The following is a 56,218-nucleotide window of genomic DNA, read 5'->3' as shown; positions in this document are numbered from 1 at the left end:
GTGCCGTTCATGATGAGCTCGCCGACGATCTCCTGGGTGGGGATGCCCTTGCCATAGGTGAGGCCCTGCGGGTGCTTCTTGCCGACCAGGGGCTCTTGGCTTGCGGGCATCAGCTTGGTGCGGATCAGCCACTTGGGCGATTTGGTCTTGCCCACCGCCTTGCCGGTCTGGTACTCGTTGATCTTGATGGTCTTGATCATCTGGGCCGTGAACTCCTTGGTCAGGGCCTTCTGGGCTTCGCTGGTCTCGTCGATGACGATGGGGGCCACATACCAGGTCTGGGGAGCCTGCGCCTTGGGGGTCGCCGGGGCGGTTTGCGCCATGGCGAGCGGGCTGAGCAGGATGGCCGTCAACAAGAGTCCGATTTTCTTCATTGTGATTCCGCTTATGTTTCGACAAGAATTTTGTTTTGCCAGCGACGACTGCGCCAGCGCCAGAACATGGCCAGACCGCGTACCCACTCGTCGCAGGCGAGGGCCAGCCAGATGCCTACCAGGCCATAGCCCTGCATGATACCAAGGAAATAGGCCAGGGGAACGGCAATGCCCCACATGGAGACGAGCGCCATGTAGAGCGGGAAACGGGCATCCCCGGTGGCGCGCAGGGCGTTGATCACCACCAGATTGAAGGTGCGACCGGGTTCGAGGATGAGGCTGATGAGGAAGAGCTGCGCCACCTGGGTGATGATGTCGGCGTCGTCGGTGAACAGGCTGATGATGGCGCGGCCGTTGAGGGCGGCGGCGATGGCGATGGCGGCGGTGACGATGAGGCCGAGTTTCAGGCTCTTCATCAGTTGGCGATAGGCCTGATCGAAGCGTCGGGCCCCCGCCAGGTGGCCGATGATGATCTCGTTGCCAAGGCCGATGGAGAGGCCGAACAGCAGGATGAACAGGCAGATCTGGAAGAAGTAGGACTGGGTCGCCAGCGCCTTGTCGCCGAGCAGGCCGACGAAGGCGGTCACCACCATGAACTGCAGCATCCAGGAGAGGTTCTCCCCCGCCGCCGGCAGACCGATGTGCAGCACCTTGTCCAGCATGGCGCGGCTTGGGCGGACGATCTCGGGCAGACGCAGCCGGATGCCGGTCTTGCGCGCCACCAGCCATACCAGCAGCACCACCCCGACGATGCGCCCCGCCACCGTACTGATGGCGACCCCGGCGACCCCGAGCTGGGGCAGGCCGAACCAGCCATAGAGCAGCAGCAGGTTGCCGACGAAGGTGATGAGGTTGACGATGAGAGTCACGTACATGGCCTGGCGGGTGTGGCCGTGGGCACGCAGGGTGGCGGCCAGGCAGAGGGCCGCCGCCTCCGGCAGCAGGCAAAGCCCGATGATCTGCAGGTAGAGGCTGCCGTCGCTCATCAGGTGGGCAGGCAGGTTCATCAGCGCCAGCATGGTGCCGGCCCCCGCCATGACGCCGACCGCGGCCACCAGCCCCACCAGCAGGTTGAAGCCGATGGCGGTGTGGATGACGACGCGGGCTTTTTCCTTGTCTCCCGCCCCCAGATACTGGGTGATCACCACGCTGGTGCCGATGCTGACGAAGCTGAACAGGGTGATGGCGAGATCGAAGACCTGGTTGCCCACCGCGAGGGCCGCCACCCCCTGATAGGAGACGTGGCCCACCATGAAGGTGTTGAGGGCCCCGGTCAGAAAGTGAAGGGCCAGATCGATGAACAGTGGCCAGGTCAGGGCGAAGAGGGAGCCCGGGCCCGCGTGGGATTGAGTCTGCATGGGATATCCAGGTGCTGGCGATGGCCCTCGTCAGGGCCAACTGGAGGGGCATTTAACACCAAGCGGGGGCGGGGTGCAATCCTGGTCGCAGGAGGAGGGGGCCTGTGACCAGGGGATGTCTCTCAGACCGGCGTGGCGCCGGCCTCCTGCTCGCTGGGGCGGGTGAGGCGCGCCGAGTCGGGCAGGTCGTCATCGTGCGGCCAGCGGGTGAGCAGGGCATCCGTGGTGCTCTCCACCCCCTCGTCGTCCCGGAACACCGGTTCCCGGTAGCAGCGGGTCATGCGCAGGGCCTGGTACATGTCGGGGCAGAGGATGATGCCATCCTCGCCGACCAGGATCCCCGCCTGTTTGAACCACTGGCTCATCTGGCCGTGCCGACCGGCCATCACCATGTGGATGCCGCGCCGCTTGAGCTCCTTGTGCAGCTCTCCCACCATGCTCATGACGCTGATGTCCTGATGGGTGAAGCAGGCCACCGCATCCACCACCAGGCACCTGGGATTGTGGGGATCCTGCACCAGGAGCGCCAGTACCCGCCGCTTGAAGTAGGGGGCGTTGAAGTAGGTGAGCGGGGAGTTGAAGCGGTAGACCAGGATGCCGGGAATCGCCTTGGCCTGCTCGTTGTCCCCCAGGGTGCGCACCACGCCCTCGTCGTCCATGCCGAGCAGCTGGTCGGTGGGGCGCATCACGTTGCGCAGGAACTGGAACAGCCCCAGCAGGACCGCGAGGGTGATGCCCGGAATGACCCCCATGGTGAGCACGCTGACAAAGGTCACCAGGGCGAGCCAGAAGGCGGCGCGGTCCGAGTCGCGCAGAGCCCAGAGGCCGCGAAAATCCGTCAGCGACAGGGAGGCCATCACCAGCACCACGCCGAGGGCGGCGGTGGGAATGTATTGCAGCGGCGCCGTCAGGTAGAAGGTGACCAGGGCGATGACGGCGGCGGCGATGATGGAGACCAGCTGGCTCTTGCCGCCGTTGGCGTCGTTGACTGCGGTACGCGAATCCGCCCCGCTGATGGCAAACCCCTGGGAGGCGGCGGCGGCCAGGTTCGCCATGCCCAGCGCCCTAAACTCCTTGTCCGCATCAATCTCGTAGCCATTCTTGGCGGCGAAGCTGCGGGCGGTGAGCATCATGGAGACGAAGCTCACCATGGCGAGGTTGAGGGCGGGCAGCACCAGCTCACGGATAAGCCCGGGGGGAAAGTCCGGCATCTGGAAGGCGGGCAGCCCCGAGCCGATGGTCCCCAGGGTGGCGATGTCGACACGGCCGAGATTGAACAGCCACACCAGGGCCGCCGTCACCACCATGGCCACCATGGAGGAGGGCCAGGCCGGTCTGTAGCGCTTGGCCAGCAGCAGGGTGAGCAGGGCCGTCAGGCTCATGGCCAGGGTGGGCAGATGGGTCTGGGTAATGTAGCTGGTGCCGTTCAGGATCCGCTCTATCAGGTAGCGCTCGCTGAAGGTGAAGCCGAAGATCTTGGAGAGCTGGCCCACCATGATGGTGATGGCCACCCCGTTGAGCAGCCCCATCAGGATGGGGCGGGAGAGAAAGTCTGCCAGCACCCCCAGTTTGAAGCGGCTGGCGATGAGGCACCAGAAGCCGGTCATGGCAGTCATGGTCATCACCAGTTGCCAGTGACGGGTGGGATCCCCGGCGGCGAGCGGCGTTACCACGGCGGCGATCACCGCGCAGGTGGCAGCATCCGGACCGACGATGAGCTGACGGGAGGTGCCAAAGAGGGCGTACACCACCATGGGCAGGATGCAGGAGTAGAGGCCGACGATGGCGCCCACCCCGGCGAGCTCCGAATAGGCGATGGCCACGGGCAGGGCCACGGCGGCGACCGAGAGGCCAGCGCGAAGATCCGGCATCAGCCAGGCCCGCTGGTATTGCAGCAAGGCGGCGAGCCCCGGCAGCCAGCGCTCGAGAGAGAAGAAGTCGCGCATTATTTAACCCATTGAGTTACAAACATCTTTTTCTTAGTGTGCCCAAGGTTGTCGACCCTTTGCAATCCGCTCATGGCCAGTTCACCACAAGGTCAGGCCAGATGCGTTGCCACTCCTTGGCTCTGACCCGTTCGCTAAAGATTCGGTTCTCCTGGCGACAGCGCGGATTGGGGCTCACCACCAGGGACCAGTTGGGGGCAAAGCCGTAGGGGGCCAGCCACTCGAACCCGTCATCTGCCAGCAGGCGGACCCCGATGCAGGTGGGTATCTCCACCCAGTGGCTGAGGGCCGAGAGCGAGCTGGCAAAAGGAGGCACCTGCTGGCGCAGATGCATGCGTGCCTGGTTGCGCACCTCCCACTGCTGGCCCGGCATCCTGGCGGCGAGCCAGGCTTCGTGATCGGCTTCCTTCAATCCAGTCGGATCAGCGTTGTCCAGATAGATAAGATCGATGTCGTTGAGCGGGGTGGGTTCGGCCTTGTGATGGAGGTGATCCCAGATGAGGTTGCGCACAAACCCCGCCCCCAGGGCCCAGTCGGGCAGGGCCAGCTCCCGCGCAGCCCGGAGGCAATCCATGCGCGGGTGATCAGCCCGCAGCAGGGCCTCGGTGCAGGCCCGCAGGTGCGCCTCCCGCAGCGCCCCGGCTTCAACCGGCATTGCGGCGCAACCAGACGTCGATGTAGCTGCAGCTCGGCACTATGGTGAGCCCCTCAGAGAGGGTCCAGTCGTAGAAGCGGCGGGCCAGCTTGTCGGCAATCCCCTGTCCGCGCAGCTCGGGGGGAACCTGGGTGCTGTAGGCGTCCACCGTGGTGGCGTCCAGCCGGCGATAGGCAAGGCGGGAGAGCTTGCCGTCCACGGTGCAGACAAACTGCTGCTGATCGGCCTGGTGAAGGATGTCGCTCATCGGGGGTCCTCTTTGGGTGAATGGGAAGATCAGAACATGGCGGACAGGGTTTGCCAACGCCATTCTTTGCGCCCATGGCGGGCTCGCTTACACTGGCCGGCCTGCGAATGGTCGCAAGGCAAGGTATAGAACATTGAGAGAGGATGGATCCGTCATGGCCTTCGCCACCCTGGACGAGCTGATAGGCAACACCCCGCTGCTGGCGCTGCGCCGCATCAATCCGCATCCCGGCGTCACCCTGCTGGTGAAGCTGGAGGGCAACAACCCCGCCGGCTCCGTCAAGGACAGGGCGGCGCTGAACCTCATCAGGCAGGCAGAGGCGAGTGGTCACTTAGCGCCAGGAGCCCGGCTCATCGAGGCCACCTCCGGCAATACCGGCATCGCGCTGGCCATGGTGGCGGCGTCCCGGGGTTACCGGATGCGGCTCATCATGCCGAGCAACATGAGCCAGGAGCGGCGCGATGCCATGCAGGCCTACGGCGCCGAGCTGGTGCTGGTGGAAGAGGGCATGGAAGCGGCGCGAGACCTCGCCCTGGTCATGCAGGCGCGGGGGGAGGGGCTGGTGCTCGATCAGTTCAACAACCCCGCCAACCCGGATGCCCACTACCGCTCCACCGGCCCCGAGATCTGGCGCCAGAGCGGCGGGGCGGTCACTCACTTCGTCTCGGCCATGGGCACCACGGGCACCATCATGGGGGTCTCCCGCTACCTCAAGGAGCAGAACCCGGCGGTGGCGGTGATCGGCCTGCAACCGGCCGAGGGGAGCCAGATCCCCGGCATTCGTCGCTGGCCCGAGGCCTACCGGCCCGCCATCTTCGAGCCTGCGCGGGTCGATGGGGTGCTGGATGTGACACTGGAAGAGTCCCTCGTCATGATGCGCCGCCTGGCGCGGGAAGAGGGGATCTGCTGCGGCGTCAGCTCGGGTGGCGCCGTGGCCGGGGCCTTGCGGGTGGCGGCAGAGATCGGGCAGGGGGTGGTGGTGGCGATCATCTGCGATCGGGGGGATCGCTATCTCTCCACCGGGGTCTTCACCCCCGATGCCTGACGGGCAAGGGGCCTGCTACTCCCAGGCCCGCTCCAGCAGGGCCAGCAACTGGTCCCTGTCCGCATCCTTGCGGTTGTAGAGCAGGGCGCCGTCGTTGATGGCGAGATCCCGGATCCCGGGCAGCAGCGCCTTGTCGGTGAGGCCCGCCTCCCGCAGGGTACGGGGCAGCTTGACCGTCTGCCACAGGGTATCGCGCAGTGCCTGCAACGCCTCGATGGTGGCCTGGGGTCTCCCCTCGGCCGGGGTCGCGGCAAAGCGCTCCGGCCCCACCAGGGGCAGCAGCAGGCGGGCCAGCTCGGGGTCGATGCCGGGCCGGTTGTAGTCGAGCACGGTGGGCAGGAAGAGGTTCATACAGAGGCCATGGGGCAGGTGGCAGCTCGCCCCCAGACTGTGGCCGAGGGCGTGCACCAGCCCCACCATGGAGTTGGAAAACGCCATGCCCGCCAGGGTGGAGCCCTCCGCCAGTTGCAGCCGCAGGCCCTTGTCCGTCGGGTGGGCCAGCACCCTGGGCAGGGCGGTGGCAATCTTCTCCACCGCCATCAGGGCCAGGGCGTCACTGACCGGGTTCTTGCCGTTGCCGATGAAGGCCTCGATGGCGTGGGTCATGGCATCCATGGCGGTGGCGGCGGTGATGGGCAGCGGCAGCCCCAGGGTGAAGCGGGGATCCAGCACCGCCAGCCGGGGCAGCAGGAAGGGGGAGGTGAAGGGCACCTTGCGCCCGCTCCCTTCATCCTTGATCACTGCCACCAGGGTCACTTCGGAGCCGGTCCCCGCCGTGGTGGGGACCACCGCTAGGGGGTTGAGGGGACGGGTCAGGCAATCCGCTCCGGCATAGTCGAGCAGCCGCTCGCCCCCCAGGGTCGCCAGTATGTTCACCGCCTTGGCGGTGTCGATGACGGAGCCGCCGCCAAGGGCGAGCAGGCTGTCACAGCCCAGCTCCCGGTAGTGGCGGGCGATCCGCTCCACCACGGCGGTGGAGGAGTCCGCCGGGATCTCGTCCCAGATGGCGGCGACCGGCAACGCCCCTTCGGCCATCACATCGGCCAGCAGGGTGGCGAGCCCGCTGCCGCTGACCCCCTTGTCGGTGAGAAGCAAGGGGCGGCCAGCTCCCAATCCCCTCAGGGCATCCGGCAACTGTTCCAGTGCCTGCTCCCCCGCCATCAGCTTGACCGGGCAGAAAAAATCGTAATAACGGCTCATCCCGTTCTCCTCGTGTTCAACCGGTCAGCAGACCCAGATAGATGTGGCAGGCCCGCGCGAGCTTGCGATGCGGGTCCGGGTAGTGGCGAAGCAGGGGCCGCGCGATGAAGGCGGGCAGGATCAGGCTCTGCAACTGCTCAAGCGCTCGCACCAGGTGCATGGCCGCGTCGAGATCCCCCTCCACCAGCAGCCGCTTTTCGCAAAAGGCCTGGTTGATGCCGAGGCGAAAACTGAGGGCGCGAAAGGCGACGGCGGGGTGCTTGAAGCGCACCCGCAGGGGGTGGGGGCCGTCATGGGCACAGGTCGAATGCGCCCTGCCAGCCTCCTCACCGCAGTGCCAGCGCCCTGCGAACTTGTAGAGACTCAGCCCCCGGGTCATGCCGTTTACCTCGAGCCTGATGGTGAGGCCGTCCGGCAGGGGGGCAAGCTCGCGGCGCACCGCCTCGTCGACCCGGGCGGCGCGGCACAGAGTGCGGCCGATGATCCAGAGCAGGCTGCCAATCCAGAGGCGTCTGCCGGTGGCAAGCAGGGCGTCAGGGCGCATGGGAACCTCCGCTGATGGCGGACCAGAAGAGGGCGAAGGCGCTCTCCTGCCAGTGGGGGTCTTCTCCCAGTTCAGGCTGATCGACAAAGAGGGAGGCGCAGGCCAGAAACTGGCCCTGGCACACCTCCAGCATCAGTGCCGGCGGGGCCGACATCAGCTCGCCGCTGGCCTGGCCCCGGGCGAGCAGGCTCGGCAGAAAATGCAGGGTCTCCGCCAGGATCTGGCTGCGCAGGGGGCGGGCCAGCAGGGGGGAGTGGAAAAAGCCCAGCACGAACCTGAGCTCACGGGGGTGGGCCTGCATCCAGCCCATGGCCTGGTGCCAGTAGTGGCGGGCCTGCTCCTGGAGCGGCAGGGCGGCATCGGCCTCGGTGATGGCGGCGCCAAGGCGCAGCTTGATGTCCTGGTAGAGGCTCTGGATCAGCACCTCCTTGCTGGAAAAGTGATGAAACAGGGTGCCATTGGCCACCCCGGCCGCCTTGGCGATGCGGGCGGTGGCGGCGCCCTGCAGGCCATCCTCCGCGCACAGGGCCAGGGCGGCATCCAGGATCTGGCGGCGTTTGTCGGTCATGGTCTCTCGCATCTCGCCTCCTAGCGCAGGAACAGGGCCATCATCAGCCGCTGGTACCAGCGCCGATAGGGGGGGTGAATGAGGGAGCCTGTGCTGAAGCGTCCGCGGCGCAGCACGGTCTTGGCCTTGGAGAAGGTGAGAAACCCCTCGCGGCCGTGATAGTGGCCCATGCCGGAGGGACCGATGCCGCCGAAGGGGGCATCGTCCGCCGCCACCTGGAACAGACTCTCGTTGATGGCCATGCCTCCGGCGTGGGTCTCCCGGATGAGGCGGCGCTGCAGCGTCTCGTCCAGGCTCATCAGATAGAGCGCCAGGGGGCGGGGCCGGGCCGCCACATAGGCCAGGGCTTCCTCGATGTCGTCATAGGGCACCAGGGGCAGCAGGGGGCCGAAGATCTCCTGCTGCATCACCTGGCAGTGGCCGGGCACCTCGGTCAGCAGGTGGGGCACCAGTTTACGGGTGGCGTCATCCCGGGCGGGCGTGACGCAGGGGTGGAGCTGGGCGCCGGCCTGCCTCGCCTCCTCCAGCCAGGCGGTGAGCCGCTCGTACTGGGGGGCGTTGATGATGGCGCCATAATCCGGGCTCTCGAGCCCTTTGGGGTAGAGGCGGCGAAAATGGGCCTGATAGGCCTCGATAAAGGCCTGCTCCTGCCCCCTCGGCAGCAGCACGTAGTCGGGGGCCACGCAGATCTGGCCGGCGTTGAGGCTCTTGCCGAAGATCATCCGCTCCACCGCCAGGGCCAGGGGCATGTCGGGGGCGATGAGACAGGGGCTCTTGCCGCCGAGCTCCAGGGTGAGGGGGGTGAGCTGGGGGGCGGCCGCGGCCATCACCAGCCGACCCACCGCCGTGGAGCCGGTGAAGATGAGATGGTCGAAGGGGAGGGCGCTGAAGGCGGCCGCGATCCCCGCATCCCCCTCGATGACCACCACCTCGTCACCGCCGAGGGCCTCATCGAGCAGGGTGCGCAGCACGACGTTGGTGTGAGGGGTGAACTCGGAGAGCTTGATCATGGCGCGGTTGCCGGCGGCGAGGGCGCCGATGAGGGGCCCGAGGCTCAGCATCACCGGGAAATTCCAGGGCACCATGATGCCGACCACGCCGAGGGGCTGATAGTGCACCTCGACCCTGGCGGGGGCCAGCAGCAGGCCGGAATGACGGCGCTCCGGTTTCATCCACCCCTTGAGCCGTTTCAGGGTGTAGTTGATCTGCATGACGCAGGGGAGCACATCGGCGATCAGGCTGTCGTAATCGCTGCGCTGGCCGTAGTCCCGGGCCAGGGCCTGACACAGTGCCTGCTTGTGGCGCAGCAGCCCCTGCTTGAGGGCATCAAGTCTGGCACGGCGGGACGCCAGATCCGGCATGGGGGTGGCCTGGCTGGCCTGGCTGAGCCGATGCAGTTGCTCGGGGAGGGAGAACTTGTCCGGTGAGGCGGGGGTGACGGTGGTGTCCATGGCATGCTCCGCACGAAAAGTGACCGACTGATTAGTCGGTCCAAATCTAGCGATTCGTTGCCGACTTGTAAACCGGGCGAGGGCAGAGGGTGGCTGCCAGTGGGCAGCGTTGTCCGGAACTGTGTCCGGGCTCCCATTTTTGAGGCATCCGGATTGGTCTTCTATCTAATAAGGGGTAATTGTGGGTCACCAACTCGGAGGGAGAACCGCACATGACCAGGGAATTGCATAGCCTGCTGGCCCGGCTGGATGACGTGATCGCGCGCATGCCGGACAGTTTCAATACCTATGAGTTTGCCCAGAAGCTGGCGCTGCAACATCAGCAGGAGTATTTCGCCGCAGGCCACTCCCTGGCGGGCCAGGAGAAGAACCTGCTGCGCCTGCTCCACGAGAAGATTGCCCTGGCGCTGGCGAGCCATGAGGGCGTCATCGAGGGGGCCCTGCTGCCCTGCATGACCCCCTGGGGAGAGCGCGCCACCTCGCCCCGCTGGCACCGCAAGCACTGACCCGGCAACAACATGAAAAGGCCCCTCGGGGCCTTTTCATGTTGGGGGTCGCACCTACTGAACCAGCCTGCGGGCCTGCCAGTAGCGGCTGTTCCAGTAGACGTTGTCGAGGCGCGAGCGGATCACGCCCTTGCTGGTGGAGGCGTGGATGAACTCACCTGCCCCGGTGTAGACCCCGACGTGGTACTGCTGCCAGCCGGTCTTGAAGAAGACCAGGTCCCCGTGCTGGAGACGGTATCTGTCCACCGGGCGGCCGAGGCTCGCCTGGGATTCCGTGGTGCGGGGCAGGGTGAAGCCCAGCACCTGGCTGTAGGCGAGCTGGGTGAAGGCGGAGCAGTCGAGACCGGCGCGGCTGGTACCGCCCATGCGATAGGGCACGCCGCGCCACTGCTGATAGAAGTTGTCGAATGCGCCGCTCTGGCGCACGGGAGGGGGAGGCTCCGGCGTGCTGGAGCAGGCGGCGAGAAGCAGGGCCAGCAGGGGCAGCAGCAAGGTGCGAAACATCTCAACTCCTTGATAGGGCACGGGGTTCATCATAGACGATGATCCTGCCTGGAACCTGAATGACAACGGCATTGACGAGTGGCCGCCTGTGGGGGCAGCCACTGGATCACCCCGCCGGTTTGGGGGTAATGAGCGGCGTCAGCAGCTCGGCAATCTTGTAGAAGGTCTGCACCCGCGTGGTGCTGGGGCGCCACACCAGGCCTATCTCCCGATAGGGTTTCTCCCCGGGCAGGGGGATGGCCACCAGGTCCGTGTTGTCGAGGATGCCCGCATCTATGGCCATCTGGGGCAGGAAGGTGGTGCCAAGACCGGCCCCCACCATCTGCACCAGGGTGTGCAGACTGGTGGCGGCGAACGGGTTGATCTTGCTCTTGTCCCGCAGCCGGCAGGCGCTTACCGCGTGCTCCGTCAGGCAGTGCTCCCGCTCCAGCAGGAAGATGCTCTGGTTGGGCAGCTCCTTGTAGTCGAACGGCATGTGCAGGCCCGCAGCCATGTGGGAGGGCATCACCATGTGGAAGGGATCCTGGCCGACGGTCTTGCTGTGGAAGCCGCCGATCTCCACCGGCAGCGCCAGGATCAGCAGATCGAGCTGCCCCTGCTCCAGCTGCTTGAGCAGATTGGTGGTGGTGTCTTCCCGCAGCAGCAGCTCCAGATCCGGATAGGCCTTGCCGCACACCTGCAGCAGCTTGCTCAGCAGGAAGGGGGCGATGGTGGGGATGCAGCCCAGGCGTACCGTGCCGTGCATGACGCCCCCCTGCTGCTGTCCCAGCTCCATCAGGTCCCGGGCGTCGGAGAGCAGGTTGCGCGCCCGCGCCACGATTTCCATGCCGACCGGCGTCATGATGAAGCTCTTGTGATCCCGCTCCACCAGTTGCAGGTTCATCATGTCCTCCAGGGTCTGGATCCCGGTACTCAGGGTCGACTGGCTGACATGGCAGGCCTTGGCGGCGCGGTTGAAATTCTTGTGCTCGTCCAGAGCGACCAGATACTGGAGCTGCTTCAGGCTGGGCCAACGTTGCATAGGAGAAACCCGATCGATGCTATCTATTTGATTTGATTAATCTACCATCGAGAAGCCCCGTTGTCGCCGACAAATCGGTGCCCCCTGGCAGGCGCACTGCCTCACGCACATGGGGTGGCCTGCTCCGATGGGCTGGCCACCCCTCATTGGTCAGGAGCTTATCCCCTTGTGCCGCGCCATTGAAGGGGTGCCGCCATGGGATGTGACGGGGATCGGCCTTCGGGCGGGGCGCCCTGCGCGCAGGAGCGGCCATAAAAAAACGCGCCGGTGGGCGCGTTTTTGCAGAAGGGGGGACGGACTATTCGTCGAAGATACCGAAGTGATCCTTGGCGAAGTTGACCCGCTGCTCCACGTTCATCTTGACCTGACCCAACTTCTCGATGGTCTTGAGGTTGGGCACCAGGCCGCGACCGTTGGCGATCTGGATGGCGAGGCCCGGACGGGCGTTGAGCTCCAGCAGCATGGGGCCGCGGAACTTGTCCAGCACCATGTCAGTCCCGATGTAGCCAAGACCGGACATCTCGTAGCAGGAGGCCGCCAGGTTGAGCAGGGTGTCCCAGTGGGGCACCTTCAGATCGTAGAGATCCAGGCCGGTGTCCGGGTGGTGGCGCAGCGGGTTGCCAAACTGCACCGCCCGCAGGGCGCGGCCGGTGCGCAGGCACAGGCCCACCCCCACGGCGCCCTGGTGCAGGTTCGCCTTGCCATCGGAAGCCGAGGTGGAGAGGCGCATCATGGCCATCACCGGGAACCCCTTGAAGATGATCACCCGGGCATCGGGGACCCCTTCGAAGGAGTAGCCGTCGAACACGTCGTCGAAGTTGATGAGCCCTTCCACCAGCGCCACGTCGGGCTTGCCGCCGAGGGAATAGAGCCCCGCCAGGATGTTGGAGACATGGCGCTCCAGATCCTGGCCGTTGGCGGCGCTGCCGTTGGGCTTGTAGAAGAGGCCGTCCTCCTGGCGCAGGATCACCAGGATCCCCTTGCCGCCGGAGCCGCGGGCCGGCTTGATGCAGAAGCCCGGCCAGTCCTTCACCAGCGCGGTGATGCGAGTCACGTCGTGCTGCTCGCGGATGGTGCCGATGAGTTCAGGCACCGTCACCCCCGCATCCAGCGCGATGCGCTTGGTCTTGAGCTTGTCATCCACCAGCGGATAGAGGCGGCGCGGGTTGTAGCGGCTGATGTAGGAGTGGTTGCGCTTGTTCATGCCGAGGATGCCTGCCTGGGACAGGCTCCACGGACTGGTGTATTTCTGCCAGAACCACATCTGTTACTTGTCCTTACCCGGGGTGGCACCAGACTTCATCTCGTCCACCAGCGGCTTGAAGCGCTTGAGTTCGCTCAGCTTGTAGCCGGTGTAGTTACCCATCAACAGCACGGTCGCCATCAGCACCAGCTGCAGGCCGAGGAAGTTGAAGGTGAGGTGACGAATGAGCTCGTTGTCCATGGCCAGGTAGGCGATGACCGCCACCAGCAGGGAGCCGCCGCCCTGGCGGAACACCTCTTTGGGACCCTCTTCTTCCCACAGGATGGACATGCGCTCGATGGTCCAGGAGAGGATGATCATCGGGAAGAAGGTGATCTTCATGCCGTCGGTCAGCCCCAGCTTGAAGGCGAACGCAGAGAAGATGCCGATCATCGAGATCACCATGATGATGATCGCCGATATTCGGGCGACCAGCAGCAGGTTGAGCCTCGAGAGGTAGGAGCGGATCACCAGGCCGGTGCCGACGATCAGCAGGAAGCCGATGAGGCCGGTGACCAGCGAGGTCTGGATGAAGGCGACCGCGATCAGCACCGGCATGAAGGTGCCGGAGGTCTTGATCCCCACGATGACCCGCAGGAACACCACCATCAGCACGCCGATGGGGATGAGCAGCAGACCCTTGAACAGGGCTTGCTCTTCCAGGGGCAGGCTGTGGATCGAGAAGTTCATCATCTCGGATTTTTCGAACTTCTGGGCCAGGGCCACGTTGACCGGTTGCTCCTGCTCGATCATCGAGAAGGTGACGCGGGAGTTGTGACCGCCGGTGACGTCCAGGAGGGCGCCGGAGTTGTACTCCCACAGCAGCAGGTTGGCCGGTTGACCCTGTTCACCGCTTTGCGGGTTGAACAGCTTGTAGTCGGTCGGGCTGTTGAAGACCTGCAGGTAATCCACCAGCTCCTGACGGCGACGGCCATCTTCCAGGCTGAGGGCGTGAACCACCCGGGCCGGGACGTCCGCGTTGTTGAGCAGCTCGGCAATCAGATTGGCGCGGCTCTTGTGGGACTTGAGCAGCTCGGCGTTCTGTTCCTGCTTCTCGATCTCCTTGATGATCTCGCGGGTCAGGGTGTAGCCGTCGGCGGAGCGCTCCTGGGCGCGCTCCAGGATCTGCTTCATGGCCGTGGCGTAGGGCTCGCTCTCGATCTGCTTCTCGATGGCGGGCGGCTGCGGGTTGGCGGCGGGCTTGGCATGGGCATCGGCCATCATGTCGACCCGGTAGTAGAGCTCCTGACGGCCGGAGGCGGCGCGGATGGACCACTCGGCGCGGGCATCCCCGTCTTTTTCCACGAACGACAGGCCATAGCCCGGGCTCGCGGCGTTCTCGTTCATCAGGGTGAAGCCGGGCTGGGTGCCCGGAATGGCCAGGGAGGCGATCACCGGCTCGCCGGTGGCCTCGAATTCGAGCTTGGCTTCGATGGACCAGATCTGGCGCTTTTCACCCGGCGTGAGCGGGACGTCCAGCGCGATGTGATGATAGAAGGTCATCCCCAGGCCGACGATGTAGAGCAGGGCGACCAGCAGATAGAACGGCTTACGGGAAACCATGGATTATTTCACATCCTTGAGCTTGGGTTTGGGTTGGATATATTCGCGGGCCACGTCGACCACGGCGATGTCTTTGAGGAATTCACGGCCCAGCAGCACGGGGAAGGTCATGTCGCTGCGGTCCTTCAGGGTAAATTCGGCCTTCTCGGTCATGTCGCCGATGCGCACGGCGAGGCGGACCACGGGGCGACGGTCGAGATCGTCGGCGGAAGCCTGACGGACCCGCACGTGACGCACCAGGGGCGCTTCAATCTGGATCTTGTCGTCCATCTCCTGGTGGCTCAGGAAGAAGCGCACCCAGTTCTTGCCGTTGCGCTCGAAGATGGTGATCTCCTGGGCGCTGATGGAGGAGGTGGTGGCGCCGGTGTCGACCCGGGCCTGGAAGGCGTCGTTGGCGGCGTCAACCCAGATCCACTCCGCTTCACCCACCAGCAGCTTGCCATCGACGGTGTGGCCCTGGCTCGGCGCCGGGCACTTCTCGGTGGGAATGGGCATGGCCTTGGGCGGCTCGGGAGGCAGGGTAGCCAGCTTGCTGTCGACTTTCTTCACGGACTCTTTCATGTTGGTGACATCGGTGTTGAGCTGAACCAGCAGGTGCTGTTGCTGCACATACTGCTTCTGTTGCTGTTCCATGGATGTTTGCAGACGTTGCTCGCTCAACGAGATCTCGTTGCGCAGCTCGGCCAGCGTCAGGGTCGGGGCCGGGGGGGCTTTTTCCATACTGACACACCCGCCGAGACTGAGCAGGGAGAGCAGGGTCATTCCTTTTAATTTGCTTTTCATGTCATTCATTTAACTGTGCTTCCTGGAATTGGGTCAGTGTAACTTCCACAGCCGCCATCGGCTAGTCTTTGGCCTTTCTGGCGATCAGTACGGCACGTTTGGGTGCCGGGTATCCTTCGACCGTGAGTGCAGGATTGTGTGGATCCAGATAGTCACTCAGGGACTCGTTAATCATCCAGTCGGTACGACGCTGTTCGTCGGTGCTGGTCATATTCTCGTCGACGATGCGCACATCGGTGAACCCGCAGCGCTCGACCCAGCGTGTGAGGGCCGCGCTCGAGGGGAGGAACCAGACGTTGCGCATCTTGCCGTAGCGATCGGAGGGCATCAGCACCTGGTTTTCGTCGCCGTCCACCACCAGGGTCTCGAGCACCAGCTCCCCATCGTCTTTGAGCTGGTTGCGCAACTGCTCGATGTGCTCGATGGGGGACTTGCGATGATAGAGCACCCCCATGGAGAAGACGGTGTCAAAGGCGCGCAGCGCCGGCAGCTCCTGGATACCGAGCGGCAGCAGGTGGGCGCGCTGGTCGTTGTCCATGAAGTGGCGAATGGCTTCGAACTGGCAGAGGAACAGCGGGCTCGGGTCGATGCCGACCGCCAGTTTCGCCCCTTCCCCCACCATGCGCCAGAGGTGGTAGCCGCTGCCGCAGCCCACGTCCAGCACGTAGCGGCCCTGGAGCGGGCTGATGTGGGGCAGCACCCGATCCCACTTCCAGTCGGAGCGCCACTCGGTGTCGATGTGGATGCCGTGCACATGGAAGGGGCCCTTGCGCCAGGGCATGAGCTGGCGCAGCAGGCTCTCGGTCTTCTTGCGCTCACCCTCTCCCAGGCTATCGGGGCCGCCGATGGCGACCCGCTCTTTGAGCTCGATCCGGCCGGGGGCCACGACGGGCAGCTTGGCGAGGGCGCGGTTCCAGCGCGGCAGATCCCCGTGCAGGTTGTCGTGCTGCCAGGCGTGCAGCTGGGCGGGCAGGGTGTGCAGCCAGTGGCTCAACCGGTTCTTGGCGATCAGTTGATAAAAATAGGCGAAATCGATCATGGCTTAGTTGGTGTCGCTGGCTTTGATGGCAATCATGGAGCCGAAGTTGAAGCACTGGAACCAGAGGTCCAGGTGGGTGAAGCCGGCGTCCCGCAGGCGCGCCTGATGGACCGCCAGGGTGTCGGTGCGCATCACGTTCTCAAGGGCGGTGCGCTTCTGGCTGATTTCCAGCTCGCTGTAGCCGTTGGCCCGCTTGAAGTCGAGGTGCAAGTCGATGAGCAGCTCGTTGACCTGCTCGTCATCGAAGCGGAACTTCTCGCTCAGGATGAGGATGCCGCCGGGGCGCAGGCCGTCAAAGATGCGCGCGATGAGGGCGGCCCGCTTCTCGGGGGCGACGAACTGCAGGGTGAAGTTGAGCACCACCACGGAGGCGTTCTCGATGGGGATGTCGCAGATGTCCGCCTCGATGAGTTCCACCGGCACCTCGGACTTGAAGCCCGAGAGGTGAGCGCGGGCCCGCTCGATCATGGGGTGGGAGAGATCCACCGCCGTGATCTGGCAACCGGGCTGGGTGACGTGGCGGCGCATGGCCTGGGTCGCGGCGCCGAGGGAGCAGCCGAGATCGTAGAGGCGGCTCTGGGGCTGGGCGTAGCGGGCGGCCATCATGCCGATGGCGGAGATGATGTTGCTGTAACCGGGCACCGAGCGCTGGATCATGTCGGGGAAGACATCGACGACCTGCTCGTCAAAGCAGAAGTCTCCCAGACGGGCGATGGGGGCGGCAAAAATCTGATCGTGCATGCTGACGCAACCTGACAGCCGGTGTGGTGGGCGGCTGTTTTATTCAATTGAATCTTGGGTGGACGGGCATCGAAATGGCGTCGTCACCGGTTGACGAACGGGGTGGCTTGCTCCGGGATCCTTCGGGCTGCCCCTGTTCGCAACGGGCCATGGTCCGGGCCCTCAGGGTGCCGGGCTGGGGTGGGCAACGCATTGCCATGCACCCAGGCCCGGGACCTTACTTGGGGCGCTAGTGTAGAGGAAAGGCGGGCGTTTGTCTTGACGCCAACCCCGGTGGGACCACAAAAAAAGCGGCTTTTTTTGGGGACGGAGAAGGGGCGGGGAGGGGGCCGCTCAAAAGGGCAGCACCCCCTGGCGGGCGCGATCGTTTTCTCCCGGCCAGGGGGCCATCTCCTGGCCGAGCAGGCGGCTGATCTGCCGTGCGAGTTCGGGGGCCCGGGCATTGTCGGCGGTGTGAACAAAGAGGTAGAGATCCTTGCCTTCCTGGAGCCATTGTTTCCAATGTGGCAACCATGGTGGCAAAAATGGGTGATTGTCCTCGATTTGAGGCAAACCAATCAGGCGCACCACCGGGGCACCCCCCGTGGCCAGCAGATGGACCGGCAACCTGGGTTTCTTGCCCTGGGCATCGATCATGGCGGCCGTGGTGGCGGGCACCGAGAAGAGCGGGCGGCTGTCGAGCATGATGCGATTGATGCCCCGCGCCATCAGCATCCGGTTGAGGGCCCGTTCCGCCTCCCCCTTGGCGAAGAAATCGGGGTGGCGCACCTCGAGGGCATAGGTGAAATCCTGGGGCAGCCGCGCGAAGAAGGCATCCAGACGGGCCAGCCCCTCTGGCCCGAAGCGGGCGGGCAGTTGCAGCTTGAGCAGCCCCAGCTTGTCATGCAGGGGGGCCAGCAGGCGGATGAAGGCCGTCACCTGTTTGTCTGCGCTCACCAGATCGCTCTGGTGGCTGATCTCCTTGGGAAACTTGAAGCTGAAGCGAAAGTGGTCGGGGACCGCATCGGCCCAGCGCTGCACCGTCTCCGGGGTCGGCGAGGCGTAGAAGGTGGTGTTGCCCTCCACGGAGTTGAACACCCGGGCATAGTCGGCGAGGTGCTCGGCGGGCCTGGCATTCATCCCCAGCAACTGGCCGGGCCAGGCCGGGTGTGACCACTGGGGCAGGCCCAAATAGAGGCTCATGATGGTTCCTGTCGGCAGGTTGGCGCACTTTTGCCCTCCTTTTTGCGCCAGAACAACAAAAAACAGGGTAAAGGGGGCTGCGGGCCATTTTACCCAAATGGAGGTTTTCCTCTATAATGCCAACCCTTTTGTTTGCCACATTGTCGTAATGCGCGCGACCGAGCCCCCGGGTGACGATGATCGCGGCCCGGCAGTGGCCAGACAACGACGCCAGCCGATACCCCGGCGCCCACTCGTCATCCCGGTCGGGAGCGGGGGCATGCCTGGGACGGCGGCAAGAATCCGGCTCGGGGAGCCGGATGACCCGAGACAGATTTCAAACCGGGCAAGAAGCAGGATCTGGCCAGCTGTGAGACAGACGGTGCTTGCCAGTCGTGCCCGGCGACCCAGGATGAACCGTCTCTCTACCATTTCGAAGGAAGAAGTCCATGCGCTCTATCTATTGCGGACAGGTCAATGAGGCCCATGCCGGGCAGACCATTACATTGTGCGGTTGGGTCCATCGTCGTCGTGATCTCGGCGGCCTCATCTTTATCGACATGCGCGACCGCGAGGGCATCGTGCAGGTGTTCTTCGATCCGGACAAGCCGGACGCCTTTGCCCTGGCCTCCGAGCTGCGCGGCGAGTTCTGCATCCAGGTGACCGGCGTGGTGCGTACCCGCCCCGACTCCCAGCGCAACAGCGACATGGCCACCGGTGCCATCGAGGTGTTCGCCCACGAGCTGACCATCATCAACCGTGCCGAGCCGCTGCCCCTTGACTTCAACCAGGTCAACAGCGAAGAGGTGAGCCTCAAGTACCGCTACCTGGATCTGCGTCGCCCCGAGATGGCCAAGTACCTGAAGACCCGTGCCAAGGCCAGTGCCTTCGTGCGCCGCTTCATGGACGAGCACGGCTTCCTCGACATCGAGACCCCGATGCTGACCAAGGCGACCCCGGAAGGGGCCCGTGACTATCTGGTGCCGAGCCGCGTGCACAAGGGCAAGTTCTACGCCCTGCCGCAGTCCCCCCAGCTGTTCAAGCAGTTGCTGATGATGTCCGGCTTCGACCGCTACTACCAGATCGTCAAGTGCTTCCGCGACGAAGACCTGCGTGCCGACCGCCAGCCGGAATTCACCCAGATCGACGTGGAGACCTCCTTCATGACCGCGCCCCAGGTGCGTGAAATCATGGAAGAGATGATCCGCAAGCTCTGGCTGCACATCCTGAACGTGGACCTGGGTGACTTCCCCATCATGACCTTCGACGAAGCCATGCGCCGCTTCGGCTCCGACAAGCCGGACCTGCGCCTGCCCATGGAGCTGGTGGACGTGGCAGATCTCTTGACCGAGGTGGAGTTCGCCGTGTTCGCCGGCCCCGCCAAGGATCCGAAAGGCCGTGTGGCGGCCCTGAAGGTACCGGGCGGCGCGGAACTGTCTCGCAAGCAGATCGACGAGTACACCAAGTTCGTCGGCATCTACGGTGCCAAGGGCCTGGCCTGGATGAAGGTCAACGAAGCCGGGAGCGGCCTCGAAGGGGTGCAGTCCCCGGTGGCCAAGTTCCTCTCTGACGCCATCGTGCGCGAGATCCTGGCCCGCACCGGCGCGATGGACGGCGACATCATCTTCTTCGGCGCCGACTCCAAGAAAGTGGTGTGCGATGCCATGGGCGCCCTGCGCCTGAAGGTGGGCCGCGATCTGGGCCTGGTGGAGAACGTCTGGAAGCCCCTGTGGGTCATCGACTTCCCCATGTTCGAAGAAGATGGCGAAGGCGGCCTGGCGGCCATGCACCACCCCTTCACCGCCCCGAGCAACCTGGGCCCGGCCGAGCTGAAAGCGAACCCGGTGGGCGCTTACGCCAACGCCTACGACATGGTGATCAACGGCTACGAAGTGGGTGGCGGCTCTGTGCGTATCCACAACAGTGAGATGCAGTCCACCGTGTTCGACATCCTGGGGATCACCCCGGACGAGCAGCGCCTGAAGTTCGGCTTCCTGCTGGATGCCCTGAAATACGGCACCCCGCCCCACGCTGGCCTGGCCTTCGGTCTGGACCGCCTCAGCATGCTGCTGACCGGCACCGACAACATCCGGGATGTCATCGCCTTCCCGAAAACCACGGCGGCCGCCTGTCTGATGACAGACGCCCCGAGCTTTGCCAACCCGGCCCAACTGGGCGAGCTGGCGATTGCGACCACCGTCAAGGGTGACGAATAAGCCGTTATCGGCAACAAAGGCCGCAGCGATGCGGCCTTTCCCGTTTCCCCCTGGGCGCAACCAGTGTTACTGAAATTTCCAACTATAACGGAGAGTCCCTATGGCAGGTCACAGTAAATGGGCCAACATCAAACACCGCAAGGCGGCGCAAGACGCCAAGCGCGGCAAGATCTTCACCAAGCTGATCCGCGAAATCACCACCTCCGCGCGTCTGGGTGATGCCGATCCTGCCAACAACCCCCGCCTGCGTGCAGCGGTGGCGGCAGCCCTGACCAGCAACATGACCCGCGACACCATCAACCGCGCCATAGCCCGTGGGGCCGGCGGCGGTGACGGCGAGCAGCTCGAGACCATCGTGTACGAAGGGTACGGCCCGGCCGGTTCCGCCGTCATGGTGGAGTGCCTGACCGACAACCGCAACCGTACCGTGGCCGAAGTGCGTCACGCCTTCAGCAAGTGCGGCGGCAACCTGGGGACCGACGGCTCCGTGGCCTATCTGTTCACCAAGAAGGGGGTGCTGACCTTCGTGGGCTCCGATGAAGACGCCCTGATGGACGCCGCCCTGGACGCCGGTGCCGACGACGTGGTGACCGAAGAAGATGGCACCATCGAGGTCTACACCACCCCGAACGACTTCGGCACCGTGCTGGACGGTCTGGAAGCGGCCGGCTTCAAGCCCGAGAGCGCCGAAGTGACCATGATCCCCTCCACCGAGGCGGAACTGGATGCCGAGACCGCGCCCAAGCTGATGCGCCTCATCGACATGCTGGAAGATCTGGACGATGTGCAGGAGGTGTACCACAACGGCTCCATCTCCGACGAGATCGCCGCGACCCTGTAATTGCCTCTCGGGAGCGCTGTGATCCCCCAGGGCAAGGGGAGGGCGACCACAACGGTCCTCTCCCCCGGCTCCGACGAGATCGCCGCGACCCTGTGATCCCCCAGGGCAAAGGGGAGGGCGACCACAACGGTCCTCTTCCCTGGCTCCGACGAGATCGCCGCGACCCTGTGATCCCCCAGGGCAAGGGGAGGGCGACCACAACGGTCCTCTTCCCCGGCTCCGACGAGATTGCCGCGACCCTGTTCAGGTTCGCGAACACACAGGTGCGACACCTTGTTTACCTTCGCAAAAACGGCAGCCCGGGCTGCCGTTTTTTTATGTGCCAGACCGCGCACCTCCCCTTGTGGTTCGATTTCCTCTCTTAATGTTCGCTTAAGTTTGCCGTCCTAGGATGACCCCGTATCTGGACCTCCCTGGCTCTTGTCCTGTTTTTCAGGGCCGAGCGCCGGGATGGTCACCACGAAGCCTGCTGGCAGGTTGTTAGTTCCACTGGTTTGTCGGAGTCTCTCTATGCGTCTCACTCTGGGAGTGATGAAGGTCAATCTGTTGCTGGTGCTGCTGTTTGCACTGGTCTTCAACTGGCCCATTTTCCTGCACTTTTATCGCATTCTCAGCGCCCTTGAACACGTCAAGGCGGGGTTTGTCCTCTCCATTCCCCTGGTACTGGTGGCGGCCCTCAACGCGGTGTTCCTGCCCTTTACCTTCCGTTATCTGCTCAAGCCCTTTTTCGCCTTGCTCATCCTGACCGGCTCCCTGGTCAGCTACGCCATGCTCAAGTACGGGGTGATCTTCGACATGGGCATGATGCAGAACATCATCGAGACCAACAGCGGGGAGGCGGGCTCCTACCTCAACGGCTCCGTGGTGCTCTGGTTCCTGCTGACCGGCCTGCTGCCGGTGCTGGTTCTGCTGTGGGTGAAGATTGAGTACCCCCGTCCCTGGTACAAGGGACTGGGTCTGCGCCTCGGTTCCATCGCCCTCTCCTTGCTGTTTCTGATGGGGGCTGCCGCCCTTTATTACCAGGATTACGCCTCGGTCGGGCGCAACAACAAGTCCCTCGGCAAGGAGATAGTGCCCGCCAACTATGTGCACGGGCTCTACAAGTACGCCCGGGATGTGGTCTTCGCGACTCCCATTCCCTACCAGCAGATCGGCACCGATGCCAGGGTGATCGGCCAGCATGAGAAGCCGACCCTGATGTTCCTGGTGGTGGGGGAGACGGCCCGCAGCCAGAACTACTCCCTCAACGGCTACAAGAAGGAGACCAACGGCTTCACCGAGAAGGAGGCCAATGTCGTCTCGTTCAGGAACGTGCGCTCCTGCGGCACCGCCACGGCGCTCTCCGTGCCCTGCATGTTCTCGAACATGACCCGGCGCGGCTATGACGAGGCCAGGGCCCAGTCCCAGGATGGCTTGCTGGACGTGCTGCAACATGCCGGGATCTCGGTGCTTTGGAAGGAGAACGACGGCGGCTGCAAGGGGGTGTGCAAAAACGTCCCCACCATCGAGATTGAGCCCAAGGCATTCCCCGCATATTGCTCCGGCAATGCCTGTCATGACGAGGTGCTGTTGCAGGGGCTGGATCAGCAGATCGCCGACATGCAGGGCAAGCAGGGCAGCAAGCTGGTGGCCTTCCACCTGATGGGCAGCCACGGTCCGACCTACTATCGCCGCTACCCGGCCGCCGATCGCGTCTTCCTGCCGGACTGCCCGCGCAGCGACATCGAGAACTGCAGCAACGAAGAGCTGGTGAACACCTATGACAACACCATCCGCTACACCGACAAGGTGCTGGCCCAGCTCATCGACAAGCTCAAGAGCCTGGAGAGCCAGTACAACGTGGGGCTGGTCTATCTGTCGGATCACGGCGAATCCCTCGGTGCCATGGGGCTCTATCTGCACGGCACCCCCTACAAGTTCGCACCGGACGATCAGACCCGGGTGCCGCTCCTGACCTGGTTCTCTCCCCAGTTGCAGGCAGACCGTCAGCTCAATCTGGATTGCCTGCAACAGGAGGCAGCCAGCAAGCGCTTCTCCCACGACAACCTGTTCCACTCCATGCTTGGCATCATGGACGTGCAGACCCAGGTCTATGACGGCAAGCTGGATCTGTTCAAACCGTGCCGGGCGGGGTAAACCTGAGAAAACAGACCATAAAAAAACGGCAGCCACCGGCTGCCGTTTTCGTATCCGAAGGGGTAGGCCTTACTTCTGCTCCATGATGATCTGCAGCAGATCCCCTTCCAGCAGGGAGCGCTTGACCAGGGCGAAGCCGCCGATGGTGGGCTGGTTCTGGAAGCGCGCCTTCACGATGGGCAGGCCGCGATGGAAACTTGGCAGAGACTGGTGCTCGACGCAGCGGCGGATGGCCGGGATCAGGATCTCTTCGGCGGCGGTGATTTCACCGGCGATGAGCACCTTCTGGGGGTTGAACAGATTGACCGTGATGGCGATGGCGCGCCCCAGGTGCTCCCCCACGTTCTCGATCACGCTGCGGGCCAGCTCGTCACCGGCCACCGCCGCCTTGCACACCTCCTGGATGGTGATGTGCTTCTCCTGCAGCGAACTCAGGTGACCGCGGCTGATTAGCTCCTTCACCTTGTCGACGATGGCCTCGTTGGAGGCGATGGTCTCGAGGCAGCCGAAGTTGCCGCAGTGGCAGCGCTTGCCAAGGGGTTCGACCTGGATGTGGCCTATTTCACCGACGTTGCGGTTCTGGCCGAGAAACACCTTGCCCTTGGTGATGATGCCCGAGCCCGTCCCCTGGTGGACACTCACCAGGATGGAGTCCATGCAGTCGCGGGACTCGCCGAAGAAGTGTTCGGCCAGCGCCAGCGAACGGGTGTCGTTGCCCACGTAGCAGGGGAGGTTGAAGTGGTGCTCCAGGAGCTTGGCGAGCCCCAGGTTGCGGATCTGGTAGGTGGGGGTGTAGATGACCATGCCGGATTCGGGGTTGACCAGACCCGGCATGGTCAGCGCGATGCTGATGAGGTTGCGGCTGCGATCCTGATTGGCGTCGATGAAGGCGCCAATCTCCCGCAGCAGCATGTCCACCACGGGTTGCTGCTCGATCTCGGTCACCTGGGTGATGTGCTGATCGAGCTCCTTGCCGTCGAGGTCATACAGGGAGAGCTGCAGGTAGCCGCGACCCAGCTTGGCGGACACAAACTGGAAGCGATGCTTGATGGTGGTCAGGGAGATGGCGCGGCGCCCGCCAGTGGAGGCTTGCGGCGAGGTTTCCCTGATGAGGCCGTGCTCGATCAGTTGCCGGGTTATCTTGGTCACGCTGGCCGGGGCCAGCTGACTCAACTCGGCAATTTTGACCCGCGAGATGGGCCCCTGCAGGTCAATGAGGCGATAGACGACCGCACTGTTTACCTGCTTGATAAGATCTACGTTTGCTATTTGTCCGCCAGTCATAGTGTCACTGTGTTGTGTAGTGTCCGTTAACCACGGTCCCGCAGACCGCGAAGGCCTGATCAAAGACGGTGAGGTTGGCAATTTTTCCTACCTGGATACTACCGAGACGCGAGTCCCATCCAATGGCGCGAGCGGGGTAAAGGGTGGCCATTCTCAGTGCTTCGTCGAGCGGCAATCCGACCTGTTTGACCAGATTTTCCACCCCTTCGATCATGGTGAGGGCGGAGCCGCCGAGTGTACCATTCTCATCGACGCACTGACCATCGCGGAAATAGACGGTTGCGCCGCAAAAATCAAATTTCTCAAAGCCTTCCGGTGCGCCCGCCGCCGCGGTGGCATCGGTGACCAGCACCAGCCGCTCCCCCAGCATCCTGTGCGCCAGGCGCACGTTGGCCCAGTGTACGTGGTGGCCGTCGACGATGATGCCCGCATAGACATCCTTGCGATCGTAGATGGCACCGACCACGCCGGGCTCGCGACCATTCAGGGTCGGGGTCATGGCGTTGTAGAGGTGGGTGGCAAAGCGCATGCCGTTGTCAAAGCCCGCCATGGCCTGATCGTAGTTGGCGGCGGTGTGGCCGGCGGAGACCAGGATGCCGGCCTCCACCAGACGGCGGATGTGCTCGGGCTTGTTGCGCTCTGGCGCCAGGGTGATCTTGGCGATGGCGTCCGCGTTGTCGCAGAAGAAGTCGATCATCTCGTCGGCGGGCTGGCGGATCTGTTCGGCCGGGTGGATCCCCTTGCGCTTGAGGTTGGTGTAGGGCCCTTCCAGATGGACGCCAAGCACCTCGTTGGGGTGGGCGGCCATGTAGTCGCGGGTGACGGCGACGGCCTGCTTCATGTCCGCATCCGGGCTGGTGATCAGGGTCGGCAGGAAGCTGGTAGTCCCGGATTTCAGGTTGGCCGCCTGCATGGTGGCCAGGGTGTCCGTGGTGATGTGACCGTTGAACATGACGCCACCGCAGCCGTTGAGCTGGACGTCGATGAAGCCGGCGCTGAGGTTGGCGCCCTGGAGGTCAATCTGCTCGATGCCGGCGGGCAGTTCTGCCTGGCGGGAGATGGCGACAATCTTGTCGCCATCGATGACCACGCCATAACCGGTCAGCACGCAGCTGCCGGTGTAGAGAGTGCAATTAGTCAGAGCGTACATGGGAGCTCCTCAGAGGTGCTTGATGTTGTCGGCTTCCAGTTGCTGGAAGTAGCGCACCGTCTTGACCTTCAACTCCATGGTGGAAGGTTCGTCGCACACCACAATCCCTTTCGGATGCAGTTGCAGGGTGGAGATGGTCCACATGTGGTTGACGCTGCCCTCCACGGTGGCCTGCAGGGCCTGGGCCTTGGCGTGACCGACCACCAGGATCAGGATCTCTTCGGCGTCCATCAGGGTGCCGACACCCACGGTCAGGGCCAGCTTGGGCACCTGCTCCATGTCGCCGCCAAAGAAGCGGGAGTTGGCGATGCGGGTGTCTTCGGTCAGGGTCTTGACCCGGGTACGGGAAGCTAGGGAAGAGGCCGGTTCGTTGAAGGCGATGTGGCCGTCATTGCCGACGCCGCCCATGAACAGGTGGATCTTGCCGTAGGACTTGATCTTGTCTTCGTAACGCTGGCACTCGGCCACCAGATCCTCGGCGTTGCCATTGAGGATGTTGATGTTTTCCGGGCGAATGTCCACGTGATTGAAGAAGTTGTTGTGCATGAAGCTGTGGTAGCTCTCCGGGTGTTCCTTGGGCAGCCCCACGTACTCGTCCATGTTGAAGGTGACCACGTTCTGGAAGCTCACCTCGCCGGCTTTATGCAGCTCAATCAGGCGCTTGTAGGTGTTGAGCGGGGTGCCGCCAGTGGGCAGACCCAGCACGAAGGGGCGCTCGGCAGTGGGTTTGAACGCATTGATGCGGTCAACGATGTAACGGGCAGACCAGAGACCCACCTGGCTGGCAGACTTCAACGGGATCAGGCGCATTCTATATACCTCAGTACGGTTGCCGCACAGGGAGTGACGGCAAGGGACCAGACACGGATTCAAGTTGTTTTATAGCGTAAATAAAGATTGCGAACTAAGCCACATCTATCGGCTACCTTTATCTCTGTTGAGTGATAATGATCACGAAAGCTGGTTTATTAATTTGCGCAGCGAAATAAAACACATAGACTGCCAATCAAGCCTTGATGGCTTATGCGTCGAACGTGATAAGCACTTAATTTCTAGAAAAACACCAACTAAGGAGAGGAACCGTGAACATTCTCGGTTATATGCAAAAGATCGGCCGTGCCCTGATGGTGCCGGTAGCGGTATTGCCTGCCGCCGCGATCCTGATGGGGATTGGCTACTGGATTGACCCGAACGGTTGGGGTGGCGGAAGCCCTCTGGCTGCGTTTCTGATCAAGGCGGGCGCCGCCATCATCGACAGTATGCCCATTCTGTTCGCCGTCGGCGTCGCTTACGGCATGTCCAAGGATAAAGACGGTTCCGCCGCGCTGGCCGGTCTGGTCGGCTTCCTGGTGGTCACCACCCTGCTGAGCCCGGGCGCCGTGGCCCAGATCAAGGGTATCCCGGCCGACCAGGTGCCGGCAGCCTTTGCCAAGATCAGCAACCAGTTCGTCGGCATCCTGTGTGGTGTCATCGCCGCCGAGCTCTACAACCGCTTCAGCAGCGTGGAGCTGCACAAGGCGCTGGCTTTCTTCTCCGGTCGTCGTCTGGTGCCGATCGTGACCTCCGTGGTGATGATCGTCGTCTCCTTCATCCTGATGGCCGTCTGGCCGGTCATCTACGGTGGCCTGGTGAGCTTCGGTGAATCCATCGTCAGCATGGGCTCCACCGGTGCCGGCATCTACGCCTTCTTCAACCGTCTGCTGATCCCGGTCGGTCTGCACCACGCCCTGAACTCCGTGTTCTGGTTCGACGTGGCCGGCATCAACGACATCCCGAACTTCCTGGGTGGCCAGTCCTCCATCGACGCCGGCAAGGCTGTCGTGGGCGTGACCGGCATGTACCAGGCCGGCTTCTTCCCCATCATGATGTTCGGTCTGCCGGGTGCCGCACTGGCCATCTACCACAGCGCGAAGAAAGAGAACAAAGAGAAGGTTGCGTCCATCATGATCGCTGCCGCCTTTGCCGCCTTCTTCACCGGGGTGACCGAGCCGCTCGAGTTCTCCTTCATGTTCGTGGCGCCGGTACTGTACGTCATCCATGCCCTGCTGACCGGTATCTCCGTGTTCATCGCAGCCTCCATGCACTGGATCGCCGGTTTCGGCTTCAGCGCCGGTCTGGTGGATATGGTGCTCTCCAGCCGCAACCCGCTGGCGACCCAGTGGTACATGCTGCTGGTACAGGGTCTGGTCTTCTTCGGCCTCTACTACGTGGTCTTCCGCGCCGTGATCGCCAAGTTCAACCTGAAAACCCCGGGTCGTGAAGATGACGAAGCCGTACCGGTACAGGCTCAAACCACCGACCGCACCGAGCTGGCCAAGCAGTATCTGGAAGTGCTGGGTGGTCAGGACAACCTGGTGACCATCGATGCCTGCATCACCCGTCTGCGTCTGACCCTGAAAGATCGCAGCATCGTCGATGAGCGCAAGCTCAAAGCCCTGGGCGCGGCCGGTGTGGTCAAGCTCGGTGAGCAGAACCTGCAGGTGATTCTGGGCCCATTGGCCGAGATCATCGCCGGTGAGATGAAAGCCCTGCGTTAATCGAGCGACTCGCTCACCTCAAGTCTAAGTCCATTGTTGACATAACTAAGGGCCCCGCCTCGGGGCCCCATATAAAAAAAGCCAAGAAAATCCAACCTTTACTTCAAATGAGAGCAGCAGTTATGAACTTGAAACATTCTCTGTTAGCCATTGCCATGTCTACCGTTTTCGCCGGTCCCGCACTTGCAGCCGATGCTGCCAGGCAAGCGGTGGTCGACGCCCTCGCCAGCAACCTCGTCGTCAAGTACGAAGTCGTCACCAATGACGGTGCCGGCGCCGGTCTTGACTGCCAGGCCCTGGGCTCCGAGTGGGCAAGCTGCGGCGTTGCCAAGCTGCACCTGACCAACACCGGTGCCGACGTCACCTCCAAGGACTGGAGCATCTATGTCTCCTCCATCCGCCGCATCCAGCGGGTGGACAACGACCAGTTCACCATCACCCACCTGACCGGCGACCTCTATCGTTTGACGCCGACCGAGAAGTTCCAGGGCTTTGCCAAGGACGCCACGGTCGAGGTGCCCCTGGTGGTGGAATACTGGGTATTGTTCGAATCTGACATCATGCCGAACTGGTATGTCGCCAGTGAAGGGGCCGAGCCGAAAGTGCTGGCCAGCATGAGCAACATCGACGATGCCAGCACCTACGAGAAGCCGATGCCGGCCGATGGCTGGAAGCGCACCAAGGATGACAACAACATCCTGATGAACAGCGAGACCCGTTTCGCCGCCAACCAGACCAGTACCCTGCTGCCTGCCGGCAAGATTGACGACCGCATCCTGCCAAGCCCGATGAAGCAGGTGGTCAAGGCCGGCCCGCAAGTCGACTTCTCCACCATCAAGCTCAATGCCCTTGACCTGCCGAGCGATCGCGCCGAGGCCCTGAAGGCGCAACTGACCAAGCTGGGTGTTACCCTCTCCGACACCGGCTACCCGGTCACCATCAAGCTCGGCAGCAAGCTCAAGCAGGCCGAAGGCTACGACATGACCATCGGCAAGAAGGGCACCGTCATTCAGGGGCACGACGTTGACGGCGCCTTCTGGGGCGCCCAGTCCCTGATCTCTCTGCTGGGTGTTGACGACAAGCTGGTGAGCCAGATGAGCGTCGAGGATGCGCCGCGCTTTGAATACCGCGGCATGCAGACCGACGTGGCCCGTCACTTCCGAAGCCCCGAGACCATGAAGAAGCTGGTTGACCAGATGTCCGCCATGAAGCTCAACGTGCTGCACCTGGGGCTGACCAACGATGAAGGCTGGCGTCTGGAGATCCCGGGCCTGCCGGAGCTGACCGACGTCGGCAGCCAGCGTTGCCATGACGAGTCCGAAACCAAGTGCCTGATGCCGCAGCTCGGCTCCGGCCCCACCAGCGACAACCAGGGCTCCGGTTTCTACAGCAAGGCGGACTACATCGACCTGGTACGCTATGCCAAGGCCCGCGGTGTGACCGTGATCCCCGAGATCAACATGCCGGCCCACGCCCGTGCCGCCGTGGTCTCCATGGAGGCGCGCTACAAGCGTCTGATGAGCGAGGGCAAAGAAGCCGAGGCCAACCAGTTCCGTCTGACTGACCCGGCCGATACCTCCAACGTCACCTCGGTGCAGTTCTACGACAAGATGTCCTTCATCAACCCCTGCCAGCCGGGTGCCGCCACCTTCGTTGCCAAGGTGATGGACGAAGTGGCCCAGATGCACCAGGCCGCCGGCCAGCCGCTGACCGCCTGGCACTACGGTGGTGACGAGGCGAAGAACATCATGCAGGGCGGTGGTTACCAGGATCCAGCCGTCACCAAGAAAGAAGATCTGGTGGCCTGGAAGGGCAACGTCGACTCCAGCAAGCAGGACAAGCCGTTCGGCAAGTCCCCCATGTGCCAGAAGATGATCGACGATGGCAAGATCAAGGACGTGGCCGAGCTGCCGGTCTACTTTGCCAAGGAAGTGAGCGAGATGGTCAAGGGCCACGGCTTCTCCACCCTGCAGGCGTGGGAAGATGGCCTGAAGTACGCCACGGATGCCAGCGTATTCGCCACCGACAAGACCCGGGTCAACTTCTGGGAAACCCTCTACTGGGGTGGTTTCAACGAGGCGATGAAGTGGGCGCACAAGGGCTATGACGTGGTGCTCTCCAACCCGGATTACCTCTACTTCGACTTCCCGAACGAGGTACACCCGGCCGAGCGCGGCTACTACTGGGCAACCCGCTTCAACGACACCCGCAAGGTGTTCGCCTTCTCCCCGGAAAACCTGCCGCAGAACGCCGAGACCTCGGTTGACCGCGACGGCAACGCCTTCGTGGCCAAGGGTGACCAGGATCCGGTCAAGTTCAAGGGGATCTCCGGTCAGCAGTGGAGTGAAACCGTGCGCACCGATGCCCAGTACGAATACATGGTCTATCCGCGCATCTTCTCCGTGGCCGAGCGCGCCTGGCACAAGGGCGGCTTCGAGCTCGATTACGTGAAGGGTCGCGAGTTCTCCGGCACCACCAAGCATGTCAACAAGGCCACCCTGAACAAGGAGTGGAACCAGTTTGCCAACGTGCTGGGTCAGCGCGTGCTGCCGAAACTGGACCAGGCCGGGGTGGAATATCGCCTCTCCGTACCGGGTGCCAAGGTGGTGAACGGTGTGCTGGAAGCGAACGTGGATCTGCCGGGTCTGCCCATCCAGTACAGCCTGGACGGCAAGAGCTGGAGCGCCTACGATGCTGCCGCCAAGCCGACTGTGGATGGCAAGGTCTGGCTGCGTACCACCAGCTTCGATGGTAAGCGCACCAGCCGCGTCACCGAGCTGAACTGATAGCTCTCAATCCATAACGCAAGGTGGGTCGCAAGACCCGCCTTTCCCAAGGTCGATGACCATCGGGTTTGGGAAAGGTTGACTCTGCGTGTGAACCTTTGTTGTGTGTGTTTTGTCTGTTTTTCATCACTTGAGACCCCGCCCCGTGCGGGGCTTTTTTTGACCAGGATCTCTGCAATTTCTCCCGTTTCGCCGTTTTTGGTGCGCCAATGACCCGAATTGGCCAAATTCAGGTTGAGGCAGGGCGCGTAATGAGGGATCATACCCGGCTTGACGGCGGGGGTATGAGGGTGCCAGCCGGCACAACGTCCGCCAGTGACGCATTTTTGAGGTGAGCCATGAGTCAGGCGAACAGCCCAACTAACTTTATTCGTCAGATCATTGATGAAGATCTGGCCAGCGGTAAGCACAGCAGCGTGCATACCCGTTTCCCGCCGGAGCCGAACGGTTATCTCCATATCGGCCACGCCAAATCCATCTGCCTGAACTTCGGCATCGCCCGCGACTATCAGGGTCAGTGCAACCTGCGTTTCGATGACACCAACCCGGCGAAGGAAGACATCGAGTTCGTGGAGTCCATCAAGCAGGACGTCCAGTGGCTGGGCTTCCAGTGGAGCGGCGAGATCTGCTACTCCTCCGACTATTTCCACAAGCTGCACGGCTACGCCATCGAGCTCATCGAGAAGGGACTGGCCTATGTGGACGAGCTCTCCCCGGAGCAGATGCGCGAATACCGCGGCACCCTGACCGCCCCTGGCAAGAACAGCCCGTTCCGCGATCGCAGCGTGGAAGAGAACCTTGCCCTGTTCGCCAAGATGAAGAACGGTGAGATGGCCGAAGGGAGCGCCTGCCTGCGCGCCAAGATCGACATGGCATCCCCCTTCATGGTGATGCGCGATCCCGTCATCTATCGCATCAAGTTTGCCCACCACCACCAGACCGGTGACGAGTGGTGCATCTACCCGATGTATGACTTCACCCACTGCATCTCGGATGCCCTGGAGGGGATCACCCACTCCCTGTGTACCCTGGAGTTCCAGGACAACCGTCGCCTGTATGACTGGGTGCTGGACAACATCAGCATCGACTGTCACCCCCGTCAGTACGAGTTCTCCCGTCTGAACCTCGAATACACCGTCATGTCCAAGCGCAAGCTGAACCTGCTGGTGACCGAGGGGCACGTGAACGGCTGGGATGATCCGCGCATGCTGACCGTCTCCGGTCTGCGCCGCCGTGGTTACACCCCGGCCTCCATCCGCGAGTTCTGCAAGCGCATCGGTGTGACCAAGCAGGACAACATCGTCGAGATGAGCATGCTGGAAGCCTGCATCCGCGACGATCTCAACGAGAACGCCCCGCGCGCCATGGCCGTGCTGCACCCGGTGAAGGTGGTGATCGAGAACCTGGCGGCGGACGAGGTGCTGACAGCCCCTGCGCACCCGAACAAGCCGGAGATGGGGACCCGTGAGCTGCATTTCTCCCGCGAAATCTTCATCGACGAGGCGGACTTCAAAGAGGAAGCCAACAAGCAGTTCAAGCGTCTGGTGCTGGGCAAGGAAGTGCGCCTGCGCAACGCCTACGTCATCAAGGCCGAACGGGTCGAGAAGGATGCGGACGGCAAGATCACCTGCATCTACTGCTCTTACGACCCCGAGACCCTGGGCAAGGATCCGGCGGACGGCCGCAAGGTGAAAGGGGTGATCCACTGGGTCAGCGCCACTCACTCCCTGCCGGCCGAAGTGCGTCTCTACGACCGTCTGTTCAAGGTGCCGAACCCGGGCGCCGAGGATGACTTCGAAGCGGCCCTGAATCCGGAATCCCTGGTGATCATCGAAGGGGCCCGGGTGGAGGCTTCCCTGAAGGATGCCAAGCCGGAGTTTGCCTACCAGTTCGAGCGTGAAGGTTACTTCTGCGCCGACAACAAGCTCTCCAGCGCCGAGCGCCTGGTGTTCAACCGCACCGTGGCCCTGCGTGACGTCTGGGGCAAGGCCGAGGTCTGATAGAAGAGGGCAGGGGAAACCCTGCCGCTTCTGTTCCGGATTGCGGACACAAAAAAGCCAGCATGATGCTGGCTTTTTTATTGCGCCGACCCGGCCGAATCAATCGTCGTGCTTGCAGTCACCGTTGGCGCAGTGGCCATACAGGTAGAGGCTGTGGTTGGTCAGGCGGATGTTGTGCGCCTTGGCGATGTCGCGCTGGCGCTGTTCGATCACCTCGTCGGAAAACTCGATCACCTTGCCGCAGTCGAGGCAGACCAGGTGGTCGTGGTGCTCCTGGGTGGCCAGCTCGAACACCGACTTGCCCCCTTCGAAATGGTGACGGGTGACGATACCGGCATCATCAAACTGGTTGAGAACGCGATAAACGGTAGCGAGACCAATCTCCTCGCCCTGATCGATCAGCCGTTTGTACAGATCTTCCGCACTGGTGTGCTGGCAGTCCGGCTGTTGCAGGATTTCCAGGATCTTGACACGGGGCAAAGTGATCTTGAGCCCGGCCTTTTTTAACGCTTGGTTGTTGTCTGCCATTTCTATTTATTCGCATTCTCGAAGGTGTGGTTATTCTGATTGACTGCCGCTGTAATGGCAACCACGAACTCGCTTGGCCTGTCATTATAGGTCGTAGCCAAGTTAAAAATAAACCCAGCAATTCAAGGGCTTTAGCTCATCAAGCCCGTTATGGGAATATTCAGGCCCGCTTGCTCGACCAGAGAATGTTGATACTATGTGACTTCTTTATAGTCTGGTCGGATGAGATCCATGGATTGGCTTTTCGGCAATGCCGCCTGGGTGCGCTGCGCCCTCAACGCCTGGCCCCCCTTCTGGGGTGCAGGCATCAAGATAGAAACCCTGAGCCCCGATTTCCGCTTCTGCCGGGTCACTCTCAAGTCCCGCTGGTGGAACAAGAATGCCAACCGGACCCAGTTCGGTGGCAGCATGTTCGCCATGACGGATCCCATCTACCCGTTGATGCTGATGGGATATTTCAAGAACCGCTACTACGTGTGGGACAAGGCGGGCAGCATCAATTTCATCAAGCCGGGCAAGGGCAAACTGGTGGCGGAGTTCACCCTGAGCGACGCCAAGCTGGCATCGATCGTGGCGGCGACTGAGGGGGGAGAGAAGCACTTTCCCGAGTTCGAGGTGCAGGTGCAGGATGGTCAGGGCGAGCTGGTGGCCCAGGTGAAGCGCACCCTCTATGTCAGATCCAAGCCCCAGCACAGGGGTGGCTGAATGCCTGCTGCAGATGCAACAAGGGCCCCGTCGGGGCCCTTGTTGCATGAAGAGGGAGGGAGATCAGATCACTCCAGCTCGCCCAGGCACATCTCTTCGTGCAGCTGTTTGCACCAACCCTTGACGCGCTCGGCGGTCAGCTCCGGCTGGCGATCTTCGTCGATGCCCAGGCCCACGAAGTGCTTGTCATCCACCAGCGCCTTGGAGGCTTCGAACTCGTAGCTCGCGGTCGGCCAGTGGCCGATGATGATGGCGCCCTTGGCTTCGACGATGTCACGCAGGGTGCCCATGGCGTCGAGGAAGTACTCGGCATAGTCTTCCTGATCGCCGCATCCGAAGATGGCCACCAGCTTGTTGTTGAAGTCGATCTCTTCGAGTTCGGGGAAGAAGTCGTCCCAATCGGCCTGGGCTTCGCCGTAGTACCAAGTCGGGATGCCGAACATCAGCAGATCGAAGCTGTCGATGTCGGCCTTGCTGCTCTTGGCAATGTCACGGACTTCAATCAGTTGTTTGCCCAGTTCTTTCTGGATCATCTTGGCGACAGCTTCGGTATTACCGGTATCGCTGCCGAAAAACAGACCTACACTAGCCATAGTGTTTCGTTACCCGTATCTGGTGTTGATGCTTGACGGTTCAGATTGCGATGCCTGCTGCATGAGCAGACTCGATCTGTTGCTTCAGGATAGATTGGATCAGCTCGGCTCGGCTGACGTTCTGTTGCAGCGCAAGTTGGTTCAGGCGCTCCAGCAACTCGGCTTCCACCTTTAACTCGACCCGTTTCAGCCCGTTCTCACGATCGCGCTTGAGCTGGTTGCGCTTGTTGATCTTGAGCTGGGTCTCGCGGGGGAGTGGATTGGTCTTTGGCCTGCCGGGGCGCTTCTCAGTTGCGAACAGATCCAGTGTTGTTCGATCAGTTTGCTGTTTGGCCATACATCACAGATGAAAAGTAGTTAGCCGATCCCTGAGCCTTCCCAGCCCATTTCGATCAGCCCCTTGGCGACAAAACCCGCGCAACCCAGAAACAGCACCAGCCAGACGATGAAGCGGCCGAAGCGGGGCACATTGCCCCGTTTGAGCACGTCCTGAATGGCCAGACCAATCAGCAGGAAGATGGCCACGAAGAACAGTTTCAGGCCCAGACTCTCGATGAGATCGATGTGTTCACTCAGCATGGATTGCGCGCACTCCTTAAGACGGGCGCACTATATCACAAAGGATTTGAAACTGTTAACCGCCTGTCGACAGGAAATCCACAACCAGTTTGTTGAACAAAACCGGCTTTTCCGCGTGCAACCAGTGGCCGGTGCCGGCGATGACGCGGGCCCTGGCGGCCGGGAACTGGGCCATCGCGGCCCCGGTGTATTCGGGCAGCATATAGTCGGAGTCGCCCCCCTTGATGAAGAGTGTCGCGCCTTCGAAGCGGCGTTCATCGTCGGGCCAGCCCATGATGTTGGCGTAGTTGCGCTCAAGGGCCGGCACGTTGAAACGCCACCCCCATCCAGACTCCCCTTTGGCGAAGGATTTGAGCAGGAATTGGCGCACCCCGGCGATCTCGATGTGCTCGGCCAGCATGGCTTCCGCCTCGCTGCGGCTCTGGGGGGGCGTGGCCAGCGTGGCATTGAGCCCGGCAAACACGTTCTTGTGGCGGGCGTGGGGATAGGCCACCGGGGCGATGTCCGCCACCACCAGCTTGCTGACCCTGTGTGGGGCCTGCTTGGCGACCTGCATGGCGACCTTGCCCCCCATGGAGTGGCCCACCAGGGCCACCTGTTCAAGTCCAAGATGGTCCAGCAGGGTCAGGATGTCCGCCGCCTGAGCCGGGTAGCTCATCTCGTCCGAGTGAAAGGAGGCGCCGTGATTGCGCAGATCGACGCTGATGACCCGGTATTGTTCGCTGAGGGGGCGCGCCAGCAGGCCGAGGTTGTCCAGGCTGCCAAAGAGGCCATGGATCAGCACGACAGTCGGGCCTTCGCCCTGTTCCTTGAAGTTCAATCGTGGGTATTGTTGCAAAATGACACCTTATCGGTCGTGGGCTCTATCGCCATAATTTTTAACACACTGAAAGAAAAGGATTTCATTCATGGTGGGGGATTTTTTTGTGGTTTTTTTTCAAAAATATCTCCCCGGGATCGGCTATCAGTGCGGGGGATCACACACTTGGCCCGTCATTATGCCGTATTCTCAAGGAGATTCATGCACATCTGTCCGCCCCTTGCTTGGGCTGCCGGGTCTGCCTATGTATAATCGCCGCATCCGAATTTCGACGAGTCCAGCGCATCCCTATGAAAACCATCGAGCTTGATGACGATCTCTACTTCTTTATCGCGAGCCAGACCCGGCACATCGGCGAGAGTGCGTCCGATATCCTGCGTCGCCTGCTGGAGCAACCCGCCCAGGCCGGCACGGCAACCGTGGCGGCCGCGCCTGCGATGCAACCGCAACCCGTGGCCGATGCCCTGGGGCTGGAGGCGTTGCTGGATTCCGGCGAGTTGCAGAAAGAAGAGAAGTCCATCAACCGCTTCATGCTGGTATTGAGCACCCTCTATCGGGACAACCCGGAAGGCTTCACCCAGGCGACCGAGATAAAAGGGCGCAAGCGCGTCTATTTCTCCCGTGACCCGGAAGCGCTGCGTGCCAGTGGCAGCACCACCAAGCCCAAGCCGGTACCGGAGACCCCGTTCTGGGTGATCACCAATACCAATACCAGCCGCAAGCAGAACATGGTGGCCCAGCTCATGAACAGCATGGGTTATGACGAGGATCTGACGGCTCGGGTGTGCGGCGCCGTTTAACCCATCAATGACTTCAGGCCTTGCCGGGCAAGGCTCAGCTCAAGGAAAACGCCATGGCACAGCATTCCCACGCCGGTCAGCCGGCTCGTCTTTGCGATCTGACCAACATTCCCCGTCTGGTCAGCGCCTACTACCTCAACAAGCCGGACATGAGCCGCCCTGAGCAGCGGGTCGCCTTCGGCACCTCCGGTCACCGCGGCAGCGCCCTGCACAGCGCCTTCACCGAATCCCACATTCTGGCGGTGACCCAGGCGCTGGTGGAGTACCGCCAGCAGGCCGGTATCACGGGGCCGCTGTTCGTCGGCATGGATACCCATGCCCTGTCCGAATCCGCCTTTGCCAGCGCGGTGGAAGTGCTGGCGGCCAACGGTGTCGAGACCCGCATTCAGGCCGGCCTCGGCTTCACGCCGACCCCGGTCATCTCCCATGCCATCCTGCGTCACAACGCAGGCAAACCCGTGGCGCAGGCGGACGGCGTGGTGATCACCCCGTCCCACAACCCGCCGGAAGATGGTGGCTTCAAATACAACCCGCCCCACGGCGGTCCTGCCGAAGGCGAGATCACCAAGTGGGTGGAAGACCGCGCCAACGCGATCCTGGAAGCGGGCCTGGCCGGCGTGAAGCGGATGCCGTTTGCCGAGGCCCTCAAGAGCCCGTTCGTGGTGGAACACGACTATGTCACCCCTTATGTGGATGATCTCGAAAATGTGCTGGATCTGGCCGCCATCAAGCAGGCTGGCATCAAGATCGGCGTGGATCCGCTGGGTGGCTCCGGCGTCGCCTACTGGGACGTCATCGCCAGGCGTTACGGTCTGGACATCGAGGTGGTGAACTACAAGGTCGACCCGACCTTCTCCTTCATGACCCTGGATAAAGACGGCAAGATCCGGATGGACTGTTCCAGCCCGTTCGCCATGGCGAGCCTGATTGCCCTGAAAGACAAGTTCGACATCGCCCTTGGCAATGACCCTGACTACGACCGTCACGGCATCGTCACCAAGGCGGGCCTGATGAACCCGAACCACTATCTGGCGGTGGCCATCCAGTATCTGTTCACCCACAGAACCGGCTGGCCCAAGGGGGCGGCCGTCGGCAAGACGCTGGTCTCCTCTTCCATGATCGACCGGGTGGCCGGCGAGATCGGTCGCACCCTCAAAGAGGTGCCGGTCGGCTTCAAGTGGTTCGTGGACGGTCTCTACAGCGGCGAGTTCGGCTTTGGCGGCGAGGAGAGCGCGGGTGCCTCCTTCCTGCGCAAGGACGGTACCGTCTGGACCACCGACAAGGATGGCTTCATCCTGGCGCTGCTGGCGGCCGAGATCCTGGCGGTGACCGGCAAGGATCCCCAGGCCCACTACGATGCGCTCGAAGCCAGATTCGGCCGCTCCAGCTACCGCCGCATCGATGCCCCGGCCAACAGCGCCCAGAAGGCGGTGCTCTCCAAGCTGGATCCGGCCCTGGTGGAAGCCTCTACCCTGGCTGGTGAGCCCATCCTCGCCAAGCTGACCAAGGCGCCTGGCAACGATGCCGCCATCGGCGGCCTGAAAGTGGTGACCGAGAACGGCTGGTTCGCGGCGCGCCCCTCCGGTACAGAGTCCATCTACAAGATCTACATGGAGAGCTTCAAGGGGGAGGCGCACCTGGACCTCATCCAGCAGGAAGCCCAGCAGATCGTCTCCGCCGCCCTGGCCAAAGCCGGGGTCTGACCCTCACGGCAACAACCCATTTGAAAGAGGAGCCCTGGTGGCTCCTCTTCTTTATTGTGTCGGGTTGACTGCGGATCAGCCGTTGTCGACGCTGCCGGTGGCGGCTTTGCGGTTCTGCCAGCGCTTGAGGAAGGGGCGGGCAGGCAGCTTCATCAGGAAGAGAGAGAGCAGGATGGTGCCGATGCCGAGCCACTGACGGCCATCCAGGGTTTCTCCCACCATCAGCACACCGCAGGAGACCGCCACCATGGGGTTGGTGAGGGCCAGCATCCCCATCACCTCCGGGCCATGGCGTTTGAGTCCCCAGAGCCAGGCCCAGTAGGCCAGGGCCGTGTTGAGGATCACCAGCCAGATAAGCCCGGGAGTGGCGTCAGCCCTGGGCAGGGGCATGGGGCCGGCCAGCCACCAGGCCAGCGGGATCAGCATCAGGCCGCCCAGCAGCAGCTGCCAGGCGGTCAGGGCCAGCAGATCGTCCACCGGCCAGCGTTGCATCCAGCGACTCGACTGGCCGATGAGCAGGGTGGCGAGCAGGGCGCACACCACGCCGACGGGATCCAGATTGGCAGAGGGATTGAGCAACAAGAGCACCCCGACGAGCCCCATCACCCCCAGCAACAGCCACTTGAGCGTCGGTCTGACACCGTCTTGCAGCCAGGCCAGCCCCATCAGGATGAGGGGCAGCGTCGCTCCCAACGTACCCGCCACGGCGCCTGGCAGGCGAAACGCCGCCACGAACAGCAGGGCGAAGAAGGCGGTGATGTTGCAAAACGCCAGCAGGAACTGCCTGCTCCAGACGAGAGGCGGCCTGCGGGGATGGAGTAACAGCAGCAGCACCCCGGCGGGGAGGGCGCGCCACACGGCCACCCAGTAGGGGGAGTAGTCGGTCAGGTAGAGACTGACGACGGCATAGGTGCTGCCCCAGAGCAGGGGGGCGAGCAGGGCGATCAGCAGTGGCATGGTTATCTCGCAACAAAGTATCTTTAAGTAAAGATACATTAGCCGCGAGTTGGTTTATTATCAAGTATCTTCATGTAAAGATAATGGAGCCCGAATGGAGAGTGATCATGTAGATCAGCTGCTGGCCCAGTGGGCCCGGCAGCGCCCGGACCTCGACTGCTCCCCCATGGGGGTGCTGGGGCGGGTGGCGCGCATGGCGGCGATCGCCGGGCGCGAAGTGAGCGAGACCCTCAAGGAGTGCGGTCTGCTGGGGTCTGACTTCGATATCCTGGCGACCCTGCGTCGGGCCGGTGAGCCGCTGACTCCGACCGCGCTCTACCAGTCCGCCATGCTGAGTTCAGGGGCCATGACTGCCCGGCTCGACAAGCTGGAGCAGCGTGGCCTGATAAGACGTGAAGCCTCCCCCGATGACAGGCGCAGCCTGCTGGTCTGCCTGACGGAGCCGGGGCGGGAGCTGGTTGACCATGCGGTGGAACAGCACGTGGCGAACGAGCGCCGCCTGCTGGCCCCATTGAGCCTGGCCGATCAGGAGCAGCTGGCCGCCCTGCTCAAACGCTGGCTGCTGGAAAACGAATAAAAAAACGGGCCTGCGGGCCCGTTTTCGTTGGCATTGAGGCTGGCTCAGTAGCCGCCTCTGGCATCCCTGACGGCAAGGCCAAGCTGCCATACCGCCATGGCGTAGTGGGTGCTGTGGTTGTAGCGGGTGATGGCGTAGAAGTTCGGCAAGCCGTACCAGTACTGGTAACCGGTGCCGACATCCAGACGCAGCAGGCTCGCCTCCTTGTGATTGCCAAGGGAGCCGGTGGGAGCCAGCCCGGCACCGCGCAGGGTGGCCACCGGGTAGCGGGTCTGGAAGCCGTGCTCATAGCCCGGCAGCTGTCCCTGGCCGCGTACTGCCACCGGCTGCCCTTTCTCCCAGCCGTGGGCCTTGAAGTAGTTGGCCACGCTGCCGATGGCATCCACCGGATCCCACAGGTTGGTGTGGCCGTTGCCGTTGAAGTCCACCGCGTAGTTGCGAAAACTCGACGGCATGAACTGGCCGTAGCCCATGGCCCCGGCATAGGAGCCCTTGGGTTCGGTGGGATCCATCCCCTCATCCCGGGTCATCACCAGGAAGGCTTCCAGCTCGCCGGTGAAGAAGTCGGCGCGGCGCGGGTAGTCAAATGCCAGGGTCGCCAGGGCGTCGAGAATGCGGGTCTTGCCCATCACCCGACCCCAGCGGGTCTCCACCCCGATGATGCCGACGATGATCTCGGGTGGCACCCCGTAGATCTGCTGCGCCCGGTTGAGTTCACTCTCGTATTCACGCCAGAAGTTGACGCCGTTCTGTACGTTGTCCGGGGTGATGAACTTGGCGCGGTAGCGGTTCCAGGCGCCGGTCGGACCGGTGGGCGGCCTGGTGGTGGGGGCCTGGGCGTCCATCAGCTTGATGATCCAGTCATAACGCTCGGCCTGGGCCAGCACCCGGTGCAGCTCGGCGCTGTCGAAGCCGTGCTTTTGCACCATCCGCTGCACGAAGTTGTCCACGTTGGAACGATTGGCGAAGTCCCCCTTGCTGACCCCGGGCTGGCTCACCTGCCCGTAGAAGGGTTTGCTCGGCGGCGTCTGGTTGATGAAGGCGCTGTTGGGTTGGGGTTTGACCACGGGCTTGGGCGCCGGCGTGCTGCTGCAGCCGTAGATCAGGGGAAACAGGGAGAGGACACAGACAAGGCGACGCATAGGGTTCTCGTGAGCCTGAAAAAGAGTGCCGTCATGGTAAAACATTGGCGTGCAGGCGCAAGTGCTCCGTGCCGGCGCGCTCCCCGGGATCCCGTCAGCGCAGGGTGTGGTAGCCGCTCCAGATCCGGGTCAGGGTCGTGATGGCACAGAGCAGGGCGAAACCGTAGGCCAGTGGCACGAAGGCGGCGGGCCAGAGGCACATGATCACGAAGAGGGCGATGGTTTCGCTCCCCTCGGTGAGCCCGCCCAGATAGTAGAGGGATTTGTGGTGGTAGACGGGGCTCTCGATGTCCCGTTTACCCGCCATGATGGCAAAGGCCAGAAAGCTCGATCCCGTGCCCATGAAGGCGAACAGCAGGGTGGCGGCGGCCAGGGCGTTGGCCGGGTCGGCGAGGGCAAAGCCCAGCACCACGGCGGCGTAGAAGATGAAATCCAGCGTGATGTCGAGAAACCCGCCGCAGTCGGTGATGCCCGTTTCCCGCGCCACGGCGCCATCCAGCCCGTCCAGCAGCCGGTTGAGCAGAATCGCCGCCAACGCCCACTGATAGCAGCCAAAGGCCAGCAGCGGCAGCGCCAGCATGCCGATGAGAAAGCCGGCGAGGCTCACCTGGTTGGCGCTCACCCCGGCCCGGCACAGGGGGCGGGCGAGTGCGGCGAGGGGGAGGCGGATAACCGGGATCAGGTGGCGATCAAACAAGGTGGTGCTCCTCTTCTGGGATGGCTGGGGGGATCAGCTGCAAGACGGTGCCCGGCGCATCCTCTTCGTCGTGGGTCACCAGCAGCGCGGGGATGGCCTGCGTGCGCAGGCGCTCGAACACCAGGGTTCTGAATGCCGCCCGCAGCGGCTTGTCGAGGCGGGAGAAGGGCTCGTCCAGCAGCAATGCCCTGGGCTCGGCCAGCAGGGCACGCAGTAGGCTGACGCGGGCTTTCTGGCCACCTGAGAGCGCCCCGGGCAGCTTGTCCGCCTGAGCCTCCAGCCCGACCTCGGCCAGCGCCTCGCGGGCCCGGGTCTGCCTTGCCGCCATCCCCTTGAGATGCGCCGGCATGCCGAACATCAGATTTTCGGCCACCGTCAGGTGGGCAAACAGCAGGTCATCCTGAAACAGGATGCCGACGCCCCTCTCCTGGGGGGGCAGCGGGGTGAGGCGATGTGCGCCGAGCAGGATGTCCCCGGTCAGCCGGATGGGCCCCCCGGGTGGCAGCACTCCCGCCAGCGCCGCCAGCAGGGAGCTCTTGCCACAGCCGCTCGGTCCCATCAGGGTGAGTACCTCGCCCGGGGCCACCCTGAGGGGGGGGAGCGTCAGCAGGGGGGCGTCGTCGAGGAAGAGGATGAGTGCGGAGGTGTGCAGCATCGGGTCAGGGCCTCAGGGCGGGGTTGATGCGCCGCGGCAGCCAGAGCGCCAGGGCATAGATGAACAGGGGCAGCAGGAGTTGCAGCAGGCCGTAGAGCCCCGCCAGCCGCCGGTTGAGGCCGCTGCCGATGGCCACCGCCTCCGTGGTGATGGTGACGACCCGCCCGCCCCCGAACAGCAGGGTCGGCAGGTATTGGGCCAGGCTCACTGCCGCCCCGACACCGAAGGCGAACAACAGGGGGCGGGCGAGCAGGGGACCCTTGACTCGCCACCAGGCCCCCCAGGGGCTGGTCCCGAGCGTGAGGGCCACCCGGGTGAGGCGCTCGTCGAACTGGCGATAGGGGCCGTGCAGGCAGAGATAGACGTATGGAAAGACGAAGATCAACTGGCTCCAGAGTACCCAGGCAGGGCCTATGCCAGTGAATCCCAGCCCGTCGGTCTGAAGGCGCAATCCAAACAGCAGGCTGGCCTGGGGCAGCAGCAGAGGCAGGCAGACAAGCCAGAGGGTGCGTGCGGCGCGGCGCGCAGGCAACGTCTCGAGACAGAGCACCGCCAGCAGCAGGGAGAGCGCGGCGCAGAGCAGGGCCAGCCACAGACTCTGCCACAGCAGCGGGCCCAGGCTCGGCAGCAGAGCCTGCCAGTGGTGGCTGCTCCATTCGCTCGGCCAGAGGGCGGGAAAAGACCAGCGCCGGGTCAGGGACCAGAGCAGCAGGGCGGCGAGCACCAGCAGATTGGTCAGGAGCAGCCCCCACACGCCGATGCGGGCAATGAGTGCGGGCCAGGGCGAGGCGGGGGCGCGTCGCCCATCCAGCCAGCGAGCCTTGCCGAGGGTGAGGTGGGCCCGCTCCAGCAGCCTGATGGCGCCAAGCAGCAGCAGGTTGAGGGCGAGCAGCAAGAGGGCGCCGCTGGCACTGGCGCCGCGCCAGGCGGGGTCGGCATCCTGATACCAGAGCCAGAGTCGCACCGCCAGGGGCGGCGGGGCATCCGGCCCCAGCAGCAGGGCGAGATCCACCACCGCCAGACCATAGGCGGCCACCGCGTAGAGGGGCAGTCGCAGGGCGGGCCAGAGGGCGGGCAGCAGCAGGCGCCACCAGATCCGGGGGGCACTGAAGCCGAGGCTGGCCCCCAGCCACTGCTGGCGCGCCACCTTGGCGGGATCCAGTGCCGCCAGCGCCATCAGCAGCAGGAAGGGGGTCTCCTTGAGGATGAGCACCACGATGAGGCCAAGGCCCCAGGGATCCTTGAGGGTTTGCCAGTCCGGGGGCAGATGGGTGAGGTCAAGCAGGGGGGCGACGAGGCGCAGCAGCCAGCCGGAGGGAGCGATCAGAAAGGCGATGCCGATGGCAAAGGCGACGTGGGGAAGCGCCAGCAGGGGGGAGAGCAGGCGGCGCAGCCAGCGCATCCAGGGACGCCCGTCCCCCTGGGCGAGCAGCAGGGCGGTGGCGCCGAGGGCCCCCAGGGTGGAGGCCCCCGCCACCCAGAGGCTCAACCCTGCGGAGTGCCAGAGTCCGGGCTGGGGGAGCAAGAGGGATAGATTGGCGGGGGAGAGCCCCTCGATGACCAGCCACAGCAGGCCCCCGGCGAGCGGGATCCCCAGCAGCAAGGCTCCCAGCATCAAAAAGGGCAGCAGGAGGAGAAGAGGGGCGCGCGCCTGCATGATGGATCAGTGGCCGTAGCGCTCGGCCCAGGCCGCTTCCAGCCGCGTCTGCCAGCTGGGGTGGGGCTCTGCCACTCCCTTGAAGCGCAATGCCGGACGGGTCTGGCCTGGCAGCGCCTCCTGGCGCAGCACGCTGGGATCCCCCCAGAAGGCGGGGTCGCTCTTGCGCGCCTGGGCGGCGGGGCTCAGCAGGAAGTTGACCACCACCTTGGCCCCGGCCCGGGCGGAGGCATTGAAGGGGATGGCGAGGAAATGGCTGTTGGTGAGCGCCCCTTTTTCCATGGCGATGGCTTGGACGGTGGGGGGCAGGGTGCCGTTTTGCACCGAACTCTGGGCTTCCCCCGGGTTGAAGCTGATGGCCATGGCCAGCTCGCCGTCATCGAGCAACTGCCTGGTTTCGGCGGCGCCGGTGGGGAAGAGCCTGCCCTTTCGCCAGAGCGCGGGGTGAAGCTGGTCGAGCCAGGCCCAGAGAGGGGCGGTGATGCGAAGGAAGTCGGCATCGGTCGCCTCCCGATAGAGGGGCGCCGGATCCGGTGTCAGCTCCAGCAGGATCTGCTTGAGAAAGCTCGAGCCGTGAAACTGGGGAGGCTTGGGGTAGGTGAAGCGGCCGGGGTGAGCCTTGGTCCAGGCAAGCAGGGCGGCCGCCGAGGTGGGAGGAATGTCTACCTGGTCGCCATCCACCATCAGATTGAGCTGGCCTATGCCCCAGGGGGCCTCGAGCCCCTCGACCGGCACAGTGAAGTCTTCACTCACCGGCAGGGCGGTGTCCACCAGGCCCATGTTGGGCAGCTCGTCGGTAAAGGGGGCCCCCAGCAGCCCCTGCTCCTTGAGCGCCTTGAAGTTCTCGCCGTTGACCCAGAGCAGGTCGATGGGGCCGTTCGACGTCTTGCCAGCCTGCTTGCCGGCCAGCAACTGGCTCACGCTCTGGGCGATGTCATCCACCTTCACCTGCACCAGTTCGACCTGGTACTGGCGAGCGATCTCCTGCCCCGCCCACACCAGGTAGGCGTTGATCTCGGGGCTGCCCCCCCAGGCGTTGAAGTAGACGGTCTGCCCCCTGGCGGCCAGCAGGGTCTGCTGCCACGACGCGTCATTGGCGTGGAGCGGGGAGGCAAGCAGCAGGGGGACAGCGGCCATCAGGGGACGGAGCAGGGCGCGAAGTCGGGTCGTGAACATGATGGTTGCCTCGTCAGAGTCAGGCGCCGAGGCGCCAGCGGTGATAACGGGCCAGCAGCGCCAGCAGGCGCCCGGGCTGGCGGGCACGGCGCCAGGCGCCAGCCACGTACTTGTTCCCCTCCATCAGGGTGGGGTAGGGGTGAACGGTGGCGAGGATCTTGCCAAGTCCCAGGCGGTGGCGCATGGCGAGGGCAAACTCGGCGATCCGCTCGCCGGCGTGAGCACCCACTATGGTGGCCCCGAGTATCCTGTCACGGCCCGGCACCGTCAGCACCTCGACGAAGCCCCCTGACTCGCCGTCGGCGATGGCTCTGTCCAGCTCGGCCATCTCGAAGCGGGTCGACTCGAAGGGGATGCCCCGGGCCAGAGCCTCTTTCTGGTTGAGGCCGACCCGGGCTATCTCCGGACTGGTATAGGTGGCCGCCGGCATGACCCTGTAGTCTGCCCGAAAGCGCCTGAACTGGCCAAAGAGGGCGTTGATGGCGGCATACCAGGCCTGATGGGCGGCAAAATGGGTGAACTGGTAGGGGCCGGCAACGTCCCCCACCGCCAGGATGCTGGGGTAGTTGGTGGCGAGGAAGCCGTCGATGGCCAGGGTGCCGCCGGGGGCCAGTTCAACCCCCAGCGCCTCCAGGCCGAAACCGCTCACGTTGGCCTCCCGGCCAAGGGCCAGCAGCAGCTGGTCCCCCTCAACCACCAGCGTCTCGTCCCCCCGGCGCAGGTACAGCCGGATGGGCAGGTTGGCGCCTTTACCGTCCATATACTCGGCCGAGGTAGCCTGCCAGCCGAGGTGCAGGGTGACGCCGTCGTGCTCCAGCTGCGCGGCCAGAGCCCCGGCGACGTCCCTATCTTCCCGGGGCAGCAGCTGAGGGCCTTGCTCCACCAGGGTGACGGGGATACCGAGCAGGGCCAGGCTCTGGGCCAGCTCGCAGCCGATGGGGCCCCCTCCCAGCACCAGCAGATGGCGGGGGGGCTCGCGCAGTCGCTGCCAGAGGGTGTCGGAGGTGAGGTAGGGAACCCCGTCCAGCCCCGGCAGTGCGGGTACCCGGGGGCGGGCGCCGGTGGCGATCACGATACGACGGCTGGTCAGGCGCTTGCCGTTGACCTCCACCTCCCAGGGAGAGGTGACCAGCGCCCGCCCCTGGATGCACTCCACCCCAAGTCCTTCATAGCGCGCCACCGAGTCGTGGGGTTCGACCTCCTCGATGACCCGGGCGACCCGCGCCATCACGGCGGCAAAGTCGGCGCGGCTCTGGCTCGGGGTAAAACCAAGCTCCCCGGCCTTGCGCTGTTCAAAGGCGAAGCGGGCGCTTCGGATCAGCGCCTTGGAGGGGACGCAGCCGGTATGGAGGCAATCCCCTCCCATCCTGTGCTGCTCGATGAGGGCCACTCTGGCTTTCACCGCGGCGGCGATGTAGCTGGTGACCAGGCCTCCGGCGCCGGCACCTATCACCAGCAGGTTGTAGTCAAAGCGCGCAGGCTTGCGGTAGGGGGCGTGCAACCGGTAGAGGGCGAGACGGCGCTGCAAGGCACGCATCAGCCAGGGCATCAGGCCGAGCAGGGTCAGGGCGGCCAGCAGGCCGGGGGAGAAGAGGTTGCCTGTGCTGGTGAGGGTAGCCAGCTCGCTCCCCGCCAGCACGTAGACGAGGGTGCCCGGCAGCATGCCGAGCTGGCTGACCCAGTAGTAGGTGCTGACTCTGATGGGGGTGAGCCCCATCACCAGGTTGACCAGAAAGAAGGGGAAGAGGGGGATGAGGCGCAGGCTCAACAGATAGAAGGCCCCCTCCTTTTGCATGCCGGCCTGAATGTTCGCCAGCTTGTCGCCAAAGCGCGTCTCGACCCAGTCCCTCAGCAGGAAGCGGGCGCTGAGAAAGGCCAGGGTGGCGCCGAGGGAGCTGGCAAAGGAGACCAGCAAGAGCCCCCACAGAATGCCGAAGACGGCGCTGCCCGCCAGGGTGAGCAGGGCCGCCCCCGGCAGGGAGAGGGCGGTGGTGAGCACATAGATCACCAGAAACAGCAGGCTGGCTGCGACAACATGGCGGTCGACCCAAAGGGCCAGGCGCGCCTGATGAACCTGCAACTGGGTGAGGCTCAGATAGTGGTCAAGGTCGAGGGCAAAGAAGGTGCCGACCAGGGCCCCCATCGCCAGCAACAGCAGCAGGCGTGCCTGGTTCATCCCTGCCCCTTGTCGAGGGTGCGCTCGGGTTGCACCGGCAACTGGCAGAACCCCTGGGGAGCGATGTCGAGAGCGGCATTGAACTTGGCGGACATGTTCTGGAAGGCGATGAGGCCGGTGAGCTCCACCAGGGCGTCGTCATCGAACCAGGGCTTGAGGCGGGCGGCCTGCTCGTCGCTCACGCCATCCAGCCCGGTCATGGCCTCGGCATAGTCCAGCACGGCCCGCTCCCGCTCGTCGAACAAGGGGCTGTCGCGCCACCGGGCCAGCGCCTCCACCTTGTCGCTGGAGCCTGCCCGCTTGACGAGGGTCATGGCGTTGATGTCGACACAGAAACGACACCAGTTGAGCTGGGAGACCCGCACCGTCACCAGGGAGCGCAGCACGGGGTCGATGGGGGAGCGCTTGCGGTTGATGACGCCGTAGAGGGTGGCGACCGCGGCGAACAGCCTGGGGGAGCGCCCCCAGCACTTGCCCGGGATCAGCACCTGACCGTAGTTGCGTTTCTGCAGCCAGAAGAAGGGGCGGATGAACCAGGCGTAGGCCCGGTCCGGTTTGACCTCAATGCGCATCTTGTTCCTCTTTGAGCTTCTCCATCTTGGGCTTGTAGGCCCCGCCCAGGCGCTCGTTCAACCGATTCAGGAAATCGATGATCCGTGCCCGGTTGACCCCCAGATCGCTGCGCCCCTGGCGCGAGGCGGAGCGCATGTCGATACGGGTCTCTTTGGGCCCGGCAAAGACCCGCAGGGCCACGTCATCCTGAAACCCGAACCAGCCGGTGGTGACGACGGCATCGATACCCTCGCTGCCCGGGCGAACCTGCCAGCCCAGCTCCGTCATCAGTTCCTCGGCTTCCGCGAGCACTTCGACCGGGGATGCCCGGGTATAGAGAGGACCGGGGTTGCCTGGAAATAGTTGCAGGGGCGGGGGGGAGACCGGGAGATCCTCCGGGCTTCTGAGCTGCTCGGCCCACTGGAGCCGTGGCGGATGGTAGGGATCCGTGCTGACGTCGTTGGTGAGCGGCGAGCGCAAGGCCTGAACAATGAACAGCAGGGGCAACAGCAGGGGGGCGATGCCCCAGGCATCGGGCCACAGGTTGGCGGTGCGGCGATAGCGCCAGGGCAGGCGCAGCAGCAGCCACAGGCTGATCAGGGCGCTCGCGAGACAGAGGATGAAGCCGAGCCACCAGGGCCAGAGATGGGCGCGGCTGCCAAGGGCCCCGCAAAGGGGCAATAGCCAGGTCAGCAGCGGCCACCACAAAGAGCTGTGCATATGAGGGATCCACGGGACAGGATGGAACTATGCCCAGAAGGATAAACTTAATTGCCTGATAACGTTAGTAAATGATCATCAATCCCAGGCGTGCGGCTCAGAGAGCCGATGGCCTCGTCGCCCTGGATCAGTTGCGATAGAGCACCTTGATGAGGTGGAAGCCGAACTTGGTGCGCACCGGCCCCAGCACGGTCAGCAGCTCCCCCTTGAACACGGCATCGTCGAAGGACTTGACCATGTCCCCCTTGGAGAACTCTCCCAGATCGCCGCCACGCTTGCCGGAAGGGCAGGTGGAGAAACGCTTGGCCATCTGGCTGAAATCGGCGCCCTTGGCGAGCTTCTCCTTGATCTCCAGGCACTGTTTCTCGGTCTTGACCAGGATGTGCTGGGCACAGGCTTTTTTCATCGGAATGCTCCTCGGCGAGGGGAAAGGGGGCGCAAGATTACTGCAATTGCGCCTCCACGTCAGCCCCTCGGGCGCGAGACCCGGCTCCGGGTGCCGGTGGCCAGGGGGACCCTGGCCCGGGATTGCCAGAGGATCTCCAGCCCCAGCAGGGCATAGAGGCTCCAGATGGCCAGGGGGTTGAGCCAGTTGCCCCCCATCTGCAGGGTGGCCAGGGCTGCGCTCACCAGCAGCAGAACTATGCCGGGCAGGCGCCAGTGGGCAGACAGGGGAGCGAGCAGGGCCATGCCCAGCAGCAGGGCCAGGCCAAAGGGCAGATTGAGCGCGGTGAAGGCGAGGGCCTGCTGGCCGTTCATGCCGGTCAGCAGGGCCAGCAGGGCGCTGCAGCAGGCCAGGAAGGTGATGAACTCGAGTCGGTCGGCGATGTAGTCAGCCAGTTGTTCGCTACGTAGGTGCATGGGGTCTCTCCTGCGATGATTGGGATCAGTGTGGGACAGGCAGGAGCACAGGGGCAGCGGGATAAATCGATTGAATTGAACGAAGCTTTAGTGCCATCTATTCAAGTGATTGATTTAAACTTATTTTCCTGTTCAATAGCAGGCAGGGTGGGGAAGAGGGCGCGGAGCAAGTCGAGGGGGACGGGTTGACGAAACCCGCCGGATGCGGGGTGTCCGACAAGGGTTGTCGCGACGAGCCTGACCCTGCTGCCAGCCCAAGGCCGCCAGGGGAGATCCGGCGTGGCGGGGCCGGTGGTGGCGTTTTGTTCGCCCCTTGCCCGGATTGTGCGCAGTTTGGCTCCTCACACCCGGCTGGCTCCTTGCAGGGCCGAAGCGATCCCGCACCGGGGGCGGCAGAGCGGCACGCAAAGGGGCCCCGAGCGTGGGATTTCGCCGTCGCGATTATGCTAGGATGAGCGGCACTCGCCCGGGATGAGTCTCGGTATCGTACTAAATAACACAATCTTTAAATCATGTTATTCGGGGAAACTGACGTTTGACAGGATGCTATCCTACTTTTCTCACCGGGAGCACTTCATCCGGGCGATCCCGTCGCCCCGGGCCCGGTCTCTTGCTGCTCGCCCTCGCTCTCTGGCTGATGGCGATGCCCGCCATGGCGGCCAAGTTGACCTACCAGATCAAGGGGGTCAGGGGAGAGCAGAAAGACAACGTCGAGGCCTACCTCAACGCCCTGCCTGTCTACCAGGAACGCCAGTACCGCCCCGCCCGCGCCAAGATCACCGAGAGCGTACAGAAGGCGCTGCAGGTCTATGGCTACTACCAGCCCAAGATCACCCTGAACCGCGACAAGAAGGCGCCCGCCAAGGTGGTGATCGAGATTGAGCGGGGGGAACCCGTGATCATCTCGCGCCTCGACATCCTGCTGGAAGGGGATGCGGGGAGCGACGAGGTGTACAGCGAGCTGCTGGACAAGCTGCCCCTGAAGGAGGGAGATCCCCTCAACCACGGCAAATATGAATCCATCAAGGCGGATCTCGGCAGTCTGGGGCTGGCCCGCGGCTATTTTGACGCCAAGATCAGCAAGAGCCAGGTCAAGGTTTTCCCGGAACAGGGCAAGGCGGAGATCTACATCCTGTTTCGCTCCGGCCCGCGCTACCATTTCGGCGAGATCCGCTATGACGCGACGCCGGAGGCACTGCACCTGATCCGCCCGCTCATCAACATCAAGAGCGGCGACCCCTATCTGGCGATCCGTCTGGCGGAGATGTCCCAGGATGTCTCCTCCACCAAGCTGTTCAAGCAGGTGGACATCAAACCCCTGATCAGCCAGGCCGAGGGCAACCGGGTGCCGGTGCAGGTGACCCTCTCCAACCGGGTCGATCACGAAATTGAGACCGGTATCGGTTATGCCACGGACGTGGGGCCGCGCCTGAGTGCCACCTGGGAGAAACCCTGGGTGAACCGCTATGGTCACCGCCTCTCCAGCACCGCCAAGATCTCGGCGCCGGAAGCGGAGCTCAGCTTCGACTACCAGATCCCGGTGGGCAACCCGCTGCGGGATTACTACTCCCTGCAGGCGGGCTATCAATACACCGACAACAACGACACCCGCTCCGATCTGGCCACCTTCGGGGTGCACCGCTGGACACGCCGACCGGAGAGCTGGGACAGAGACGTCTTTGTGCGCCTGGAGAACGAGCGCTACGTCCAGGGTCAGGACGAGGGGAACAGCCTGCTGCTGATCCCCGGCGTCTCCTGGTCACGGCTGCGGGTGCGCGGCGGTCTGGTGCCGGATTGGGGGGATCGCCAGCAACTGACGATGGAGTTCTCGAGCCCCTACTGGGGGTCCGACATCAGTTTCATGCGGGTGTGGGGGCGCAGCAAGTGGCTGCGCACCCTGGGCGAAGATCACCGTTTCCTGATGCGGGCCGAACAGGGGGCCATCGTCGGGGATGATTTCTCCCTGGTCCCCCCCTCCCTGCGCTTCTTCACCGGCGGCGATCAGACGGTCCGGGGCTACGGTTACGAGACCATTTCGCCACGGGGGGACGATGGCAAGCTGACCGGCGGACGCTACGCCAGCGTCGGCAGCCTGGAGTACAACTACCGCTTCAGCGAGAAGTGGCTCGGTGCCCTGTTCGTGGACGCCGGGACCGCCACCGTCGACTACAGCGAGGCCTGGAAGATAGGCACCGGGGTCGGGGTGCGCTGGGTCACCCCCATCGGTCAGGTCAGGCTCGATCTGGCGGTGGGCATCTCCGAGGAGGACAAGCCGCTGCGGCTGCACTTCGCGCTGGGGCCGGAACTATGACCCGGCAACCAGGCGCATATCCTCTTCTTTCTCTTTTCTGGCCGCTGCGGCTGCTTTCCTTGCAGGGGTCTGCATCGTGATCTGGGTAAAACGCATTTTCTTGTGGCTCATGGGCCTCTTCTTCCTGCTGCTCATCGGCGTCAGCCTGCTGGGCTTCACCCATCAGGGCAACAAGTGGTTGTGGCAACAGGCCAGAGCCGCGCTGCCCTCCCTCAAGGGGGAGCTGGTGGCTGGGCAACTCGGGTATGGCTGGACCTTCGAAGGGGTTGGCTGGCAGGACGAGCTGGTGGATGTCACCGTGGAGCGGGCCGTGCTGGACTGGGATCTGGGCAAGCTCCTGCAGGGCAAGCTCTGGATCAAGTCTCTGGCGGTGACTCGCCCCGTGGTCCGAGTGGCGGAGTCCGAGCCGGTGCCGGAAGAGCCGTCGGAGCCCTTCGTCTGGCATCCGTTGCCGCTCAAAATCCAGGTCGACAGCCTCAAGGTTGCCGATCTCGATGTGGCGGTGCCCGGCGTGACGATCACCCTCAAGGATCTGGACATTGGCGCCGCCCTGGATCGCGCCGGGCTCATCGTGCGCGGCCCCGTGCTCGATGGCCTGAACGTGGTGCTGGCACCCTCCCCGGCGGAGGCTGCCAGTGACAAGGGTGCCAAACCGGCGGATGAGAAAAGCGCCACCCTGGCGGCCGGCGAGGGCAAGGCTGCCCCCGGTGACAAGACGCAGGCCGCAAGCAAGCCCGAGCCCATGGTGCTGCCGGCCGTGCGACTGCCTTTCCCCATCCAGCTGGAGGGGCTGAAAGCCACGGCGTTCCGTTATCAGCAAGGTGAGCTGGTGGAGGGGCTAGACAACCTGTTGCTGTCGGCCACCGCCGAGGAGGAGCGCATCGACATCCGGGAGCTCTCCTTGCGCCATGCCATGGCGGATCTGGCCTTGAGTGGTCAGGTGCGCCTGCACGAGGATTACCCCCTCACCCTGACTCTGGATGCCAAGGCGCGTCAAGGGCTGCTGGACGGGGAGCTCAAGGGGGAGCAGGTCAATCTCGTCCTGGACGGTTCTGTGGGCAAGCTTGGGCTGGCACTCAAGGCCAAGGGGCCGGTGGGCGCCAATCTCAAAGGATCCCTCGCGGCCCTCGACCCGGATCTGCCCTTCGATCTGGCGCTGGACTGGAAGAGCCTCTCCTGGCCCCTGCACAAGCCCGCCAAGGATGAGCCCAGCTATCGGCTGGACAAGGGCACCCTGAGCGCCAAGGGCAAGCTCTCCGGTTACCAGTTTGCGCTCAACACCGCCGGCAAGGGGACCGATGTGCCCCCCTTCAAGGTGGCGCTCTGGGGTAAGGGGGATCTCAACCAGCTGAGCCGTATCGAGCTGCTGCTGGGGGCCCTCAAGGGGGAGCTCAAGCTCGACGGCAAGCTGGCCTGGAGCAAGGGGGTCCAGTGGCAGGGGACGACCGAATTCAAGGGGATCAACCCGGCGGAGCTGGTGCCCGAGATCAAGGGGGCACTGGCGGGCAAGATCACCAGTCGCTTCGATCTGGATGAGGCGGGCCACTGGCAGCTGGCCCTGCCCGAGCTCAAGGTGGATGGCAAGCTCAACCAGTATCCCCTGGCCTTGCAGGGCAGGCTCAGCGGCAACGACAAGATGGAGTGGACCATCCCGGCCCTGGCGCTGCAAAGCGGCCCCAACCGGCTGCAGGCCAAAGGCTCGCTCACGACCCAGGCCTGGAAGCTGGATGCGGATCTGGATGCGCCCAAGCTTGGGGGTATCTACCCGGGTCTGGGAGGGGACATCAAGGGCCAGGTGCGCGTCACCGGCAACCAGCAGGCGCCGCGCGTGAATGCCGATCTGGTGTCGGGCCGACTCGCCTACGCGGGCACCGTCCTCAAGGAGACCGTCATCAGGGCCAACGCCCTGGTCGGGGAGAAGCCCGCCGGTGAGGTGGCGGTGACGGTGGCGAGCCTGGCGCAGGGGGAGACCAAGCTCTCGCAAATCGCCCTGAACCTGAGCGGCGATCTCGAGCGCCACGGGCTCACCTTGACCATGAAGGGGGATCCCCTGGCGGCAGACCTCAGCCTGAATGGCAGCCTGCGCGGTGACCACTGGCGTGGCGCCCTTGCCGAGCTGAAGCTCAAGACCCCCCTCAAGCGCTGGGCGCTGGCCGCCCCCTGGTCTCTGGACCTGGATCTGCCAAAACAGCAGTTGACCATGGGGGATCTCTGCCTCGCGTCCCAGAAGGCCAGTCTCTGCGTCAAGGGGAGCCGGATAGCCCAGTCCCAGGGCAATCTGGAATTTGCCCTGAACGAATTTGATCTCAAGCGGCTGCGCCCCTGGTTGCCGGACAATTTCCGCTGGCAGGCGGTGCTGTCGGCCGACGGGCGCGCCAGCTGGCGCGGCAACCAGCCGACCCTGCACGCCACCGTGCGTACCACGCCTGGGACCTTCGTCGCCGACGAACTCAAGACCGACTACCAGCGCCTCGAGCTCGGGATCGATTTCGAGCGCCAGCAGGCCGCCATCCGGGTCGATTTCGCTTCCGAGCAGATCGGCAACATCGACACCGATCTGCTGATCCGGGATCCCGCCGGACGCGGCAACCTCGGCGGTCAACTCAGGTTTGACGATCTGAAGCTGGCGACCTTTGCGCCCCTCATTCCCGAAGTGCGCTCCCTGCAAGGGGTCATCTCGGCGGATGCCCGCTTCGACGGTACCCTGGCTGCCCCCCTGCTGTATGGCGAGCTGAACCTGAAGGAGGGGGAGGTTCAGACCCACTCCGACATGGTGACCCTCTCCAAGCTGGTGACCCGCCTCAAGATAGAAGGCAACCGGGCCGAACTCGACGGCTCCATGATGGTGGGCAAGGGCCCCCTGGTGCTGGGGGGCTGGCTGAGCTGGGCCCAGCAGCCGGTGACCGGCAGCCTCACCATTCAGGGCAAGGAGCTGGAAGCCCAGTACCCGGGCATGGGCCGGGTCAGGGTGACCCCTGACATCGCCATCTCTCTCGGGGAGGAGACCAGGGTGACCGGGCAGGTGGACATCCCCTGGTCGCGCATCCTGGTCAAGAGCCTGCCAGACAGCGCGGTAGCGGTCTCCGATGACGTCACCGTCATCTACGACGATCTGCCGCCGGTCCCCAAGGCGGCACCGCTGCCCATGGAGATCAGGCTCGCCATCCGGCTCGGGGACGACGTCCGCCTTGAAGCCAAGGGACTCAAGACCAAGGTGGGAGGGGCCCTCAACATTCGCCAGGATCCCTCCAAGCCGCTCTCGGGCAACGGGCAACTGGAGCTCAGGGACGGGCGCTTCAAGGCCTATGGCCAGAACCTCATCATCAAGGAGGGGCGGATCCTCTTCTCCGGCCCCATCGATCAGCCCTATCTCAACATCGAGACCTATCGGGATCCGGACACCATCGAGGACAACGTGACCGTCGGGGTGCGGGTGACGGGGCCGGCCGCCAAGCCGAAGATCACCGTCTATTCCGAGCCGCAGATGGCGCAGTCCGAACAGCTCTCCTATCTGTTGCGGGGCAAGGGATTGCAGACCAGCGGCGAGGATGGCGGCTTCAACGGCCTGCTGGTGGCGGGGGCCGTGAGCCAGGCGAGCGGCGTGGTCTCCAGCATCGGGGAGTCCCTCGGCATGAGCGACGTGGCCCTCGATACCGCAGGCAGTGGTGATGACACCCAGGTGACCCTGTCGGCCTACCTGCTGCCCGGCTTGCAGTTCCAGTACGGGGTCGGGGTGTTCAGCCCCATCGCCGAATTCAAGCTGCGCTACGAGCTGATGCCAAGGCTCTATCTGCAGGCCATGAGCGGGGTGGCCCAGGCGGTGGATATCTTCTATCGCTTCACCCTGTAAGGGGCGCGGATGACAAGACAGGTGCCTGGGGGGACATCCCCCTCTGCCCGACCTGCCGATGACAGCTGTCTCCAGCAGGTTCGGGGTGAGAGCGTGCATATCTTGACGGGAGGCCTGGCCTCCCGTTTTTTTGTAGAAGAAGGGGATTTGTGGAAGGCAGAAAAGCGAAAACCCGGCACAAGACCGGGTTCTCTGAAAGATGGTGGAGGGAGAAGGATTCGAACCTTCGAAGGCAGAGCCGTCAGATTTACAGTCTGATC

General features: G+C 63.8%; 50 protein-coding genes (1 of these 50 cut by a window edge). 14 read left to right on the top strand and 36 right to left on the bottom strand.

Going from position 1 to position 56,218, the window contains the following annotated elements; genetic code table 11:
- The 5 genes from BGO64_RS15630 to BGO64_RS15610 form a co-directional block, all read right to left on the bottom strand.
- A protein-coding gene (locus BGO64_RS15630; RefSeq protein WP_039039859.1) for a hypothetical protein crosses the window boundary here: on the bottom strand, window positions 1–374 show its 5' portion. It extends 217 nt beyond the left edge of the window; only the first 374 of its 591 coding nucleotides appear in the window; it begins with the start codon at window positions 372–374; its stop codon lies off the left edge, out of view.
- Between the two features lie 11 nt (window positions 375–385).
- On the bottom strand, window positions 386–1,732 hold the full coding sequence (locus BGO64_RS15625; protein ID WP_010674075.1) for an MATE family efflux transporter: 1,347 nt from the start codon (window positions 1,730–1,732) through the stop codon (window positions 386–388).
- A 122-nt stretch (window positions 1,733–1,854) separates the two neighbouring features.
- Window positions 1,855–3,678: a SulP family inorganic anion transporter gene (locus BGO64_RS15620; protein WP_274798700.1), complete on the bottom strand. Its 1,824-nt coding sequence runs from the start codon at window positions 3,676–3,678 to the stop codon at window positions 1,855–1,857.
- Window positions 3,679–3,748: 70 nt separating this feature from the next.
- The gene (locus tag BGO64_RS15615; protein ID WP_286700986.1) at window positions 3,749–4,333 is read right to left on the bottom strand and encodes a nucleotidyltransferase family protein; all 585 of its coding nucleotides are present in this window, start codon (window positions 4,331–4,333) and stop codon (window positions 3,749–3,751) included.
- Complete coding sequence (locus BGO64_RS15610; protein ID WP_041212700.1) at window positions 4,323–4,580, bottom strand: GNAT family N-acetyltransferase; 258 nt, start codon at window positions 4,578–4,580, stop codon at window positions 4,323–4,325. The genes BGO64_RS15615 and BGO64_RS15610 overlap by 11 nt, the downstream gene beginning before the upstream one ends.
- Window positions 4,581–4,734: 154 nt before the next feature.
- On the opposite strand from BGO64_RS15610, the gene cysM reads away from it, so the two are divergent.
- Window positions 4,735–5,625 (top strand): cysteine synthase CysM, encoded by an 891-nt coding sequence (cysM, locus tag BGO64_RS15605; protein WP_286700985.1) that lies wholly within the window; start codon window positions 4,735–4,737, stop codon window positions 5,623–5,625.
- A 15-nt stretch (window positions 5,626–5,640) separates the two neighbouring features.
- Here cysM and BGO64_RS15600 read toward each other — a convergent pair whose 3' ends face one another.
- From BGO64_RS15600 to BGO64_RS15585, 4 genes are read right to left on the bottom strand one after another with little or no spacing between them, the layout of a single operon-like run.
- Entirely contained in the window at window positions 5,641–6,825 is a 1,185-nt protein-coding gene (locus tag BGO64_RS15600; RefSeq protein ID WP_286700984.1) for an iron-containing alcohol dehydrogenase, read from the bottom strand.
- Window positions 6,826–6,841: 16 nt separating this feature from the next.
- The gene (locus BGO64_RS15595; protein WP_286700983.1) at window positions 6,842–7,369 is read right to left on the bottom strand and encodes a hypothetical protein; all 528 of its coding nucleotides are present in this window, start codon (window positions 7,367–7,369) and stop codon (window positions 6,842–6,844) included.
- Window positions 7,359–7,949, bottom strand: a complete 591-nt coding sequence (locus BGO64_RS15590; RefSeq protein WP_128296678.1) for a TetR/AcrR family transcriptional regulator — start codon at window positions 7,947–7,949, stop codon at window positions 7,359–7,361. Before BGO64_RS15590 ends, BGO64_RS15595 begins: the two co-directional genes overlap by 11 nt.
- Before the next feature lie 8 nt (window positions 7,950–7,957).
- The gene (locus BGO64_RS15585; RefSeq protein ID WP_286700982.1) at window positions 7,958–9,388 is read right to left on the bottom strand and encodes a coniferyl aldehyde dehydrogenase; all 1,431 of its coding nucleotides are present in this window, start codon (window positions 9,386–9,388) and stop codon (window positions 7,958–7,960) included.
- Window positions 9,389–9,600: 212 nt separating this feature from the next.
- On the opposite strand from BGO64_RS15585, the gene BGO64_RS15580 reads away from it, so the two are divergent.
- The gene (locus tag BGO64_RS15580; RefSeq protein WP_010674084.1) at window positions 9,601–9,894 is read left to right on the top strand and encodes a hypothetical protein; all 294 of its coding nucleotides are present in this window, start codon (window positions 9,601–9,603) and stop codon (window positions 9,892–9,894) included.
- 54 nt (window positions 9,895–9,948) lie between these two features.
- Here BGO64_RS15580 and BGO64_RS15575 read toward each other — a convergent pair whose 3' ends face one another.
- The 8 genes from BGO64_RS15575 to BGO64_RS15540 all read right to left on the bottom strand — a co-directional run bounded on the left by BGO64_RS15575 (window position 9,949) and on the right by BGO64_RS15540 (window position 17,970).
- On the bottom strand, window positions 9,949–10,398 hold the full coding sequence (locus BGO64_RS15575; RefSeq protein ID WP_029314241.1) for a C40 family peptidase: 450 nt from the start codon (window positions 10,396–10,398) through the stop codon (window positions 9,949–9,951).
- A 106-nt stretch (window positions 10,399–10,504) separates the two neighbouring features.
- Window positions 10,505–11,419, bottom strand: coding sequence for a hydrogen peroxide-inducible genes activator (locus BGO64_RS15570; protein WP_010674086.1), 915 nt, complete (start codon window positions 11,417–11,419; stop codon window positions 10,505–10,507).
- Window positions 11,420–11,717: 298 nt separating this feature from the next.
- Entirely contained in the window at window positions 11,718–12,683 is a 966-nt protein-coding gene (locus BGO64_RS15565) for an alpha-L-glutamate ligase-like protein (protein ID WP_010674087.1), read from the bottom strand.
- Window positions 12,684–12,686: 3 nt separating this feature from the next.
- Entirely contained in the window at window positions 12,687–14,225 is a 1,539-nt protein-coding gene (locus BGO64_RS15560; protein ID WP_041215543.1) for an inactive transglutaminase family protein, read from the bottom strand.
- 3 nt (window positions 14,226–14,228) lie between these two features.
- Complete coding sequence (locus tag BGO64_RS15555; RefSeq protein WP_039039848.1) at window positions 14,229–15,017, bottom strand: ATP-dependent zinc protease family protein; 789 nt, start codon at window positions 15,015–15,017, stop codon at window positions 14,229–14,231.
- Between the two features lie 52 nt (window positions 15,018–15,069).
- A complete protein-coding gene (gene cmoB, locus BGO64_RS15550) occupies window positions 15,070–16,047 on the bottom strand; it encodes a tRNA 5-methoxyuridine(34)/uridine 5-oxyacetic acid(34) synthase CmoB (RefSeq protein WP_286700981.1) in 978 nt (325 codons plus the stop codon).
- 3 nt (window positions 16,048–16,050) lie between these two features.
- Complete coding sequence (cmoA, locus tag BGO64_RS15545) at window positions 16,051–16,788, bottom strand: carboxy-S-adenosyl-L-methionine synthase CmoA (RefSeq protein WP_042017352.1); 738 nt, start codon at window positions 16,786–16,788, stop codon at window positions 16,051–16,053.
- A gap of 333 nt (window positions 16,789–17,121) precedes the next feature.
- Entirely contained in the window at window positions 17,122–17,970 is an 849-nt protein-coding gene (locus BGO64_RS15540; protein ID WP_010674092.1) for a DUF72 domain-containing protein, read from the bottom strand.
- A gap of 428 nt (window positions 17,971–18,398) precedes the next feature.
- On the opposite strand from BGO64_RS15540, the gene aspS reads away from it, so the two are divergent.
- From aspS to BGO64_RS15525, 3 genes are all read left to right on the top strand, one after another.
- Window positions 18,399–20,165, top strand: a complete 1,767-nt coding sequence (gene aspS, locus BGO64_RS15535) for an aspartate--tRNA ligase (RefSeq protein ID WP_045525291.1) — start codon at window positions 18,399–18,401, stop codon at window positions 20,163–20,165.
- Between the two features lie 100 nt (window positions 20,166–20,265).
- Window positions 20,266–21,006, top strand: coding sequence for a YebC/PmpR family DNA-binding transcriptional regulator (locus BGO64_RS15530; RefSeq protein WP_286700980.1), 741 nt, complete (start codon window positions 20,266–20,268; stop codon window positions 21,004–21,006).
- A gap of 510 nt (window positions 21,007–21,516) precedes the next feature.
- Window positions 21,517–23,142 carry a phosphoethanolamine transferase gene (locus BGO64_RS15525; protein ID WP_041212708.1) on the top strand — a complete coding sequence of 542 codons (1,626 nt, stop codon included), beginning with the start codon at window positions 21,517–21,519 and terminating at the stop codon, window positions 23,140–23,142.
- 69 nt (window positions 23,143–23,211) lie between these two features.
- Here BGO64_RS15525 and nagC read toward each other — a convergent pair whose 3' ends face one another.
- From nagC to nagB, 3 genes are read right to left on the bottom strand one after another with little or no spacing between them, the layout of a single operon-like run.
- Complete coding sequence (nagC, locus tag BGO64_RS15520; protein WP_010674096.1) at window positions 23,212–24,426, bottom strand: DNA-binding transcriptional regulator NagC; 1,215 nt, start codon at window positions 24,424–24,426, stop codon at window positions 23,212–23,214.
- Window positions 24,427–24,430: 4 nt separating this feature from the next.
- Complete coding sequence (gene nagA, locus BGO64_RS15515) at window positions 24,431–25,576, bottom strand: N-acetylglucosamine-6-phosphate deacetylase (protein WP_039039842.1); 1,146 nt, start codon at window positions 25,574–25,576, stop codon at window positions 24,431–24,433.
- Between the two features lie 9 nt (window positions 25,577–25,585).
- A complete protein-coding gene (nagB, locus tag BGO64_RS15510; RefSeq protein WP_010674098.1) occupies window positions 25,586–26,386 on the bottom strand; it encodes a glucosamine-6-phosphate deaminase in 801 nt (266 codons plus the stop codon).
- Between the two features lie 272 nt (window positions 26,387–26,658).
- Here nagB and nagE point away from each other — a divergent pair, with 272 nt between their 5' ends.
- The 3 genes from nagE (at window position 26,659) to glnS (ending at window position 32,899) form a co-directional block, all read left to right on the top strand.
- Complete coding sequence (gene nagE, locus BGO64_RS15505; RefSeq protein ID WP_286700979.1) at window positions 26,659–28,113, top strand: N-acetylglucosamine-specific PTS transporter subunit IIBC; 1,455 nt, start codon at window positions 26,659–26,661, stop codon at window positions 28,111–28,113.
- Window positions 28,114–28,235: 122 nt separating this feature from the next.
- A complete protein-coding gene (locus tag BGO64_RS15500) occupies window positions 28,236–30,899 on the top strand; it encodes a beta-N-acetylhexosaminidase (RefSeq protein WP_286700978.1) in 2,664 nt (887 codons plus the stop codon).
- A 338-nt stretch (window positions 30,900–31,237) separates the two neighbouring features.
- Window positions 31,238–32,899 (top strand): glutamine--tRNA ligase, encoded by a 1,662-nt coding sequence (gene glnS, locus BGO64_RS15495; protein ID WP_134996726.1) that lies wholly within the window; start codon window positions 31,238–31,240, stop codon window positions 32,897–32,899.
- A 99-nt stretch (window positions 32,900–32,998) separates the two neighbouring features.
- Here the strand turns inward: glnS and fur are convergent, their stop codons facing one another.
- Entirely contained in the window at window positions 32,999–33,427 is a 429-nt protein-coding gene (fur, locus tag BGO64_RS15490) for a ferric iron uptake transcriptional regulator (protein ID WP_010674102.1), read from the bottom strand.
- 231 nt (window positions 33,428–33,658) lie between these two features.
- Here fur and BGO64_RS15485 point away from each other — a divergent pair, with 231 nt between their 5' ends.
- Window positions 33,659–34,132, top strand: coding sequence for a DUF4442 domain-containing protein (locus tag BGO64_RS15485; protein ID WP_010674103.1), 474 nt, complete (start codon window positions 33,659–33,661; stop codon window positions 34,130–34,132).
- A gap of 68 nt (window positions 34,133–34,200) precedes the next feature.
- Here BGO64_RS15485 and fldA read toward each other — a convergent pair whose 3' ends face one another.
- The 4 genes from fldA to BGO64_RS15465 are packed head-to-tail and all read right to left on the bottom strand — an operon-like array spanning window position 34,201 to window position 36,124.
- The gene (gene fldA, locus BGO64_RS15480) at window positions 34,201–34,725 is read right to left on the bottom strand and encodes a flavodoxin FldA (RefSeq protein ID WP_010674104.1); all 525 of its coding nucleotides are present in this window, start codon (window positions 34,723–34,725) and stop codon (window positions 34,201–34,203) included.
- A gap of 40 nt (window positions 34,726–34,765) precedes the next feature.
- Entirely contained in the window at window positions 34,766–35,062 is a 297-nt protein-coding gene (gene ybfE, locus BGO64_RS15475) for a LexA regulated protein (RefSeq protein ID WP_005325670.1), read from the bottom strand.
- Between the two features lie 20 nt (window positions 35,063–35,082).
- Window positions 35,083–35,304 (bottom strand): DUF2788 domain-containing protein, encoded by a 222-nt coding sequence (locus BGO64_RS15470; RefSeq protein WP_010674106.1) that lies wholly within the window; start codon window positions 35,302–35,304, stop codon window positions 35,083–35,085.
- Between the two features lie 55 nt (window positions 35,305–35,359).
- The gene (locus BGO64_RS15465; RefSeq protein WP_286701033.1) at window positions 35,360–36,124 is read right to left on the bottom strand and encodes an alpha/beta fold hydrolase; all 765 of its coding nucleotides are present in this window, start codon (window positions 36,122–36,124) and stop codon (window positions 35,360–35,362) included.
- A gap of 290 nt (window positions 36,125–36,414) precedes the next feature.
- On the opposite strand from BGO64_RS15465, the gene seqA reads away from it, so the two are divergent.
- Together seqA and pgm are read left to right on the top strand one after the other, a co-directional pair.
- A complete protein-coding gene (gene seqA / locus BGO64_RS15460) occupies window positions 36,415–36,924 on the top strand; it encodes a replication initiation negative regulator SeqA (protein WP_042017344.1) in 510 nt (169 codons plus the stop codon).
- Between the two features lie 53 nt (window positions 36,925–36,977).
- Complete coding sequence (gene pgm / locus BGO64_RS15455) at window positions 36,978–38,627, top strand: phosphoglucomutase (alpha-D-glucose-1,6-bisphosphate-dependent) (RefSeq protein ID WP_010674109.1); 1,650 nt, start codon at window positions 36,978–36,980, stop codon at window positions 38,625–38,627.
- 75 nt (window positions 38,628–38,702) lie between these two features.
- On the opposite strand, the gene BGO64_RS15450 is transcribed toward pgm, so the two are convergent.
- Window positions 38,703–39,584, bottom strand: coding sequence for a DMT family transporter (locus BGO64_RS15450; protein WP_286700977.1), 882 nt, complete (start codon window positions 39,582–39,584; stop codon window positions 38,703–38,705).
- A gap of 94 nt (window positions 39,585–39,678) precedes the next feature.
- Here BGO64_RS15450 and BGO64_RS15445 point away from each other — a divergent pair, with 94 nt between their 5' ends.
- Entirely contained in the window at window positions 39,679–40,161 is a 483-nt protein-coding gene (locus BGO64_RS15445) for a MarR family winged helix-turn-helix transcriptional regulator (protein WP_286700976.1), read from the top strand.
- A 44-nt stretch (window positions 40,162–40,205) separates the two neighbouring features.
- On the opposite strand, the gene mltB is transcribed toward BGO64_RS15445, so the two are convergent.
- From mltB to BGO64_RS15395, 10 genes are all read right to left on the bottom strand, one after another.
- The gene (gene mltB, locus BGO64_RS15440; RefSeq protein WP_041212714.1) at window positions 40,206–41,303 is read right to left on the bottom strand and encodes a lytic murein transglycosylase B; all 1,098 of its coding nucleotides are present in this window, start codon (window positions 41,301–41,303) and stop codon (window positions 40,206–40,208) included.
- Between the two features lie 94 nt (window positions 41,304–41,397).
- Complete coding sequence (locus tag BGO64_RS15435; RefSeq protein WP_286700975.1) at window positions 41,398–42,000, bottom strand: CDP-alcohol phosphatidyltransferase family protein; 603 nt, start codon at window positions 41,998–42,000, stop codon at window positions 41,398–41,400.
- Window positions 41,993–42,655 (bottom strand): ATP-binding cassette domain-containing protein, encoded by a 663-nt coding sequence (locus BGO64_RS15430; protein ID WP_286700974.1) that lies wholly within the window; start codon window positions 42,653–42,655, stop codon window positions 41,993–41,995. The genes BGO64_RS15435 and BGO64_RS15430 overlap by 8 nt, the downstream gene beginning before the upstream one ends.
- 4 nt (window positions 42,656–42,659) lie before the next feature.
- Complete coding sequence (locus tag BGO64_RS15425; protein ID WP_286700973.1) at window positions 42,660–44,270, bottom strand: ABC transporter permease family protein; 1,611 nt, start codon at window positions 44,268–44,270, stop codon at window positions 42,660–42,662.
- A gap of 48 nt (window positions 44,271–44,318) precedes the next feature.
- Window positions 44,319–45,488, bottom strand: a complete 1,170-nt coding sequence (locus BGO64_RS15420; protein WP_502686727.1) for an ABC transporter substrate-binding protein — start codon at window positions 45,486–45,488, stop codon at window positions 44,319–44,321.
- Window positions 45,489–45,507: 19 nt separating this feature from the next.
- A complete protein-coding gene (locus tag BGO64_RS15415) occupies window positions 45,508–47,664 on the bottom strand; it encodes a dihydrolipoyl dehydrogenase family protein (RefSeq protein WP_286700972.1) in 2,157 nt (718 codons plus the stop codon).
- Window positions 47,661–48,236, bottom strand: a complete 576-nt coding sequence (locus tag BGO64_RS15410) for a carboxymuconolactone decarboxylase family protein (protein WP_286700971.1) — start codon at window positions 48,234–48,236, stop codon at window positions 47,661–47,663. The genes BGO64_RS15415 and BGO64_RS15410 overlap by 4 nt, the downstream gene beginning before the upstream one ends.
- A complete protein-coding gene (locus BGO64_RS15405) occupies window positions 48,226–48,936 on the bottom strand; it encodes a DUF1499 domain-containing protein (protein ID WP_286700970.1) in 711 nt (236 codons plus the stop codon). Before BGO64_RS15405 ends, BGO64_RS15410 begins: the two co-directional genes overlap by 11 nt.
- A 127-nt stretch (window positions 48,937–49,063) precedes the next feature.
- The gene (locus BGO64_RS15400; protein ID WP_039039827.1) at window positions 49,064–49,342 is read right to left on the bottom strand and encodes a peptidylprolyl isomerase; all 279 of its coding nucleotides are present in this window, start codon (window positions 49,340–49,342) and stop codon (window positions 49,064–49,066) included.
- A 59-nt stretch (window positions 49,343–49,401) separates the two neighbouring features.
- Window positions 49,402–49,797, bottom strand: coding sequence for a hypothetical protein (locus BGO64_RS15395; protein ID WP_286700969.1), 396 nt, complete (start codon window positions 49,795–49,797; stop codon window positions 49,402–49,404).
- Window positions 49,798–50,332: 535 nt separating this feature from the next.
- On the opposite strand from BGO64_RS15395, the gene tamA reads away from it, so the two are divergent.
- Together tamA and tamB are read left to right on the top strand one after the other, a co-directional pair.
- Window positions 50,333–52,108 (top strand): autotransporter assembly complex protein TamA, encoded by a 1,776-nt coding sequence (tamA, locus tag BGO64_RS15390; RefSeq protein WP_104452689.1) that lies wholly within the window; start codon window positions 50,333–50,335, stop codon window positions 52,106–52,108.
- Window positions 52,109–52,184: 76 nt separating this feature from the next.
- Window positions 52,185–55,958 (top strand): autotransporter assembly complex protein TamB, encoded by a 3,774-nt coding sequence (tamB, locus tag BGO64_RS15385; protein ID WP_286700968.1) that lies wholly within the window; start codon window positions 52,185–52,187, stop codon window positions 55,956–55,958.
- Window positions 55,959–56,218 lie beyond the last annotated feature (260 nt).

This window comes from Aeromonas sp. 62-46, assembly GCF_001898585.1.
Lineage (GTDB): Bacteria > Pseudomonadota > Gammaproteobacteria > Enterobacterales > Aeromonadaceae > Aeromonas > Aeromonas caviae.
The sequence above is the reverse complement of the archived record's forward strand: the minus strand, read 5'-3'. Positions and strand labels throughout refer to the sequence as shown.

Bases quoted from the DNA above. Each gene is read 5' to 3' on its own strand.
- BGO64_RS15625 (WP_010674075.1), bottom strand. From the start codon at position 1,732: ATGCAGACTCAATCCCACGCGGGCCCGGGCTCCCTCTTCGCCCTGACC.
- BGO64_RS15620 (WP_274798700.1), bottom strand. From the start codon at position 3,678: ATGCGCGACTTCTTCTCTCTCGAGCGCTGGCTGCCGGGGCTCGCCGCC.
- BGO64_RS15615 (WP_286700986.1), bottom strand. From the start codon at position 4,333: ATGCCGGTTGAAGCCGGGGCGCTGCGGGAGGCGCACCTGCGGGCCTGC.
- BGO64_RS15610 (WP_041212700.1), bottom strand. From the start codon at position 4,580: ATGAGCGACATCCTTCACCAGGCCGATCAGCAGCAGTTTGTCTGCACC.
- cysM (WP_286700985.1), top strand. From the start codon at position 4,735: ATGGCCTTCGCCACCCTGGACGAGCTGATAGGCAACACCCCGCTGCTG.
- BGO64_RS15600 (WP_286700984.1), bottom strand. From the start codon at position 6,825: ATGAGCCGTTATTACGATTTTTTCTGCCCGGTCAAGCTGATGGCGGGG.
- BGO64_RS15595 (WP_286700983.1), bottom strand. From the start codon at position 7,369: ATGCGCCCTGACGCCCTGCTTGCCACCGGCAGACGCCTCTGGATTGGC.
- BGO64_RS15590 (WP_128296678.1), bottom strand. From the start codon at position 7,949: ATGCGAGAGACCATGACCGACAAACGCCGCCAGATCCTGGATGCCGCC.
- BGO64_RS15585 (WP_286700982.1), bottom strand. From the start codon at position 9,388: ATGGACACCACCGTCACCCCCGCCTCACCGGACAAGTTCTCCCTCCCC.
- BGO64_RS15580 (WP_010674084.1), top strand. From the start codon at position 9,601: ATGACCAGGGAATTGCATAGCCTGCTGGCCCGGCTGGATGACGTGATC.
- BGO64_RS15575 (WP_029314241.1), bottom strand. From the start codon at position 10,398: ATGTTTCGCACCTTGCTGCTGCCCCTGCTGGCCCTGCTTCTCGCCGCC.
- BGO64_RS15570 (WP_010674086.1), bottom strand. From the start codon at position 11,419: ATGCAACGTTGGCCCAGCCTGAAGCAGCTCCAGTATCTGGTCGCTCTG.
- BGO64_RS15565 (WP_010674087.1), bottom strand. From the start codon at position 12,683: ATGTGGTTCTGGCAGAAATACACCAGTCCGTGGAGCCTGTCCCAGGCA.
- BGO64_RS15560 (WP_041215543.1), bottom strand. From the start codon at position 14,225: ATGGTTTCCCGTAAGCCGTTCTATCTGCTGGTCGCCCTGCTCTACATC.
- BGO64_RS15555 (WP_039039848.1), bottom strand. From the start codon at position 15,017: ATGAATGACATGAAAAGCAAATTAAAAGGAATGACCCTGCTCTCCCTG.
- cmoB (WP_286700981.1), bottom strand. From the start codon at position 16,047: ATGATCGATTTCGCCTATTTTTATCAACTGATCGCCAAGAACCGGTTG.
- cmoA (WP_042017352.1), bottom strand. From the start codon at position 16,788: ATGCACGATCAGATTTTTGCCGCCCCCATCGCCCGTCTGGGAGACTTC.
- BGO64_RS15540 (WP_010674092.1), bottom strand. From the start codon at position 17,970: ATGAGCCTCTATTTGGGCCTGCCCCAGTGGTCACACCCGGCCTGGCCC.
- aspS (WP_045525291.1), top strand. From the start codon at position 18,399: ATGCGCTCTATCTATTGCGGACAGGTCAATGAGGCCCATGCCGGGCAG.
- BGO64_RS15530 (WP_286700980.1), top strand. From the start codon at position 20,266: ATGGCAGGTCACAGTAAATGGGCCAACATCAAACACCGCAAGGCGGCG.
- BGO64_RS15525 (WP_041212708.1), top strand. From the start codon at position 21,517: ATGCGTCTCACTCTGGGAGTGATGAAGGTCAATCTGTTGCTGGTGCTG.
- nagC (WP_010674096.1), bottom strand. From the start codon at position 24,426: ATGACTGGCGGACAAATAGCAAACGTAGATCTTATCAAGCAGGTAAAC.
- nagA (WP_039039842.1), bottom strand. From the start codon at position 25,576: ATGTACGCTCTGACTAATTGCACTCTCTACACCGGCAGCTGCGTGCTG.
- nagB (WP_010674098.1), bottom strand. From the start codon at position 26,386: ATGCGCCTGATCCCGTTGAAGTCTGCCAGCCAGGTGGGTCTCTGGTCT.
- BGO64_RS15500 (WP_286700978.1), top strand. From the start codon at position 28,236: ATGAACTTGAAACATTCTCTGTTAGCCATTGCCATGTCTACCGTTTTC.
- glnS (WP_134996726.1), top strand. From the start codon at position 31,238: ATGAGTCAGGCGAACAGCCCAACTAACTTTATTCGTCAGATCATTGAT.
- fur (WP_010674102.1), bottom strand. From the start codon at position 33,427: ATGGCAGACAACAACCAAGCGTTAAAAAAGGCCGGGCTCAAGATCACT.
- BGO64_RS15485 (WP_010674103.1), top strand. From the start codon at position 33,659: ATGGATTGGCTTTTCGGCAATGCCGCCTGGGTGCGCTGCGCCCTCAAC.
- fldA (WP_010674104.1), bottom strand. From the start codon at position 34,725: ATGGCTAGTGTAGGTCTGTTTTTCGGCAGCGATACCGGTAATACCGAA.
- ybfE (WP_005325670.1), bottom strand. From the start codon at position 35,062: ATGGCCAAACAGCAAACTGATCGAACAACACTGGATCTGTTCGCAACT.
- BGO64_RS15470 (WP_010674106.1), bottom strand. From the start codon at position 35,304: ATGCTGAGTGAACACATCGATCTCATCGAGAGTCTGGGCCTGAAACTG.
- seqA (WP_042017344.1), top strand. From the start codon at position 36,415: ATGAAAACCATCGAGCTTGATGACGATCTCTACTTCTTTATCGCGAGC.
- pgm (WP_010674109.1), top strand. From the start codon at position 36,978: ATGGCACAGCATTCCCACGCCGGTCAGCCGGCTCGTCTTTGCGATCTG.
- BGO64_RS15450 (WP_286700977.1), bottom strand. From the start codon at position 39,584: ATGCCACTGCTGATCGCCCTGCTCGCCCCCCTGCTCTGGGGCAGCACC.
- BGO64_RS15445 (WP_286700976.1), top strand. From the start codon at position 39,679: ATGGAGAGTGATCATGTAGATCAGCTGCTGGCCCAGTGGGCCCGGCAG.
- mltB (WP_041212714.1), bottom strand. From the start codon at position 41,303: ATGCGTCGCCTTGTCTGTGTCCTCTCCCTGTTTCCCCTGATCTACGGC.
- BGO64_RS15430 (WP_286700974.1), bottom strand. From the start codon at position 42,655: ATGCTGCACACCTCCGCACTCATCCTCTTCCTCGACGACGCCCCCCTG.
- BGO64_RS15425 (WP_286700973.1), bottom strand. From the start codon at position 44,270: ATGCTGGGAGCCTTGCTGCTGGGGATCCCGCTCGCCGGGGGCCTGCTG.
- BGO64_RS15420 (WP_502686727.1), bottom strand. From the start codon at position 45,488: ATGTTCACGACCCGACTTCGCGCCCTGCTCCGTCCCCTGATGGCCGCT.
- BGO64_RS15415 (WP_286700972.1), bottom strand. From the start codon at position 47,664: ATGAACCAGGCACGCCTGCTGCTGTTGCTGGCGATGGGGGCCCTGGTC.
- BGO64_RS15410 (WP_286700971.1), bottom strand. From the start codon at position 48,236: ATGCGCATTGAGGTCAAACCGGACCGGGCCTACGCCTGGTTCATCCGC.
- BGO64_RS15405 (WP_286700970.1), bottom strand. From the start codon at position 48,936: ATGCACAGCTCTTTGTGGTGGCCGCTGCTGACCTGGCTATTGCCCCTT.
- BGO64_RS15400 (WP_039039827.1), bottom strand. From the start codon at position 49,342: ATGAAAAAAGCCTGTGCCCAGCACATCCTGGTCAAGACCGAGAAACAG.
- BGO64_RS15395 (WP_286700969.1), bottom strand. From the start codon at position 49,797: ATGCACCTACGTAGCGAACAACTGGCTGACTACATCGCCGACCGACTC.